50 protein-coding genes and 1 pseudogene (1 of these 51 running past the window's edge) are annotated in these 57671 nt (G+C 64.1%); 18 read left to right on the forward strand and 33 right to left on the reverse strand.

The features are described from left to right. Positions 1-71: 71 nt before the first annotated feature. From XI08_RS38125 to XI08_RS38135, 3 genes and pseudogenes are all read right to left on the reverse strand, one after another. Positions 72-1474: pseudogene (locus XI08_RS38125) on the reverse strand (carbohydrate porin). A 10-nt stretch (positions 1475-1484) separates the two neighbouring features. Then, positions 1485-2501: a transporter gene (locus tag XI08_RS38130; RefSeq protein ID WP_271578611.1), complete on the reverse strand. Its 1017-nt coding sequence runs from the start codon at positions 2499-2501 to the stop codon at positions 1485-1487. Positions 2502-2614: 113 nt separating this feature from the next. After that, entirely contained in the window at positions 2615-3397 is a 783-nt protein-coding gene (locus tag XI08_RS38135; RefSeq protein ID WP_271578366.1) for an acetoacetate decarboxylase, read from the reverse strand. 226 nt (positions 3398-3623) lie between these two features. Between XI08_RS38135 and XI08_RS38140 the strand changes: the two genes are divergently transcribed. Both XI08_RS38140 and XI08_RS38145 read left to right on the forward strand, forming a co-directional pair. Beyond that, positions 3624-4799, forward strand: a complete 1176-nt coding sequence (locus tag XI08_RS38140; RefSeq protein WP_271578367.1) for a patatin-like phospholipase family protein — start codon at positions 3624-3626, stop codon at positions 4797-4799. 500 nt (positions 4800-5299) lie between these two features. Next, complete coding sequence (locus XI08_RS38145) at positions 5300-6376, forward strand: hypothetical protein (RefSeq protein WP_271578368.1); 1077 nt, start codon at positions 5300-5302, stop codon at positions 6374-6376. Positions 6377-6493: 117 nt separating this feature from the next. On the opposite strand, the gene XI08_RS38150 is transcribed toward XI08_RS38145, so the two are convergent. Beyond that, entirely contained in the window at positions 6494-7039 is a 546-nt protein-coding gene (locus tag XI08_RS38150) for a hypothetical protein (protein WP_271578369.1), read from the reverse strand. A gap of 363 nt (positions 7040-7402) precedes the next feature. Between XI08_RS38150 and XI08_RS38155 the strand changes: the two genes are divergently transcribed. After that, the gene (locus tag XI08_RS38155; RefSeq protein WP_271578370.1) at positions 7403-8044 is read left to right on the forward strand and encodes a glutathione S-transferase family protein; all 642 of its coding nucleotides are present in this window, start codon (positions 7403-7405) and stop codon (positions 8042-8044) included. Between the two features lie 99 nt (positions 8045-8143). Here the strand turns inward: XI08_RS38155 and XI08_RS38160 are convergent, their stop codons facing one another. From XI08_RS38160 to XI08_RS38180, 5 genes are all read right to left on the reverse strand, one after another. Next, a complete protein-coding gene (locus tag XI08_RS38160; protein ID WP_271578371.1) occupies positions 8144-8809 on the reverse strand; it encodes a TadE/TadG family type IV pilus assembly protein in 666 nt (221 codons plus the stop codon). Continuing rightward, a complete protein-coding gene (locus tag XI08_RS38165; RefSeq protein ID WP_271578372.1) occupies positions 8809-9369 on the reverse strand; it encodes a TadE/TadG family type IV pilus assembly protein in 561 nt (186 codons plus the stop codon). Before XI08_RS38165 ends, XI08_RS38160 begins: the two co-directional genes overlap by 1 nt. Before the next feature lie 10 nt (positions 9370-9379). Further along, complete coding sequence (locus tag XI08_RS38170; protein WP_027543127.1) at positions 9380-10804, reverse strand: TadE/TadG family type IV pilus assembly protein; 1425 nt, start codon at positions 10802-10804, stop codon at positions 9380-9382. 425 nt (positions 10805-11229) lie between these two features. Then, a complete protein-coding gene (locus XI08_RS38175) occupies positions 11230-12789 on the reverse strand; it encodes an acyl-CoA carboxylase subunit beta (RefSeq protein ID WP_271578373.1) in 1560 nt (519 codons plus the stop codon). After that, complete coding sequence (locus XI08_RS38180) at positions 12719-13693, reverse strand: IclR family transcriptional regulator (RefSeq protein ID WP_271578374.1); 975 nt, start codon at positions 13691-13693, stop codon at positions 12719-12721. The genes XI08_RS38175 and XI08_RS38180 overlap by 71 nt, the downstream gene beginning before the upstream one ends. 94 nt (positions 13694-13787) lie before the next feature. Here XI08_RS38180 and XI08_RS38185 point away from each other — a divergent pair, with 94 nt between their 5' ends. The 4 genes from XI08_RS38185 (at position 13788) to glsA (ending at position 19502) form a co-directional block, all read left to right on the forward strand. Further along, positions 13788-14009: an acetyl-CoA carboxylase biotin carboxyl carrier protein subunit gene (locus XI08_RS38185; RefSeq protein ID WP_027543130.1), complete on the forward strand. Its 222-nt coding sequence runs from the start codon at positions 13788-13790 to the stop codon at positions 14007-14009. A 225-nt stretch (positions 14010-14234) separates the two neighbouring features. Further along, complete coding sequence (locus XI08_RS38190) at positions 14235-15398, forward strand: TAXI family TRAP transporter solute-binding subunit (protein WP_271578375.1); 1164 nt, start codon at positions 14235-14237, stop codon at positions 15396-15398. A 43-nt stretch (positions 15399-15441) separates the two neighbouring features. After that, positions 15442-17640: a TRAP transporter permease gene (locus XI08_RS38195; RefSeq protein WP_271578376.1), complete on the forward strand. Its 2199-nt coding sequence runs from the start codon at positions 15442-15444 to the stop codon at positions 17638-17640. A gap of 20 nt (positions 17641-17660) precedes the next feature. Next, positions 17661-19502: a glutaminase A gene (glsA, locus tag XI08_RS38200; protein ID WP_271578377.1), complete on the forward strand. Its 1842-nt coding sequence runs from the start codon at positions 17661-17663 to the stop codon at positions 19500-19502. Between the two features lie 16 nt (positions 19503-19518). Here glsA and XI08_RS38205 read toward each other — a convergent pair whose 3' ends face one another. The 5 genes from XI08_RS38205 to XI08_RS38225 form a co-directional block, all read right to left on the reverse strand. Next, positions 19519-19821, reverse strand: a complete 303-nt coding sequence (locus XI08_RS38205) for a nucleoside triphosphate pyrophosphohydrolase family protein (RefSeq protein ID WP_027543134.1) — start codon at positions 19819-19821, stop codon at positions 19519-19521. Between the two features lie 25 nt (positions 19822-19846). After that, a complete protein-coding gene (locus XI08_RS38210; protein ID WP_271578378.1) occupies positions 19847-20374 on the reverse strand; it encodes a carboxymuconolactone decarboxylase family protein in 528 nt (175 codons plus the stop codon). Positions 20375-20472: 98 nt separating this feature from the next. Next, positions 20473-22704 (reverse strand): N,N-dimethylformamidase beta subunit family domain-containing protein, encoded by a 2232-nt coding sequence (locus XI08_RS38215; protein WP_271578379.1) that lies wholly within the window; start codon positions 22702-22704, stop codon positions 20473-20475. A 13-nt stretch (positions 22705-22717) separates the two neighbouring features. Beyond that, positions 22718-24322, reverse strand: a complete 1605-nt coding sequence (locus XI08_RS38220) for an ABC transporter substrate-binding protein (RefSeq protein ID WP_271578380.1) — start codon at positions 24320-24322, stop codon at positions 22718-22720. A 20-nt stretch (positions 24323-24342) separates the two neighbouring features. Beyond that, a complete protein-coding gene (locus tag XI08_RS38225) occupies positions 24343-25749 on the reverse strand; it encodes an aspartate aminotransferase family protein (RefSeq protein ID WP_271578381.1) in 1407 nt (468 codons plus the stop codon). Positions 25750-25861: 112 nt separating this feature from the next. Between XI08_RS38225 and XI08_RS38230 the strand changes: the two genes are divergently transcribed. Beyond that, on the forward strand, positions 25862-26620 hold the full coding sequence (locus tag XI08_RS38230; protein ID WP_271578382.1) for a FadR/GntR family transcriptional regulator: 759 nt from the start codon (positions 25862-25864) through the stop codon (positions 26618-26620). A gap of 459 nt (positions 26621-27079) precedes the next feature. Here XI08_RS38230 and XI08_RS38235 read toward each other — a convergent pair whose 3' ends face one another. The 12 genes from XI08_RS38235 to XI08_RS38290 form a co-directional block, all read right to left on the reverse strand. Beyond that, positions 27080-27439 (reverse strand): Zn-ribbon domain-containing OB-fold protein, encoded by a 360-nt coding sequence (locus tag XI08_RS38235; protein WP_271578383.1) that lies wholly within the window; start codon positions 27437-27439, stop codon positions 27080-27082. Beyond that, positions 27436-28572, reverse strand: a complete 1137-nt coding sequence (locus XI08_RS38240) for a thiolase family protein (protein ID WP_271578384.1) — start codon at positions 28570-28572, stop codon at positions 27436-27438. Before XI08_RS38240 ends, XI08_RS38235 begins: the two co-directional genes overlap by 4 nt. Before the next feature lie 120 nt (positions 28573-28692). Further along, complete coding sequence (locus XI08_RS38245) at positions 28693-29892, reverse strand: CaiB/BaiF CoA transferase family protein (RefSeq protein WP_271578385.1); 1200 nt, start codon at positions 29890-29892, stop codon at positions 28693-28695. Positions 29893-30018: 126 nt separating this feature from the next. Then, positions 30019-30225, reverse strand: a complete 207-nt coding sequence (locus XI08_RS38250) for a hypothetical protein (protein WP_027543142.1) — start codon at positions 30223-30225, stop codon at positions 30019-30021. 115 nt (positions 30226-30340) lie between these two features. Beyond that, complete coding sequence (locus tag XI08_RS38255; RefSeq protein ID WP_135173833.1) at positions 30341-31510, reverse strand: acetyl-CoA acetyltransferase; 1170 nt, start codon at positions 31508-31510, stop codon at positions 30341-30343. 59 nt (positions 31511-31569) lie between these two features. Beyond that, a complete protein-coding gene (gene eda, locus XI08_RS38260; protein ID WP_271578386.1) occupies positions 31570-32220 on the reverse strand; it encodes a bifunctional 4-hydroxy-2-oxoglutarate aldolase/2-dehydro-3-deoxy-phosphogluconate aldolase in 651 nt (216 codons plus the stop codon). A 13-nt stretch (positions 32221-32233) separates the two neighbouring features. Continuing rightward, positions 32234-33226 carry a sugar kinase gene (locus XI08_RS38265; protein WP_271578612.1) on the reverse strand — a complete coding sequence of 331 codons (993 nt, stop codon included), beginning with the start codon at positions 33224-33226 and terminating at the stop codon, positions 32234-32236. Positions 33227-33255: 29 nt separating this feature from the next. Beyond that, positions 33256-34242, reverse strand: a complete 987-nt coding sequence (gene denD, locus XI08_RS38270; protein WP_271578387.1) for a D-erythronate dehydrogenase — start codon at positions 34240-34242, stop codon at positions 33256-33258. A 65-nt stretch (positions 34243-34307) separates the two neighbouring features. Then, on the reverse strand, positions 34308-35231 hold the full coding sequence (locus tag XI08_RS38275) for a carbohydrate ABC transporter permease (protein ID WP_027543147.1): 924 nt from the start codon (positions 35229-35231) through the stop codon (positions 34308-34310). Beyond that, positions 35224-36174 carry a carbohydrate ABC transporter permease gene (locus XI08_RS38280; protein ID WP_027543148.1) on the reverse strand — a complete coding sequence of 317 codons (951 nt, stop codon included), beginning with the start codon at positions 36172-36174 and terminating at the stop codon, positions 35224-35226. The genes XI08_RS38275 and XI08_RS38280 overlap by 8 nt, the downstream gene beginning before the upstream one ends. A 64-nt stretch (positions 36175-36238) precedes the next feature. Continuing rightward, positions 36239-37558, reverse strand: coding sequence for an ABC transporter substrate-binding protein (locus XI08_RS38285; RefSeq protein WP_271578388.1), 1320 nt, complete (start codon positions 37556-37558; stop codon positions 36239-36241). 42 nt (positions 37559-37600) lie between these two features. After that, positions 37601-38668, reverse strand: coding sequence for an ABC transporter ATP-binding protein (locus tag XI08_RS38290; protein ID WP_271578389.1), 1068 nt, complete (start codon positions 38666-38668; stop codon positions 37601-37603). Positions 38669-38868: 200 nt separating this feature from the next. On the opposite strand from XI08_RS38290, the gene XI08_RS38295 reads away from it, so the two are divergent. The 7 genes from XI08_RS38295 (at position 38869) to XI08_RS38325 (ending at position 45365) form a co-directional block, all read left to right on the forward strand. Next, a complete protein-coding gene (locus XI08_RS38295) occupies positions 38869-39969 on the forward strand; it encodes a LacI family DNA-binding transcriptional regulator (RefSeq protein WP_271578390.1) in 1101 nt (366 codons plus the stop codon). 132 nt (positions 39970-40101) lie between these two features. Next, on the forward strand, positions 40102-41931 hold the full coding sequence (locus tag XI08_RS38300; protein WP_271578391.1) for an IlvD/Edd family dehydratase: 1830 nt from the start codon (positions 40102-40104) through the stop codon (positions 41929-41931). A gap of 115 nt (positions 41932-42046) precedes the next feature. Then, positions 42047-42778: an SDR family oxidoreductase gene (locus tag XI08_RS38305; protein ID WP_271578613.1), complete on the forward strand. Its 732-nt coding sequence runs from the start codon at positions 42047-42049 to the stop codon at positions 42776-42778. Between the two features lie 123 nt (positions 42779-42901). Further along, complete coding sequence (locus tag XI08_RS38310; protein WP_271578392.1) at positions 42902-43648, forward strand: SDR family NAD(P)-dependent oxidoreductase; 747 nt, start codon at positions 42902-42904, stop codon at positions 43646-43648. Positions 43649-43655: 7 nt separating this feature from the next. Further along, positions 43656-44048, forward strand: a complete 393-nt coding sequence (locus XI08_RS38315; protein ID WP_271578393.1) for a GFA family protein — start codon at positions 43656-43658, stop codon at positions 44046-44048. Positions 44049-44198: 150 nt separating this feature from the next. Continuing rightward, a complete protein-coding gene (locus tag XI08_RS38320) occupies positions 44199-44879 on the forward strand; it encodes a site-2 protease family protein (RefSeq protein WP_271578394.1) in 681 nt (226 codons plus the stop codon). Positions 44880-44942: 63 nt separating this feature from the next. Further along, complete coding sequence (locus XI08_RS38325; protein WP_271578614.1) at positions 44943-45365, forward strand: hypothetical protein; 423 nt, start codon at positions 44943-44945, stop codon at positions 45363-45365. On the opposite strand, the gene XI08_RS38330 is transcribed toward XI08_RS38325, so the two are convergent. The 6 genes from XI08_RS38330 to XI08_RS38355 all read right to left on the reverse strand — a co-directional run bounded on the left by XI08_RS38330 (position 45353) and on the right by XI08_RS38355 (position 51207). Then, positions 45353-46180, reverse strand: coding sequence for a TonB family protein (locus XI08_RS38330; RefSeq protein WP_271578395.1), 828 nt, complete (start codon positions 46178-46180; stop codon positions 45353-45355). The two genes, XI08_RS38325 and XI08_RS38330, sit on opposite strands and share 13 nt — an antisense overlap. 20 nt (positions 46181-46200) lie before the next feature. Next, a complete protein-coding gene (gene exbD, locus XI08_RS38335) occupies positions 46201-46665 on the reverse strand; it encodes a TonB system transport protein ExbD (protein ID WP_027543160.1) in 465 nt (154 codons plus the stop codon). A 3-nt stretch (positions 46666-46668) separates the two neighbouring features. Further along, positions 46669-47649: a tonB-system energizer ExbB gene (gene exbB, locus XI08_RS38340; protein WP_271578396.1), complete on the reverse strand. Its 981-nt coding sequence runs from the start codon at positions 47647-47649 to the stop codon at positions 46669-46671. Further along, on the reverse strand, positions 47646-48335 hold the full coding sequence (locus tag XI08_RS38345) for a Fe2+-dependent dioxygenase (RefSeq protein ID WP_271578397.1): 690 nt from the start codon (positions 48333-48335) through the stop codon (positions 47646-47648). The genes exbB and XI08_RS38345 overlap by 4 nt, the downstream gene beginning before the upstream one ends. 2 nt (positions 48336-48337) lie before the next feature. Then, positions 48338-50740 (reverse strand): TonB-dependent receptor, encoded by a 2403-nt coding sequence (locus XI08_RS38350; protein ID WP_271578615.1) that lies wholly within the window; start codon positions 50738-50740, stop codon positions 48338-48340. Positions 50741-50967: 227 nt separating this feature from the next. Next, positions 50968-51207 carry a hypothetical protein gene (locus XI08_RS38355; RefSeq protein ID WP_271578398.1) on the reverse strand — a complete coding sequence of 80 codons (240 nt, stop codon included), beginning with the start codon at positions 51205-51207 and terminating at the stop codon, positions 50968-50970. Between the two features lie 399 nt (positions 51208-51606). On the opposite strand from XI08_RS38355, the gene XI08_RS38360 reads away from it, so the two are divergent. From XI08_RS38360 to XI08_RS38370, 3 genes are all read left to right on the forward strand, one after another. Continuing rightward, positions 51607-52779: an efflux RND transporter periplasmic adaptor subunit gene (locus XI08_RS38360; RefSeq protein WP_271578399.1), complete on the forward strand. Its 1173-nt coding sequence runs from the start codon at positions 51607-51609 to the stop codon at positions 52777-52779. Beyond that, on the forward strand, positions 52776-55922 hold the full coding sequence (locus tag XI08_RS38365; RefSeq protein ID WP_027543166.1) for a multidrug efflux RND transporter permease subunit: 3147 nt from the start codon (positions 52776-52778) through the stop codon (positions 55920-55922). The genes XI08_RS38360 and XI08_RS38365 overlap by 4 nt, the downstream gene beginning before the upstream one ends. A 64-nt stretch (positions 55923-55986) precedes the next feature. Further along, positions 55987-56559: an invasion associated locus B family protein gene (locus XI08_RS38370; protein WP_271578400.1), complete on the forward strand. Its 573-nt coding sequence runs from the start codon at positions 55987-55989 to the stop codon at positions 56557-56559. A gap of 13 nt (positions 56560-56572) precedes the next feature. Here the strand turns inward: XI08_RS38370 and XI08_RS38375 are convergent, their stop codons facing one another. Next, a protein-coding gene (locus XI08_RS38375; RefSeq protein WP_271578401.1) for an arylsulfatase crosses the window boundary here: on the reverse strand, positions 56573-57671 show its final stretch. 1190 nt of this gene lie beyond the right edge of the window; 1099 of the gene's 2289 nt are visible here — the last part of the coding sequence; its start codon lies off the right edge, out of view; it ends in the stop codon at positions 56573-56575.

Here is a 57671-nt window from a genome sequence, read left to right on the forward strand (position 1 = left end):
TTCGCCACGAGCTCTCTCCTGTGTAGAGATTCGAGCTATCAACTAATGTGACGAACTTGCGTTCCAGATGACTAGTACCGGATCGTGGTGGTGACGCCGAAGACTGCGGCGTCACCGATCCGCGAAACGCCGCTCGGATCGTTCGGGTTCGGGATGCCGCCCGAGGGGCGGAACACATACTGGAAATACGGCGCCACCAGCCAGCCCGGCTTGACATGCGCCTCGTAGATCATCTCGATCAGGGTCTCGTTGCTGCGTACCGGGCCCTGCACGCCGGTGAAGGCCTGCGTGTCGAGATCGAGATTGCGGGCGGTGTTCGAGATCCGCATATAGGCCATCGCCACGCCGAAGCGGTCGAGCGGACGGCCTGGGGCAAACCCGACGAAGCCGATGCCGCCGTCCAGATAAAGATCGATCAGATTGCGGTCCGGCGGGCTGTAGGCGATGCGGCCGAAGGCGGTGACGCCCGGGATCGAAGCGGAGGTGGTGTTGTCCTTCACCTCCGGCGGGCGGTAGAGCACCTGCTCGATCACGGCGAAGATGCCGTAATTGCCGCGAAGCTTGGCCGGAACGCCGCTTCCAGAGGGATCGGCGATCGAGAGCCCCCCGCGGTAAAGCGCTGGCTTTCGAACGAGCCATAATGCTTCCAGGCGCCCGGCGTGAAGTTGCCGGCGAGCGGACGGCCGCCAATATCGATGTCGTAGCTGAAGCGGACCTGCCCGATCACCCAGAGCGGATCGTTGACGCGGAATGCGAGGCCGTGATGGTCGCGAATCTGCGGATCGGCCTCGCCCGGCCCGGACGGATCGCCGTTGAACACCGCGCCATAGGCGGTGATCTGGTCCGTCAGCGCGGCCTTGACGCGAATGCCGGGCACCGCGATCGGCGGTGCCGGGCCGCCGGCCGGAAGGTTGCTCGCCTTGATCGCCGGCCAGCCGAAGGTGCCGTTGATGAAGAGGTCGTCGGTCTGGCTGTCGAAGAACTCGACATCTGCGGCCTGCTGGCCGGCCCTGATGTTCAGCCTGTCGCCAAAGAAGCTCTGCTCGAAATAGGCGTTGTAGAGCCGCCGGTCCGGCAGCGCCTCGATCTCGCTGATGGTTGCGAGGTTCTGCAGGTAGTTGCGCGAGAGCCCGCGGCCGTAGATCACGAAGGCGTTGGCGTAGAAGCGTCCCCCCGTCCAGCCGACCAGCTTGTCCAGATCGGCATCGACCGAGAGATCGAGGCGACCGAAATGGATGGCGCCGCGCGCAACGCCGCCCGAGACGTTGCCGATGTTGTCGGCGATATAGGTGGCGCCGAAATTCAGGCCCTTGTTGGCGAGCCCGTCATGCCATTCGTTGAACCATTTTGGCGCCAGCCATTCGGCCGCGCTTTCGTCCTTGGCGCCGGCGAACGCGCTCGTGCTGGCCAAGGCGCACACCAGCGCAATTGCAGCCACGCTTCGCAGCGGAGATCTGTCGGCAGTGCCGTTCACGGCTGGTGCGCTACTTGAAAATGCCCGTGCGCCGCATGAACAAATAGGCGGCACCGACCGACGAGGCCATCAGCACCGCCGCCCAGAGAAATCCGCTTTCGACGTCGGTGAGCGGCAGGCCCTTGGTGTTCATGCCGAAGATGCCGGTGATCAGCGTCGGCGGCAGCAGCAGCGAGGTCACGATGGAGAGCGTGTGGAGGTGGCGGTTGCTCTCCTCCTCGTTCTTGAAGCGCAGCTCCTCCTCGAGCAGGCGGCTGCGCTCGCGCAGCTCGACGATGTCGTGATCGAGGCCATCGAGCCGCTGCGCCAGCTTGCCAGCGTGGATCCGCAAGCCCGGCGACAGGTGATCGGTGTTCTTCTGGTCGAGCCGGTGAAACAGCACGCGCAGGCCGGTGAGCTGACGATGCAGCCTGACGCAGGTGCGGCGCAACCGGCCGAGGGTGCGGCGCATCTCCGGCCTCGCCTCGTCGGCGAGGATGCGCTCCTCGATGCCGTCGATCTCCTGCCCGAGCTTGTCGGCCATCCTGTCGAGCGTGTCGGCAACCTCGTCGACGATCTTTTCCAGGAGGTGGGCGACGTTGTCGACGCGGTAGCCGCCTTCGAGCACCCGGCGCGTCGCATCCGCCGAGCACAGCGCCTGATGGCGGCCGCTGACCAGCAGGTGCTCGGTCATGGCGAAGCGCAGGAACGCGGTCTCTTCCGTCGGACTGTCGATGTCGCGCACGAGGTCGGAGAACACGCCGTAGACGCAGTGGTCGATGACATGGAGCTGCTGGAACGTGTCGTTCGACAGCAGCAGTTCGCGCGCAAGCGGCGGCAGCGTTGATGCCGCAATCCACGGCCGCGCCCGCGCGTCGGTCAGATTGAAATGCAGCCAGAGCCGGCCGTCATGGCTGAACTCGATCGGCCGGTCGATCGGCAGCGCCTCGGCGCTGCCGTCGCTGTGCAGGCGGAACGCCCAGACCAGGCCCGGAATGGCAGGCTCAGACCCCGATATCGCGCTGACAAGCTTTGCCGGCTCAGCCATGATCGCCCCAACCGTCAACACATGCCCCGTCTCCTGAAGATGGCTGACGGCATCTTCCGGACCCACGCGGGTACTCAATTACGCCTCTGTTACAGTTTGATGATGGCGCCGCCCTATTCCGCGGCCAGCCCCGTCGCGGCCGCCGCCTCGGCCTCCCTGATGTAGTCGTGCACGACGCGGCCGAACGGCAGCGTCAGATCGGCGATGTAGTGATGCGCGCCGACGACGCGGCGAACCGGGAAATCGGCAACCGGCGCATTGACGTGCGGCACAAGGTGAAGACGTCCGGGCCCCATCCAGGAGCCCTTCGGCACGATATCGGTGAGGTTGATCGCGACGAGCTGGCAGACTTCGAGACGGCCATCGACGCCCGGGATCATCTTCAGATTCACTTGCGTCTTCGACAGCGTGGCGCGGGTGAGATCGCCGTTGCCGGCCATGCTCTCGTGCTTGTAGCCCATCGTGCCCATGGCGACGAGCTGGCCGGCATATTCCAGCGTCCCCGTCAGCGTGTCCTTGACGATCTCGAGTTTGGGATGGGCGTATTTCTTGGGAAAGCCCCAGATCTCGCGGCCCGCGGCGATCGGCGGATCGTCGTCGAGATACATCTGCGAGACGAAGTTGACCTCCTCGCCATGCAGGCGCGCCGGGATGACGAGCCCGGACTCGGTGTAGCTGCCGAAGCCGGAGGAGTCCGGCATCCTGATCCATTCGTAATGCACGATCGGCTGGTCGATCGGCTCCAGCGGCTCGGGCAGGCCCGCACGGATCAGGTCCGGATCGGTCTCGTAGGTGATGACGAGGAATTCGCGGTCGACGAAGCGATAGGGACCGGCCGGGTAACTCGGTCCCGCGGCCGGCATGGACGGAAGTCTCAGCACATCTTCCCTGCGCATCGCTGGTCTCCTCATGTCTGTGATGCCTGCCCGGCAGCGTCGGGCGGCGACCCAGATTGCTAGCGGCCGTCATTGACCGCGATGTGAAGGATTTCCGTCAGGCGCGCGACCCGCGCGCCATTCTCGTTGCGATTGACCTGCATGCAGACGATGCATCGGGCGCCACTCTTGTCATCACGCCGTCACCGCAGGACGCAATCGTTCGGCGAAGGCAGGAGGCATCGCCATGGACGCCCGCACGTCGCAACCGACTTATCAGACCCATCAGCCTCCCGTGCGGGGCTGGCGTCCCGAGCGCTGCGATCGCGTCGCACTGGTGCTGCAAGGCGGCGGCGCGCTCGGCGCCTACCAGGCCGGCGTCTATCAGGCGCTGCACGAGGCCGGCATCGAGCCGGACTGGGTCTGCGGCGTATCGATCGGCGCGATCAACTCCGCCATCATCGCCGGCAACCGGCCGGAGAAGCGGCTCGATGCGCTGCGCGTCTTCTGGGAGCGCATCACCAACCGCAAGGTCTGGCACTATACCCCGGATGGCGACGTCTTCCGCCAGTGGCGCAACCTCACCAGCGCGTGGATGACGTCAGCCATGGGCCAGCCCGGCTTCTTCACCCCGCACCAGGTCAATCCCTGGTTCAGCCCGATCGGCGCCAGGACGGCGACGAGCTATTACGACACGACGCCGCTGCGCGAGAGCCTGCGCGAGCTCGTCGACTTCGATCTCATCAACGAGAAGAAGGTCCGCTTCGCCGTCGGCGCGGTGAATGTGCTCTCCGGCAACTTCATCTATTTCGACAACGCCCATGACGAGATCGGGCCGGAGCACATCATGGCCTCCGGCGCCCTGCCCCCGGCGCTGCCGATGGTGCGGATCGGCACCGATCATTTCTGGGACGGCGGCATCGTCTCCAACACCCCGCTCCAGCATCTGCTCGACCAGGAGGACGCGCTCAATTCGCTGGTGTTCCAGGTCGACCTGTTCAGCGCCCGCGGCGTGCTGCCGCGCTCGATCCAGGACGTGATGGCCCGCCACAAGGACATCATGTATTCCTCGCGCACGCGCCACAACACCGACGTCTATCGCCGCACGCACAATCTCAAGGTCGTGCTCTACAAGGCCCTGGCGAAGCTGCCGGAAGAGCAACTCTCCGACGAGGAGCGCAATCTCAAGGCCAGCCTCTGCCATATGCCCGAGATCGCGATCCTGCACTTGATCTACCAGCAGAAGGCTTATGAGGGCGACGCCAAGGACCACGAATTCTCGGGCACCTCGATGCGCGAGCACTGGGCAAGCGGCTTCGAGGACACCAAGCGCACGCTGAAGCGGCGCGACTGGATCAAGATGCCCGAGCAAGGCATGGGGCTGGTGGTGCACGACGTGCACCGGGAGACGGAGAGCGCGTAGCGCGGCGACGCTCGCGGCAAGCCTTCCGCAAAAACACTCGAAAACAACCCCACGCAATGTAGCCGATGGCCGGCGGCAGATGCCTCCTGCATCTGCAAAACCATTTGGCACGTTGGGCAAAACAGCGGCATCACGCCATCCTGCCGCAACCGTACGATGCTCAATGAAGGATGCTTCGCAGGGTATCGGCTGACCACGCAATCCCCTGCACGAGAGTCAACTCGGCTGCACCACATTGCGACGCGAACGGACGCGTCGCGGCTTGCCTTCGTAGCTGACACGAACTCTTCTGCCGAGGTCGGCGTCTCTCCCTCCTCGACCGCCCGACGTGCATGAAGATGTCAGCGCCGATATCCTTCAATCGGATGACGGCGTCGGATCGTGACTTTGATAATGAGTCACCACTGAGCGGCCATGAATTTAGCAGCGACAGGTTCCGCCTCACCAACAGCGAGTGACGAGACGATTTCGCCTGGTCTCGATTGCGAGGAGAGATAGAGATGGCGGTTAGAGCTAGTGTCGAAGATGAACGCTTCTATAAAAAGATAGAGAAATCCCTCGATACCACCGCTAGCTTCTGGACCTTCGCGTCCGAGGGACTGAAGACTTACGACAAATATCGGCGAAGCCCGGCCTCTGGGCCGCTCGCCAGGGCGCAAGCGCTCTTGCACGAGTATAACGAGAGCCCGGTGAAACCCGGCACTCTGTCGAAAGTTCTCGCCAAGGCGGACAAAGCCAAGAAGTACTACGAATACGTCCGCAGAGTAGAGGATGCAGTTGACGAGACGAAGCGAGACGGCGCGCTTCTTAAGCTCGGCATCAAGATCTCCATGGACCTCGCCAAGAAATGGCTCGGCGCATCGCTGACGACGCATCCCTACTATGCCTACCACAAGGTCATGCTCGACGCTCTGGCTGACGCACTCAACGCAGCCCACAACAGCAGATCCACCGTCGACGCCTATCGGCGCGCGGTATCCGCCGCAACCTCGACGGCCGTTGCGAAAGAGTTCAAGCGGCTGGAAGGCAGAAAGGTCGAGATCGTCGCGGCACATGTGGAGTTCACGGACAGGATAGGCGTGGCCGCCGACATCGCGCGCGGCTTGATAGACCAGAAGCTAGCTGAAAGAAAAATCCAACAATATGGCGGAACGGCTCGTATTGCCGCAGCCGTCGCCGATCTCCAGGCGTGGCGCGCGATGTGGGCCGGTCTCGCTTGCGAGTCGATGAAGCTCGTTATCATGGCAGGCACCGAGCTCAACGTTGCCGCCGCAGCGACGCACGAGATGCGACAAACGATGGCCAAGCTCATGGGCGGTGGCACCACGAGTGTGCTAGCCGGTCGTGGCGCCATCAACGCCATCGAATGGGAAAAGTACGATCAGATAGTCAACAGACGGACGCCAGATCGGGCGGCGATGGACCCGGTCGCATTTGCACAGTCCAATCATGGCCGGGCCCTTGCCTGGACCACGGCCCTTGCAGAAATGTGCGATTTCGTCACAAGCGACGAGGTCTACTTCCCTAGCAAATTCAATACTCAGCTCGAGCGACTGAACAAAGTTCTGTACGTCTGATAAGCCTGTCTTTGTCAACGGTTGGGGTGGGCGAAGGCGAGCCGCCAATGGTCTGGCGGCCCGCCGAGGTCTCGTTCCTGCTTCCGTCACATATCGAGATTGATGTCGGCGTTTCCCTCAACTCGTCGTGCCGCGCGGGTTGACGACCGTATACCCCCGCAAGGAACGCGCGTGCATTCTTGTTGCGTGTCCGCCCGAGTTGGCGTCATACGCCATCCAGATGTCTCCCCCGAGGTGCTGCTCCAGGACGAACACGTGGCCGCGTCGTGCCGCCACCATTCCCGGCGCTGGCGATGTACGCGGAAAACGCAGCCAGTTGGCCGCGAGATTCAATTCCGGCACCATACGACCGAACACGCGCAGGGCCGCGCCGCAACCGCAGAAGGACGAAGGACAACCGGCCGGTCGACCGCCGACGATCCGATCGCCGGGGGCATTCATCGTCGCAACGGCGCTGCCAGCGGCGACCATTGTGAGTTGTCTTGAATTGGGCGCCTGTGATGAGTACCTGGAAACGCGCTCGCGCCGCGTTTGCGAATGCGAGAAGTCGCAGGGCATGATGACATTGCATTCCGGCGCGCGATCAATGCGGTAGGGTCGTGCTTCCGAAGCAATAGAGCTGACGGCAACTAAAAAACACGCAAAAAGAACTGGCTTGAACATTGCAGGACTCCGAGTTGAAGGGTCCTGCCCCGGAAGACGAGCAACTGATAACAGTTTGGCTGAAATGGGCCTAAAGAGCGGCCGAAAATGGCTGCATTTGCGGGCCGCTCTCCTCAATCCCCCATAAGCCACACGTTGCGACCGAAATGATTAACTCGCAGAGTACGAACGTCCGCCTTCGACCCTTCCAGCGCTCGCGACAAGCGACCAGCTTCGCGTTGCGCCGGAAGCGGGAGGTCGCGACCGCCTGCGACGCCGAAGGCGTTGCGCAGGAGTCTTCGACGAGCCTTGTACATATCGTGTCAGAGTGGAAATCTCGCTCCCGCGAATTTAGGCACTCAAGCCGGCGTAAGGACGCTCATTATGCTCACTGTCTATGGCGAAGGTCGTGGATTCCGTGTCGTTTGGCTGCTCGAGGAATTGGGAGTGGCTTATCGGCTGCGCCCGGTCGATCTGCGCGCTGTCGAGCATGATCCCGATTTTCTTGCGATCAACCCCGCCGGCTTTATCCCGGCGCTACAGGACGGCGAGATGATCATGGTCGAATCGATCGCGATCCTTGAGTACCTGCTTGCCCGCCACGGTCCGAGCCCGCTCGCCGTCGCCCCGGATGATCCCGCTTTCGGCGCCTATCTGCAATTCCTCCATTTGGGAGAGGCTGGGCTCGCTGTACCAATGAACGCCGTCTTCGTCGGTCGCGCACTCGCGCCCGAAGCAGAGCGAAACGCCCGGGTCACAAACTGGGCACTGGAGACCTTTCATAGCCGGCTGGGATTGGTCATCCAGCGTCTCACAGATCGTCCATTTCTCGCCGGAGACCAGTTCACTGCTGCTGACATTTCAGTGAGCTACGCTCTCCTGCTTGGTCTGCGAACCAGCAACTATACCCCGGGTTCAGTCGAGCGTGCCTATCTCGCCCGCACGACGACACGCCCCGCCTACGCCCGGGCGATGGAAATCTGCCAAGCCACCAAAGCTTGGGCGGAGCGATCACCGACGTTGTAGAGCCAAGTCGTGAATCCATAGAAGGGATTCCCACGAGCGTGGTTTTTCGATTCAGGATTGCCCGCCTGCATCCCGGTTGACCGCCGCCGCTTCGCTCAGCTAGCAGGTCTTCTGCTGCAGATGCTGGACGCATGTGCACGTCGTCGTCATCGTCGGGGAATACTTCACGTCGTAATATGGAAAGCTCGACGTGGCCGGGCTGTTCGTCGAGCAGCGCGGGAACAGGTAGTAGCTGTCGGTCAGCTTGACGGTGCCGGCGATCGTATAGCCGAGGTTGGGCGTGTAGTCATAGGACACCTCGCTCAGGACGAGCGAGATGTTGGCGTTGTTGGGATTGCTCGGATTGGTCGCGGTGAACTGGGACAAGGTCATCTGCTGACCCACGGTTCTCGCCCCCGACGAGCTCGTCGACGTGCTCCATTGCACCGTCGCATTGCCGTTGCTGTCGGTCGAGACTCCAGAGACCGTGATCGTCATCAGGGAAGTGCTGCCGTTCTTGACGGCGTAAGGCGCCATGATTGCCGTCGCGGCGCCAAGAATTGCTTGCATGCGGGTCGCGCTCACCTGCGTGTTCTGCGAAACCATGTCGGCGACACTGTGCGCGGTCGCGCTGACCTTGATGTTCATGGCGAGCCCGTTTCCCAGCTCGACGCCGCCGATGTAGAGCAGAAGCATGAACGGGGCGACGATGGCGAACTCCGTCGCTGCAACGCCGCGAACGTCGGTTCGCAGGCGCCGTGCGCGAGACGACAGGACGGCGATCATCAGGTAGCTCCTGGCTCGTTCTGGAACGCGGCGGACGACATGATCAGCCGGTTGCCGTTGGAAAGATTCGAGAGATTGAAACCGAGCGGCCCGAGGAACACCGGCCATTGGTACATCACCCGGAGAACGACGATGTCGCCGGAATTGCCGGGATCGTACTGCCAGGTGTTCTGGACCGTTCCCGTGCCGTCGAAGGTCAAGGCCGGAATGCCCGTATCGGCGGCGGACCACGACGTCGCCACCTGCATGTCGACCATCAGGCCGCTGCAGTTGAACAGGATCACGACCTGGTCGCAGACCTTCTGCTTGAATACGTCCTTCGTCATCTGCGCGGACTGAACCTGTCCCGTCATGACGAGGCGCGCCGATTGGCGCACGACGGATTCGAGCAGTTGCTGGGCAAAGAAGACGAGGAACGTCTGAATAAGCGCGACGACGAGGGCGAGGAACGGCGCGGCAACGAGCGCGAATTCGACGGCCGTGGCTCCTGATTTATCTCGAGCGAAGGCGCCGCAGCGATTGCGGCGTCTCGTTGTGGTTGCGACGTCCGGTCCGGTCATGGCGCGCTCTCTACTGCACGAGGCTGGCTGTGCTGGACGCAACCTTGATGAAGAGGTTGGTCAGAGCCGCGGAAATGTCGCCACCATTCTGAACGCTCGCGTACAGACCCGGCGATGCGCAGGATTGCAGCCGCTGCGCGATCGTGCCCGTAGACGAGGTCGGATTGTTGAACTGTGCGATACGGTTCTTGTACCAACTGTCGTTCAATTGCAGATACTCGGTGTAGAGGATCGCGATGCGAATGTTCCGCTTCTTGATGGTATCGCATACCGTCGTGTTGAGCGGTTGCTGGCATCGCACGGTCGTCGAGTTGGCTGTCGGAAGTGGATAGGTGGCATTGCTGTCGCAGCTGCCCCCCGTTTTGGCGATCAGCTTATCTTCGACGCCGTCGGTGACGAGGAAGACCACTTCCTGCGGCGTATCACCCGATTGATTGGTGCCGGTGCCGGGATCGGGCATCGCGGTGTTGAGGTCCGTCAGCCCCTTCGAGATATCCGTACCGTAGTCTGTGGTGTAGACGCAGTTGTTCTTGCTGTCGACAATGACGCAGTTCTGGTGGTCGCTCGTCATAATCTGAATATTGGCGATCTTCGTGCCGGCGGTGGTCGGGGTGGTCAGCGTCTGGATCGTGTTCAGGGCGTAGTCGAAGGTGTAGATTGCGGCCTTGTAGGTCGTGTTGTTGAGCGCCGACATGCACTGCATGACGCCGCCCGATACACCCGACTGCGGGCACGTCCAGGGTCCGACCATCAGTTGCGTAACGGCATTGGTCACGAGATCGATGCGAAGCGTGATGTTGTTCGCACGGGCGATGGTGAGATTATCCTTGTTCGTAGAGCTTGGAGCCGCGTTGTTGGGATGCGCCTCGTGACAAGCGAACGCGCAATTCGCCGCGTATGACGGCTGACTCTTCGTCGCGGCGATCATGTTGTCGATGTCTGTCTGGGTCGCCGCGAGCGCCATCGACGGCGAGTCGTCCAGCAGCAGATAGAAGTTCATGTTAGGTGCGCTCGACGCCTTCGCCGTCGCGGAGCCCGCGACCTGCCAGGTCTGCTTGCCGAGGACACCGGGGAAATTGTTGATGGACTCCGCGGTGTACGAGACGGTGATGGTCCGCGCGAGACCGGAATCGGTGACAGTGACCGTCGGTGTCGGCGTCGCGGACAGCCCGGGAAGATTCGCCTTCGCGGCAAAGACGGCTTGCGCGGTCGCCTTGACGACGGTGGTGTCGGTCTGCGTCAGCATCGCGGGCCTCACGGCCGCGACCGCGGCCGCGTCGGCAGCCGCGTTCAATTGCTCCCGCTTGCGCAGGGCCAGCGTGTAGTCGAGCGCCATGCCCAGCAGAAAGATGATGGGAATCATCGTGAGCGCGAAGATGATGGCGACGTTGGCCTTCCGGTCTCTCGCGAAACGAAGCACTACGCGGCCGAGCATGCCTTCACCCTGGTTGCCGTCGTTGCGGCGAAGAAATTTTCCAAAACACCGGTGACGGGAGGAGATGGGCAGGGCCTTGCCGCCGGCCACCCGATCGTCACGGGCGAAATATGGCGACAGCCATCTTAATCAACGCTTACGGGAACCCTATAAACAGGGACCGTACCAATGAGATGTCTCATATTGAGAAAGCATCATTAACACCGCTTAAACGAGATCATCGAGGATGAGCCCGGTCGGGTCACGAATTCGGGGCGAACCGGTAGCCCCGAACCCTCGTGGAGCCCGTCCCGGACGGGCGTGGAACGCAAACGCTCGCGACGGGGGGCCCGGATCTCGTCCGGACCGTCCGCGGATTTTGGGCTGCCTCGCGGAGCCGAGCCGCGCCCCGCGCGGACACCGTCGGCTCGCAATGACGGTTGCCGTTACGGCCTGATCGTCATGTTTCCGGGAGGTCCGGCCTTGCGGAGCCGCTCGGCCAGCCTTGCGAACTCGCAGAGCAACGATCTCGTCTTCCGGGGATCGATGATCTCCTCGACCCAGAACTTCTCGGCCGAGCGGAACGGCGAGCGCAGCTTGTTCAGCCGCTCCTCGATCTCCCTCAGCTTCGCCGCCTTGTCCTCGGCCGCATCGATGTCGGCGCGGTAGGCCGCTTCGATGCCGCCTTCGAGCGGGAGCGAGCCCCAATAGGCCGACGGCCAGGCATAGCGGATCGAGAAGCGGTCGGCCGGCTGATGCACCACGCCGGCGACGCCGAACGCGTTGCGCAGGATCACCGTGCACCAGGGCACGGTGGTCTGGTTGACCGCGGCCATGGCGCGGACGCCGTGGCGGATGGTCGCCGCCTTCTCGGCATCGAGGCCGATCATGAAGCCGGGGCAGTCCATGAGATAGACGACGGGCAGATGGAAGGTTTCCGCGAAATCGACCCAGCGCACCACCTTCTGGCAGGCATCCGCCGTCCATGAGCCGCCATAGTGAAAACTGTCGCTGGCAAGCAGCATCACTGCCCTGCCCTCGAGCCGGGCGAGGCCAACGATGATCGGCTTGCCGAAATTGGCGGCGACCTCGAAGAACGAGCCCTTGTCGACGACGGACTCGATGATCGGCCGCATCTTGTAGACCTGCTTGCGGTTGCGCGGCACCGCGTTCATCAGCGCTTCTTCGGTGCGCTCCGGATTGTCGGTGCAGGCCAAGGTCGGCGGCAGCTCGTAGACCGACGACGGCAGATAGGACAGGAAGCGCCGCGCGCAGGCGAACGCCTCTTCCTCCGTGTCGACGGCATGATCGACCGCACCGGCGCGGGTCTGGATGTCGGCGCCGCCGAGCTCCTCCTTCGAGAGGTCCTGCCCCAGCGCCTTCACCACCGGCGGCCCCGCGACGAACATCGCCGACTTCCGGGTCATGATGGAATAGTGGCTGGCGGCGAGGCGCGCGGCACCGAGCCCTGCGACCGAGCCGAGGCCGAGCGCGACCACCGGTACGCGCGACAGGTTTTCGGTCGTGAAGCGATACCAGCGCGTGCCGCCGATGCCGCCCGGCAGGTTCGCCGCGCCCTTGGTCTCGATGGTCTTGACCGAGCCGCCGCCGCCGGAGCCTTCGATGATGCGGACGATGGGCAGACGGAAGTCGTGCGCCATCTCCTCCGCCATCAAGGGCTTGGCCGAGATCGAGGCATCCGCCGAGCCGCCGCGCACGGTGAAATCGTCGCCGACGACGACCACGGTGCGGCCGTCGACGCGCGCGCGGCCGAACACGCAGTTCGCCGGCGTCAATTTCTGCAACTCGCCGCCGGAATCGTACTCACCGATGCCGGAGACGGCACCGATCTCGTGAAAGCTGCCTTTGTCGATCAGCTTGTCGATGCGCTCCCGAACAGTCAGCCGGCCCTGGTCATGCTGTCGCTTGACCTTGTCAACGCCGCCCATCTCCCGCGCGAAGGCTTCGCGCCGGGCGAGCTCGTCGAGTTCCGGCTTCCAGTTCATTCACTCCCTCCGAATTGATCGGCTTGTTATTGTTGTGCACGGCCATTGCGACCGGTTTACGCGGGATACGGTTGTTGAAGACATCGCCTTCCGCGCCCTCCAGCAAGCTGCCGAGCGAACGGCCGAGCACGAGCATCAGCGGCGCGACTTCGGCATGCAGCCGTTGCTCGTCATACATCGCGGACAGAAGGCCGATCGTGATGACGACGAAGGTCTGGTACTGCGGCGACCAGATCGGCACCGCGAGACCATTGATGTGCGGGCTCCACAGACCGCAGGCCACGACATAGCCGCGCTCGCGCAGCGATTGCCGGTTGGCTTCGATGCGGGGCTTCAGGATCTTGGCCGCCTCGGGCGCTTCGCGCTCCATGTCCGCAATGAAGGCATCGCCGACCTCGGGCGCCAGCGCCGCGGTGTAGGCCGCGCCTGCCGCGGTCGAGGCCATCGAGATGCGGCTGCCGGTGCCTTCATGCAGGCCAAGCGCTGTCGCCGAGCGCGCGAACTGGAGATAGACGAGATGGAAGCGATCGGGGACGACGAAGCCGACCGTACCAGGCAATTGCTCGGCAACTTCCTGGAGCCGCTGGCGGATCATGCTGCGCAGCTGCGCGCCCTTCATCATCGAGGCGCTCATCGCCACCGCGCTCGGACCGATGCGATATTTCTGATCGCGCGGCAGATAGACGAGCTGGCCCATGCGCGTCAGCGTGTGCGTGAGCCGCGACACGGTCGAGCGCGGCAGGCCGCAGCGATTTGAAATCTCGAGATTACCGAGCCTGCTATCGTGGCCCTCGAAGCATCGCAACACGTCGAACGCGCGCGACACCACCTGGATGACATCACCCTCACCGGCTTCGCCAGCGAGCGCACCTTGTCTACTCAACCGCTCCGAACGTCGTCCCATGATCCCTACCAGTTGTTCCGCTCTGCGGAATTAAATTCCGCTTGCAGAACAAGCTACCTCAGGCATTTTGCGACCACAACAAAAAGGCGATGGCATGCCAGAAATTAAGATCGTCACTGAAGTCGCGGGACGCGTCTGCGCAACTCCCGTGCAAGTTGGAGGAACCGTCGCGGATGGCGACGACGTTGTGGTGGTCGAGGCGATGAAGATGGAGATACCTGTGCCTTCGCCCGCGAGCGGCACGATCACATCGCTTCTGGTGAAGCTCGACGACATCGTCGCCGAGGGACAGGCGATCGCGATCGTCGCGAGTTGAGCGCGGATGCGGTGCGCTCGCAGCCGCGACAATGTGTCAGAGGGCGCCCCGCAACGCGGATCAAGTGCTCTTGATGCGATCAGTCGCACCACAACCGAGATCGCGCATTCACGGGACGGCGTTGCCATCGCTTGATCGCGGTGACATGATCTGTTTCAAACAAAATCTGTTTCAAACAAAGTAAGAAAATCTTCGCGGCAAACGCGATGATCATTGGAGAGAAACATGCTTCGTGGGCTGCTCGTGCTCGCGCCTGCCTTGGTTGCGGGCATTTCTTTTGCGTCTACACGCTATTCGTTCGCCGAAGACGTCAAGCTGCCGGCGACCTTGACGTTTACCGCCTATGACACCGGCACCGCCGGCTTCAACATCGCCGTCGGCGTCGGCAAGATGATGAAGGACAAATACGGCACCGACGTGCGCGTGCTGCCCGCAGGCAACGACGTCGCACGGCTTGCGCCATTGCGCGCCAAGCGTGCCGTGTCGGCGGCGATGGGATCGGGGACCTATTTCGCGCAGGAAGGCGTGTTCGAGTTCGGCTCGAAAGAATGGGGCCCGCAGCCGCTCCAGATCCTGCTCTCGAGCGTCGATTGCAATTGCGGTTCGCTTGGCGTCGCCGCCGATACCGGTGTGAAAGATCTGAAAGACCTGAAAGGCAAGCGCGTCGGTTTCGTCGTGGGCTCGCCGGCGCTCAACCAGAACTCGCTCGCGGTGCTTGCCTTCGCCGGGCTGACGCAGAAGGACGTCAAGGTGGTCGAGTTCGCCAGCTACGGCGCGATGTGGAAGGGCCTGATCAACAACGACACCGACGCCGCCTTCGGCACCACCATCACCGGCCCCGCCAAGGAGGCCGAGACGTCGCCGCGCGGCCTGATCTGGCCGCCGCTGCCGGCCAAGGACAAGGAGGGCTGGGCGCGGATGCAGAAGGTCGGCTCGTTCTTCTTCCCGCAACTTGCGACCTGCGGCGCCGGCATCTCGCCGGACAAGCCGATCGAGCTCGGCAATTACCCCTACCCGATCTTCGTGACCTACGCCGCGCAACCGGCCGACCAGGTCTACGCCATCACCAAGGCGATGGTCGGGAATTACGACGCCTACAAGGACTCCGCGCCCGGCGCGGGCGGTCTTGCCGCCGACCGGCAGACCAAGAACTGGGTGGTGCCGGTGCATCCCGGCGCGGTCAAGGCGCTGAAGGAAGCCGGGCAATGGAGCGACGCGCAGGACGCGCACAACAACAAGCTGATCAAGCGGCAGGAGGTGCTCGCGACCGCCTGGACGGATTACGGCAAATCCAATCCACCGTCGGACGAAAAAGCTTTCCTCGACGGCTGGATGAAGGCCCGCGCCACGGCGCTGGCCAAAGCCGACATGCCGAACGGGTTTGACTGATCGCCAAACCAGCCTGCCGCAGATACGTTGAGGGAGAGCGCCGATGTCAGAGACTGCGGCAGCGCCGGCGAAGAAGGTTGAATTCGAGGATCCGCATCTTGGCGCCGCCGCTGATCTGCAGGAAGCCGAGGTCACGCGCGTCCGCACCTTGAAGGGCACGTGGCGCTGGGTGCTGATGGCAGCCACGGCGGCCACCATTCTTCTCTGCGTCAACCAGCAATTCTCGCTGCGCTTCTTTGTCGACTACACACAGCTCAACACCGAATATTTTTATCTGCTGATCGCCCTGATGCTGCCGTTCACCTTCCTGATCTTTCCGGGATCGGAGAAGGCACCGCTCGACCGCATCCCCTGGTACGACCTCCTGCTGTTCGCGGCGACCTTCGGCTCGGCGATCTGGCTGATGCTCAACATCCGCAAAGCCGCGCAATTCGGCTGGGAGTTTGACGGCGCGCCGAGCAACGTCATCGCCGCCGGGCTCGTGATGTGGTTCGTGCTGATGGAGGCGCTGCGCCGCACCGGCGGCTGGAGCCTGCTGCTCAGCGTGCTGCCCTTCACCCTCTATCCGCTGTTTGCGGACTCCTCCTGGCTCGGGCCGTTCCGCGGCACGCAATCGACGCTGCAACAGACCACGTCCTATCACATGCTCTCCGGCGAGAGCCTGCTCGGCATTCCCATCCAGGCGTTTGCCGACACCGTGATCGGCTTCCTCGTGTTCGGCACCGCGCTGATGATGACGGGCGCGGGCAAATTCTTCATCAACATCGCGTTTGCGATGTGCGGAACGTTCCGCGGCGGCGCGGCAAAGGTCTGCGTGTTCGCCTCCGGCCTGCTCGGCACCGTCGGCGGCAGCATCGTCTCCAACGTGCTGACCGCCGGCACTATGACGATCCCCGCGATGAAGAAGACCGGCTTCACGCCGTCCTATTCCGGTGCGATCGAGGCCTGCGCCTCGACCGGCGCGGTGCTGGCGCCACCGGTGCTGGGCGCCACCGCCTTCGTCATGGCGCAGTTCATGAACACCGGCTATGCCGACGTCGCGCTCGCCGCGACCATCCCCTCGATCCTCTATTATGTCGGCCTGTTCGCCCAGGTCGACGCCTATGCCGCCCGCCACAAGCTGAAAGGCCTGCCGCGAGCCGAGCTGCCGCGGTTCTGGAATGCCTTCAAGGACGGCTGGTACTATCTGTTCGTGATCGTCGTGCTCGTGGTGATGCTGCTCTACTTCAAGCGCGAGAGCCACGCGCCGTTCTATGCCTCCGTGCTGCTGGTGATCCTGCATCAATGGTCGGGGCCGGCGCGCTGGAAGCTCGGCAACACGCTGGTGCTCGCCGGTTCGATCGCGGCAACGGCCGCCATGTTCTGGTTTGGCGTGCTCAACGCCGCGCTGTGGGGCATGTGCCTCCTGGCCGCGCTGAATGAATTCTTTCCCGGCAAGAACTGGGGCGGCGCGCGCTGGCTGCATTTCCTAGAACTCAACGGCAAGACGTTCGTCGAGCTGATCGCCATCATCGCCGGCTGCGGCCTGCTGATCGGCGCCTTCTCGCTCACCGGCGTGATCTCGAGCCTCGCCAACGACCTCCTCAGCATCGCCGGGGGCGATGCGTTCTTGCTGCTGATCATGTGCGCGATCACCAGCCTGATCCTCGGGCTGGGGCTGACCACGACCTCCTGCTACATCTTCCTGGCCATTCTGGTGGCACCGGCGCTGGAGAAGCTCGGACTGAACAAGATGGCCGTGCACATGTTCATCTTCTACTGGGGCATGCTGTCTTCGATCACGCCGCCGGTGGCGATCGCCTCCTTCGCGGCGGCCGGCATTGCAGGCGCGCCCGCGATGAAGACGGGCTGGGAGAGCATGTGGGTCGGCAGCATCATCTATTTCATCCCGTTCTTCTTCGTGCTCAATCCGGCGCTGCTGCTTCAGGGCAGCAACCCCTATCTGGAGGCATTCGGGCTGACCGGACTTGCCTGCTTCGGCATCATCTTCATCTGCGGCGGCATCCAGGGCTACCAGGCCTTCGTCGGGGACCTCCGCGGCGCCGGCGCGCTGGAATGGCCGATCCGCGTGCTGCTGGTGATCGGCGGCTTCGTGGTGGCGACCCCCGGCGGCGGGATCATGCCGCTGTCGCAGATGCAGGTCACCATGCTGGGCCTTGCGATCCTCGCGCCAACGACCTTGATCGCGCTTCTGTTGATCCGACGGCAGGGGCCGATACCGGACGGGTTGCGCGTGCCCTGATTGCGTTGCACAAGGGGGCGATGACACCGCCGCCCGCCTCCGCCTGGACTCGCTCGAAGCCGCCCTTACTGCGGTTTCTCGACACATGCCTCAACGAATTCTCCGCCGAAACGTCCGGCGCCGTTGCCGACTACATTCCCGAGCTGAGCAAGGCCGACCCTGCCTATTTTGGCATCAGCCTCGCCACGCTCGATGGCCATGTCTATGAGGTTGGCGACAGCCGGGTGCCCTTCACCATCCAGTCGATGTCGAAGCCGTTCGTGTTCGCGCTGGCGCTGGATCTTCTGGGCGCCGGCCGTGTCGAGAGCGCGATCGGCGTCGAGCCGTCGGGCGATCCCTTCAACTCGATCCGGCTCAATTCCGACAATCACCCGTTCAACCCGATGGTCAATGCCGGCGCGATCGCCTGCACCGGACTGATCTACGACAGCAAGGGCACGGAGGCTTTCGAGCAGATCCGCCTTGCGCTCAGCAGTTTTGCGGGACGTGATCTCGCCGTGGACGAGGCCGTCTACACCTCCGAAAGCCAGACCGGCGACCGCAACCGCGCCATCGGCTATCTCCTGAAGACCAATGCGGTGATCTCGGACAATGTCGCCGCCGTGCTGGACGTCTATTTCCGACAATGCGCGGTGCTGGTCACGGCGCGCGACATCGCGGTGATGGCGGCAACGCTCGCCAATCGCGGCATCAATCCGGTGACCGGCGAGCAGGTGATGAGCGCTTACGCGATCTCGCGCACGCTGTCGGTGATGACGTCCTCGGGCATGTACGACTATGCCGGCGAATGGATCTACCGCATCGGCATCCCCGCCAAGAGCGGCGTCGGCGGCGGCATTCTGGCGGCCCTGCCCGCCCGTCTCGGGCTCGGCAGCTATTCGCCGAAGCTCGACAAGCACGGCAACAGCGTGCGCGGCATCAAGGTCTGCGAGGCGCTGTCCTCGCATTACGACCTGCACATGCTCAACCGCAGCGACGACGCGCGCAACGCCGTCATCGCCGACTACGACATCGGCAAGAGCCCATCCCGCCGCGTCCGGCGTCTGCAGGAGCGCGAGATTCTGGCGGCGCATGAGCAGGAGGTGCGGATCATCGAGCTGGTCGGCACGCTGTCGCTGTCAGCGGTCGACTACGTGTCGCGGCGGCTCGCGGGGCGGCCACGGCCGCAATTCGTGATCTTCGACCTCCACCGCGTCACCTCCACCACGCGCGCCGGCGCGCGGCTCGTGGCCGAGGCTTTCGAGGAGCTGGCCGCGCTGAACGTCACGGTGGTGCTATCAGGCGTCAGGCGTGCCTCCAAGGAGTGGAACAGCTTGCGGGAGTGGACCGCGGAGCTGAAGAACGTCCGCGACTTCTACCTGCTCGACACCGCGATCGAATGGGCGGAGGACCAGATCGTCTACCGCCATGGCGGCTCGATCGATTTCCACGAGACCACCGAGCTTGCCGAGCAGCCGCTGCTCGACGGACTGAGCGCAGACGAGCTAAAGGAGCTTGGCGCGATCTGCACGATCAGGACCTATCAGTCCGGCGCAAAGATCCTCACGACAGGCGATCCTGCCGACGCCCTGTTCTTCCTGCGCAGCGGCGCGGTGCATGTCACGCTGCCCGACGGCGTGCGGCTGGCGACGCTGACCGCCGGCATGGCGTTCGGCGAGATGGCCCTGCTGGAGCAGACCCGTTCCGCCGACGTGTTCGCGGACATGGCGGCGACGGCCTTCGAAGCCCCGCTGAAGGATTTCGAGCGCTTCCGCGAACAGCATCCGCGGGCCTCCGAGCGCATCATGCGCAACCTCGCGCAGCTGCTCGCCGACCGCCTGATCGTCGCCAATGCCAAGGTGGACATCCTGACGTCGACTTGAGCGACGCCGGTATGGCTTATCGGCTTGCCGCCTCGCTGATCCGCCGCCTGATCTTGGCGGCGCTGGCCTTGAGCAATTCGGATGGCTGCTGGCCGGTCGCGGCGCACAGGCAGGCCCAGTAGTAGATGACATCGCCGAGCTCTTCGACGAGACCCGCCTTGTCGAGCCAGTCATCGCGCAGCAGCTTCTTGATGTGATCGGCGACCTCGCCCGATTCACCGGCGAGGCCAAGCCCGAGATAGGACAGCCGCTCGTTCGACGGATGCTCGTCGACTTTCGCAACGCTTGCGGCCCAGGCCGCATATTCATCGATCGTCATCGGCATCCCTCGCCGCGGCTTTGGATCAGCCCACCACTTCCGTGACCGGCTGAAGATCGATCTCGAACGTCTCCAGGAATTTCGACGTCATGATGTAGAAGCCGACCGAGAGCTGGAGTTCGACCAGCGCGGCCGGCGTCAGCCTCGATGCGATCGCCTTGAAGGTCGCGTCCGTCGGCTTGTTCAATTTCACGATCTCGTCGGTGAAGGCGAGCGCGGCGCGTTGCACCTCATTGAAGCAGCTCGCGCCTTGCCAGTTCTCCAGCGCCTCGTTCTGCTCGTCGGTGACGCCGACATTCTTGCCGATGCGCTTGTGGGCAACGATCTCGTAGGGCGCCTCGCACAAGATGCCGGTGCGGGTGATCGCGAGCTCGCGCACGACCGGATCGAGCTCGCCCTTGTGGCGGATGGCCCCGCCGAGCCGGCAGTACTGCTCAAAATAGCTCGGCGAATGCGACATCATCCGGAAGATGTTGGCGTGGCGGTTCTTGTCGAGGATTTCGCGGGTGCGGTCGGACGCCTTGGACGGGTCGCTGTAGTTGATACGGGCCATCAGTCACCTTGGGTCTTGGTCTTGTTGTCGTTTTTAGGAATTCCCAAGACTAATCTTGCGCTGACGCAAGCGCAACATCATCGCGCATCGCGTCATCGCTACGCAGTCGACGCTTTCGGCGCCTGAAACGGCGTGGAATCAGCGAAGCGGCGGACGATATTGGTCACCAACAAGGCCGCCACGTTGTTGTAGCCGTCAACCGGCAACGCACCGATGAAATTCATCGAGCCGACGGAAAAGACCGCGCCGCCATTCGGCGTCTCGAAAAAGGTCAGGTCGGAACGGATGATCTCCTCGCGCGACGCCGGCCAGGTGTGGTCGTAGCGCTCCTCGTTGACCGGCTGATAGGTCGGATCGGTAAGCACGGCCCGGCCGATGATGAGCGCATGATGCGGCGTACCGAGGCGCGTGTCGGCGCGGTCGAGCTCGTGGCCTGCGGCGCCACCGCCCATGAAGCCGCGCTCGCCCAGCTTGGCGCCCGGCCTTGCCAGATCCTCGATACCCTCGCGCATGAATGCGACGCGGGGATCGAGAATGCCGTCGAGGAAGGTGTAGGGGAAACCCATGTACTCCCCTTGCGTACTGAAGCCGACGCCGACCAGCGCCTGCGGCGGGCGACCGAGCCGTCGCCAGAGGCCGCCATAGGAGCCGTCGAAAGCATGATAGCTCTCGCCGGGCAGCGTTTCCCAGAGACGGATGCCGCCCTCGGCGCGTCGCAATTCGAAAGCCCAGGGGCCCGTCGCGTGCGGCACGACTTTCCAGTAGAAGCCGTTGCCGCCGAGATACATGAAGCGGCCGCCATTGCCGAGATAGGCACTGAGCGCGTCGAGCGTCTCGTGCGTGTGGTATTCCGGATGCTGGCCGGTGAGAACGACGCTGTATTGCGACAGCAGCCCGACGCCTTCGGCATGAACGTCGTGATCGGTGATGACTTCGAAGTCGATGCCCTTGCGGGTCAGAAGGTCGGTGATGGCGCTGTCGGCGGAGATCCAGTACAGGCCGGACCCGTCATCGCTGGGATCGACCAGATGGATCTGGTTCACGCGCTTGTCGATCAGCGGCCGGCGCATGGTCGACATCACCACGCCGCTGCCGTCCGAATGGAAATTGTAGGGCGAGACGCCGTATTCGGGATGGCCGTCCGGCGCCTGCGCCAGCGCGCCCCAGGCCAGCGACCGTTCCGTGATCAGGGCCTGCCTGCCCTTCTTCCGAAACTGGCTATAGACCGTGTAACTGAAGGTCGGGGCGAGGAACGCCACCTTGGCCTGCGATCCCGGTATCCTGGCGCGGACATAGAAGACGATGTTGTCGCGTGCTCCGTCCTTTTCCAGGTGCAGCGCATAGACGCCGCTCTTCCAGTCTTCCGGCACGGTGAAGCTCAGCGACGGCTGCCAGCCGGAATCACCGATATCGTCGTCGTGGAAATGGATCGCGCCCCAGAGCTTCGGCTCCTCCGTCCAGCGATGCGTCACGCCGCCTGTCCAGCGCGATCCCGTCATCGCGCGCGTCGGCAGGTTGATGCAAACGCCGTGCGCGTTGGAAGGACCGATATCGGTCGCAATGTCGGTCGGAATGCCGATGGAAAAATTCCATTCGGCGATCGCCGGGGCCGCAGCTCCGGAGCCTTGCGCGGCGATGACGCCGTCAAGGCCCGCACCGCCATCGGTGATGCGCGGCCGTTCGATCTTGCCGTTGAAATGGTGGACTGCGCCCCGGCTTCCGCGCTCCGCCGCGATCGCCGCCGCCCCCATGCCGGCCAACGCAGCCTTTGGCGCGCTCAGCATTTTCGTCGCGCGCTCGTCGCGGTCGAGCCTGATCTTGCGGGGGGCCTGTGCGATCGCCAGCGATCCGGTCACCGGGTCGAACAGACACGCGATATCGTGCCACGCCCGCTCGGTGAGCGCGACGCCGGTCTCGACCTCGACGGTGTCCTGCCCGGTGACAAGCCGGGCGAAAGCGCCGCTTTCGCCGACGCCGAGCGTCAGCGAGCCGCCGGCGCCTGCCCAGTTCAGCACGGCCCGCTTGCCCGCGGCGAGCAGGGTCGGCCAGACGGTCGCGGCAAAGGCGATCGGACCTGCCGGCAGCGCCAGTGCCGATACATCGACCCATGAGCCCTTTGCGATGGTCTGCTCGATCCCATCGTGCTGGCCTTCGAGGTCCCACTTGACCGCAATCTCGCGATAACCGGGTCCCTTCGGGTTCGGGTCACCACAGATGACGCGGGCGATCCGCGCCGAATAGCGGCCGCCGCCCTTGACCGCGATCATGAAGTTGATGTCGTCGCCGGAGCGCACGCTCCAGCGGTCCGCATAGCCGGTGATCGGAAGCATCGAAAATCCTTCTTCAGGCGCCGCGCACGTTCCAGAACAACGGCAGGCCCTTGAGCATGCCCGTCAGGCTCTTCTTGTAGGCGGTCGGCTGATAGAAGACACCAAGCGGAACGTAGGGAACATCGATAAAGCACTGCTTCTGCATTTCGACGCCAATCCTGGCCTGCGCGGCGGCATCAGGAGCGGCGAACCAGGCATCCCGCAGCTGTTCCAGCTTCTCGCTCTTCGCCCAGCCGAACGTCGCCTTGTCACCACTGCCGCGGATGAAGTTATGCGCCGAAGGATTCAGCTGCGTGACACCCGCGGAATAGGTGCAGAAGGCGCTGTATCCGCCCTTGTCCGGCGTCTCGCGGTTGCCCATGCGCCGCAGCATCGAGCCCCAGTCCATCGCCGCGTAGTCGAGATTAAAACCGAGCTTGCGGAACAGATCGGCCGCGACTTCGCTCATCTGCCCGATGACAGGGAAATCGCCCGGCGCCATCAGCAGCACTTTCTCACCCTTGTAGCCGGCGTCCTTGATCGCCTTGGCCGCGGCTGCGATATCCCGGGGGCCGGTCAGCGCTTCCATGCCGGCATCGTTCGCCATGTTGCCGCCGGGCGCGAAGAAGCCGATTTTGTCCCGCCAGAGACTGCTGTCCTCTCCCGCGACCGCGGACATGAATTCCTTCTGGCTGATGGCGGAGAGCACCGCGCGGCGGATGGCCGGGTTGTCGAAGGGCGGCTGCGTGTGGTTGAAGCGCAGCACGCCGACATTGCCGATCGGGTCGAGCAGCTCGACATTCAGCGCCTTGTTGCCCTTCAGCTTCGGCAACAAGTCGACGATGGGCTGATCCCACCAATCGATCTCGCCCTGCTGAAGCGCGGCCGCCGCCGTCGCGGGGTCCGGGATGACCTGCCACTCGACCCGGTCGAAATGCGCGATCTTCGGACCGGCGAGCAGGCTCGGCGTCCCCTCGGGGCGCGGCACGTAGCCGTCGAAACGCGTGTAGACCAGACGCGCGCCGGGCACGTGCTGATCGGCCTGGAACTTGAACGGACCCGAGCCGATCAGCTCCTTGACCGGCGTGACGCTGTCCGTCTGTGCAAGACGTTCCGGCATAATGAAGGCGACGATGGCGCCCACTTTGCCGAGCGCTAACGGCAGCAGCGGAAACGGCGACTTGAGACGCCATCGCACGGTCTTGTCATCAGGTGCCGAGACTTCGTCGACCAGGTTGAAGAGTGAATTGCCGAAAGCATCGCGCGAGGCCCAGCGTTTCAGGCTCGCCACCACGTCGCGTCCGCGCACGGGCTCACCGTCATGGAATTTCAAGCCGTCCCGCAACGTCATCGTCCAGAGCTTGCCGTCGTTCTCGACGGTATGGCCGGCGACCATCTGCGGCTGAACCTCGAATTTTTCATCGACGCCGTAGAGGGTGTCCCAGATCAGGAAGCCGTGGTTCCGGTTGACCAGTCCGGTGGTGATCATCGGATCGAGAATTGCGGCATCGGCCTGCGGCACGAAGCGCAGCACGCGCGAGGCTTGCGCGCGGGCCAGCCGCGGCATCGGCAAAGTCGAGCCCAAGGCGACGCCGAGACCGGCGCCCAGTGTGGATCGGAGCAGGTCTCGACGGCGCATGCTATGGTCTCCTCAACGGGTTACGCAGATGGACGTTTCTCGGCAAGCTTCGCTTCGGCGCTGAACAAGGTCCGCCCGAAAAGGTCGAGCGCCTCGTCAACCCCGGCTTCGTCGATGATCAGCGGCGGACAGAACCCGATCGTGTCGCCCATCGCGCGGATGATCAGGCCATTCTCGATCGCGAGGGCGTCGAACATCGCGCCGACCTTCAGCGCGGGATCGAAGGCCTGCCGTGTCGCGGGGTCGGCGACCAGTTCGACCCCGATCATCAAACCCTCGCCCCGCACCTGGCCGACGATGCGCGAATCCCGCGCGATCTGCTCCAGCCCGGCGCGGAGCCGGCCGCCCATGCGGCGGACATGCGGAACCACATCCATCTCGTGATAGATCTTCAATGTCTCGAGCGCGATGGCCGCGCCGACCGGGTGCCCGGAATTGGTGAAACCGTGGCCGAACAGCTCGCCGCCCTTGTTCATCTCGCTAAGTGCATCCCGGATCGGACGTCCCAGCAACACGGCGGACATCGGGAAGTAGGACGAGGTGATGCCCTTGGCCAGCGCCACCATGTCCGGCTTCATGCCGACCGTCTCGCAGCCGAACCAGTTGCCGGTGCGACCGAAGCCGCAGACCACCTCGTCGCCAAGCACCAGGATGTCGTGACGGCGCAGCACCGTCTCGATCGCAGCGAAGTATCCCTTCGGCGGCACGACGATGCCTCCGCCGGCGTTGATCGGCTCGGCGATGAAGGCGGCGATCGTATCAGGCCCCTCGGCCATGATCAGCGCTTCGAGATCGGCGGCGAGGCGATCGACGAATGCCGCCTCGCTCTCGCCCGGCCTGGTGCCGCGATAAGCATCCGGGCAATGCGTGTGCAGGAAACCGTCGAGCGGGAGGCCGAATTCACGGTGCATCCGCGGCAGGCCGCACATCGAAGCCGCAACGATCGTCGAGCCGTGAAAACCGCGGTCGCGGGCGATGATCTTCCGCTTCCCGGGCTTGCCATGAACCGCGTGATACACCCAGGCAAGCTTCACCATCGTCTCGGTGGCTTCCGAGCCTGAGGTGGCGAAATAAGCCTGCGCATCCGGGATCGGCGAGATTTCGACCAGCTTCTCGGCGAGCTCGATCGTGTTGTCAGGCGTCTTGTGATTGAAACTGTGATAGAAACCAAACTTGTCGTAGGCCGCCGCTGCTGCCGATTTGAGCCGCGTCTCGGAAAAGCCGAGCGAGGTGCACCAGAGCCCGGCCATCGCTTCCAGATAACGCTTGCCGCTCGCGTCATAGACATGGACGCCCTCGCCGCGCGTCATGATCAGCGGTCCGATTTCTGCGTGGCGCTGTGGGTTGGTCTGCGAGTGCAGATGGAACGCGATGTCGCGCGCCTCGGCTGAATTGGGCTTGCTGTCGAACACGCGCGCAGCCTCCATCGTCCCACCGACGGAGCATTCCCAACCCCGGTCGCGCGAAACTGGTCAGTCCAAATTGGTCTGACCAGCTTGGCTTTCGTGCGGCAGCTTGTCAAACTCAAAGAAAGAGCTGATGAGCACGAAGATGTTGCACGATCCCCCGTCCAAGCCTGAACGCAGCTTCGAGATCGTCGCCCGGCGCATTGCTGCGATGATCCAGGCGAATTACCGGATCGGCCAGCGCCTGCCGGCAGAGCGCGATCTCGCGAAGACCTTTGACGTGTCGCGGCCGACGGTGCGCGAGGCCATCCTGTCGCTGGCGATGGCCGGCATGCTGAAGGTGCGCAGCAACAGCGGCGTCTATGTGATCAGTCGTCAGGAAGCGCCTGACGTGCATGCGCTCGAAGGTTTCGGGCCGTTCGAGAATCTGGAAGCGCGCCAGCTCATCGAGCCGCAGATCGCGGCGATCGCGGCGCAGCGCGGCACCGAAGCCACCTTCGCGCAGCTCGCCGAAGCTCTCGCCATGATGCGCTGGGAACATGCGCAGGAACGCGAGGCCGACACGTCGGACCACCGCTTCCACATGGTGCTGGCCGAAGCGACGGGGAACGGTGCGCTGGTGTCGATCAGCGACTCCTTGTGGCGCGCGCAAACCGAGTCCGGCATCTGGCAGGAGATTCACAACCATATGCGCATGGAGGATTACCGCCCGATGTGGCGCAGGGATCACGAGGCCATCTTCGAAGCCGTTCAAGCGAGGAACCCGCGTAAGGCGAGCCTCGCCATGACGCGTCACCTCAACAACATCAGGGATGCGCTGATGGAGTCTTCGAACGCCAGATCGATGGCCACGACCAAATCTCCCGCGAATGCTCCCAAGAAGGTCCGGTGAAACTTTTCGCGGTTGAATAAAGTTTCCGCAAACCCTGTGCTGCGCGACCGCAAGAGCAACATTATCGAGTCAAAATCCCGCCGCATTGCTGATCGACCTTGGCACAGTCGATATTCGCCGCGTGGGGACAAATCGCGGTGGATACTCGCAAGGGGTGTTCCGAGTAAAAAACGATTGGCCGTCGGGTGCGCTAGCCGCGCAACGATGAGTCACGCCCAAGTCTAGGGAGAAAAGGCATGAAGGAAGCCACCAAGGGGGCGGCCTCGGGAGCGCTCGCGCATATGCTGGCGGTGACGGCGATGCTCGTCATCGCCAGCATCTTGTTCTACGGGCGCTAGTAAGAGTTGTAAGCGTTGTAAGAGTTTTCGTCGTTCCGGGGTGGCCCTCGCACAGGCCAGGCTCAGAATACCCGTTCCAGGCTCGGTCTTTCGGACCGCCCCCGAATGACGAAATCCCGCGCTACTTGCTCCTGGTGAAGAACGGCACGAGCTTTCCGGCGAACGGCTTGAAGCCCGCATCGACCTCGTCGCCGATGGCGAGGTCGTTCTCGCCATGGGCCATCATGCGAAAACCCTCGGCGCAATCGACCAGCAGGATGTTGTAGGGCACGTGCGCGCGCGTCTCGGGCGTCGCGGCGCGGCAGACCAGCGAGGTCGCATAGACCCGGCCCTTGCCGCTGGCGCGCTGCTCGCGCGGGTCGGATGCTCCGCAGGCCGCGCAGAAGGCGCGGTGGAAATATTGCGCATGACCGCATGATCTGCAGGTCTGGTAGGTGATGGCCTCTTCGCCCTTGGTCCAGTCGGCTAGACGCTCACTCATCGCACCCGCTCCAGGAACATGCTGACATGGGACGACAGCACGCCGCCGTCGCCGTGCAAGAGTGCGATCGAGGCATCGCGCACCTGGCGGTTCGCCGCCCGCCCCGTCATCTGCAAATGCGCCTCGACCAGATGCGCCATCGCGCCGCCGACGCCGCAATGGCCGTAGCTGAGCAGACCGCCATGGGTGTTGAGCGGCATCGCGCCGTCGCGGCCGAAATGGCCTGATCGCACGCGGGCAGCCGCCTCACCGCGGCCGGCGAGGCCGAGGTCTTCCAGCAGCATCGCGAGGGTAATGGTAAAACTGTCGTAGATCGCCGCGTAGCGCACGTCGGAGATCGCAAGGCCGGTGGCCTCCCTGGCGCGCGCGATCGAGATCTCGGCGCCGAGCTCGCTTAAGCCGGGCGCGGCCGTGACATGCTGATGGGTATGGGCCTGGGCGCAGCCGCGGATGCGCACACCGGCCTCGCCCGTCCGCTCGCGGCTGATGACGAAGGCCGCGCCGCCGTCCGACACCGGGCAGCAATCGAGCAGCTTCAACGGCATCGCGACCGGCTTCGAGGCCATGACGTCGGCAACCGTGATGGGATCGCGGAATTGCGCGCCGGGATGGGTGCAGGCGCGGGCGCGCATCAGCACCGCGAATTCGGCAAGGTCCTCTTCGGTCACGCCATAGTCGTGCATGTACCTGTTGGCAACGAGGCCGTAATAGGCGGGAATGGTCGGGCCCAGCGGCACCTCGTAGTCGGGATGGCCGACCTGCGCCAGCGCCTGGATCGAGGCATCGCGGCTCTGTCCGGTGAGGCGGTTCTCGCCGGCGACGACGAGCACGTTGCACGCGACGCCTGCTTCGACGAGATGATGGGCGAGCATCGTCATCGCCAGCCCGGTTGCGCCGCCGACCTGCACGGCATGGGCGTAGCTCGGGCGGATGCCGAAATGCTCGGCGAAGACGGTCGCCAGCATGATGTGCGGCGACACGGTGGAGTAGCCGCAGAGGACGCCGTCGATGTCCGAGCGCTCGAGCCCGGCATCGTCCAGCGCGGCTTGCGCGGCCCTGCTCATCAGGTCGAGCGAAGATGAGCCCTCGTGCTTGCCGAACGGCGTGAGGCCGACGCCGGTGATGAAGCTCATGCTGTCACGCCTCCACTGTCATTCCGGGGCGATGCGAAGCATCGAACCCGGAATCTCGAGATTCCGGGTTCGGTCCTGCGGACCGCCCCGGAATGACGGATGAGAGAGTCATCGCTACCCCTATTCCGGCGCGGATTGCGTCACGCCATCGCGCACCAAGGCGGCGATCTCGTCCGCGGAATAGCCGATCTCCTTCAATATCTCCGCGCCGTGCTCGTTGAGACGCGGCGCGAGCCTGTTAGGCTCGGCCTCGGTCTCCGACCAGTTCGCCGTCACCTTCATGCTGCGGATCGGCCCTTCGGTCGGATGGTTCACGACCGGGAAGAAATTGGTCGCCTCCAGATGCTCGTCGTGCAGCATCGACGCGAGGTCGTGCATCGGCATGACCGGCACGTCGGCCTTGGTCAGCAGGTCGATCCATTCGGCTGTCGTGCGCGTCTCGAAGATGCGGGCGAGCTCGGCATAAACGACGTCGATATTGCCGGCGCGGCCGGCGAAGGTCGCGAATTTGGGGTCGGCGCGCAGATCGTCGCGGCCCGTGGCCTTGAAGAAGTTTTCCCACTGCTTGTCGTTGTAGACGATGACGCTGAGATAGCCGTCCGAGGTCTTGTAGGGCCTGCGGTCGCGCGAGAGGTGGCGGGCATAGCCGCCCTTGTCGAGCGGCGGCTCAAAGGTGAGCCCGCCCATGTGGTCGCCCATGACGAAACCGGCCATGGTCTCGAACATCGGAATGTCGACGCGCTGGCCGCGTCCGGTGCGGTCGCGATGCACGAGGCTGGCGCAGATCGCGCCGACGGCGGTGAGGCCGACGATGCGGTCGACAAGCGCGTTCGGTACATAGCGCGGGGTGCCGTCACCGGCCTGCGCCATCAAGGCGGGGAGCGCGGTGGCGCCCTGGATCAGATCGTCATAAGCGGGCTTGGTGGCATAGGGCCCGTCCTGGCCGAAGCCGAACACACCGGCATAGACGAGGCGCGGGTTGATCGCGGAGACGACGTCATAGCCGAGCTGAAGCCGCGCCATCGCCTGCGGGCGAACGTTGTAGACGAGAACGTCGGCATCCCTCAGCAGCCGCAGCACGGCATCGCGCCCCGAAGGCTTCTTCAGATCGAGGCAGATCGAACGCTTGCTGCGGTTGGTGTTGAGAAACACCGGGCCCATGCCGGCGTGGCGCATCGGGCCGATCAGGCGGGTGACGTCGCCGTCCAGCGACTCCACCTTGATCACGTCGGCACCGTAGTCGCCGAGCATCTGGGTCGCGTAGGGCCCCATCAGCACGGTGGTCATGTCGACGACCTTGATGCCCTTCAGTGGCCCCATTGGTTCGCTCCCGATTGCGCGGGCGCAAAGCGCGGCCCGCGATTTCGGTCCAGCTAACGGCAGCGCTGTCGCGCGCGCAAGGGCGGCCGGCGTATGGCCGCATGCTCCGCACGGCAATATCGGCCGCTATTTCTTCTCGCGGGATTCCCGGATCTTCAGGAGCCGGTCGAGTTCTTCGTTCTGCTGGCTGATCCGGTCGGCGATGCGCGACTCGTTCTGCTCGCCGGATGCGGCCGCGGCCTGCTCGATGAGCTGCCGGATATTGTCCTCGAGGATCGCGATGCGATCGTTGAGTGCGTCCATCGACAGCGAGTCTTCGTAACCATTGCTCATGATATATTCCCTGCAAATCAATCAAGAGCTTTAAGGAGACCAGATCAGCCCACCATGATCTAGCGCAACAACGAAGGTGGGCACGGCGCGTCGCGCCTTTGCCCACCCTACAGCCTTACTTCAGTGGCTCCAGCACGGAGACGTAGTTGGCGACCGCGGCGCCGCCCATGTTGAAGATGCCGCCGAGTTTTGCATTTTTGAGCTGCATGCCCTCGGGCGCTTGCCCTGCGAGCTGCATCGCGGTCATCACGTGCATGGAGACGCCGGTGGCGCCGATCGGATGGCCCTTGGCCTTCAACCCGCCGGACGGATTGACCGGCAGCTTGCCGTCCTTGAGGGTCCAGCCTTCCTTGATGGCGCGGGCGCCCTGCCCCTTCGGCGTCAGGCCCATCGCTTCGTATTCGATCAGCTCGGCGACGGTGAAGCAGTCATGGGTCTCGACGAAGGAGAGATCGGTGAGCGCAACGCCCGCCTGCTCCAGCGCCCGCTGCCAAGCGACCGTGCAGCCTTCGAACTGGAGGATGTCGCGCTTGGACATCGGCAGGAAGTCCTGGGCATGCGCGGTGGCGCGGAAGCCGATCGACTTGCTCATGGTCTTGGCGGTCTCGGCGTCGGCCAGCACCAGCGCCGCGGCACCGTCGGAGACCAGCGAGCAGTCGGTGCGCTTCAGGGGGCCGGCGACGTAAGGGTTCTTCTCGCTCTCGGCGCGGCAGAACTCGAAGCCAAAATCCTTGCGCATCTGGGCGAAGGGATTGGCGACGCCGTTCTTGTGGTTCTTGGCCGCGATCAGCGCCAGCGCATCGGACTGGTCGCCGTATTTCTGGAAATAGGAGCTGGCGATCTTGCCGAACACGCCGGCAAAGCCGCCGACGGTGTCGCCGTCCTCGGGCAGATAGGAGGCCTTGAGCAGGTTCTTGCCGATCTCCGGCCCCGGCGTGCGCGTCATCTGCTCGACGCCGACGACCAGCACGATCTTGGCGGCGCCTGCGGCAATCGCGCGCAGGCCCTGGTGCACGGCGGCAGAGCCCGTGGCGCAGGCGTTCTCGACGCGGGTGGCCGGCTTGAACCGCAGCTTCGGGTCGGCCTGGAGCACCAGCGAGGCGGTGAAATCCTGGGGCGAGAAGCCGGCGTTGAAATGGCCGAGCACGATCTCGTCGACGTCGGAGGCCGAAATGCCGGCATCCGCCAGAGCCTCATTGGCCACGCGGGTGACGAGGCTTTCGACGGTTTCGGTGTCGAACTTGCCGAACGGCGTGTGCGCCCATCCGACGATGCTGGCGGTCATGGTCTTTTCTCCCTAGCGTCTCTTCCTGAGCTAAGTCTTAGCGCAGGGATGGCAAGACTTCACGCGCCTTTCAGGGCCTTGAGGGTGCGCTGGCAGATGGCAGTTATGCCGGCCCAGTTCCCCGCCCTGATCTCCGCCGTCGGGCACAGCCAGGAGCCGCCGACCGCGACCACATTGGGCTCGGCCAGCCAGGTCGCCGCATTGGCCTCGCCGACCCCGCCGGTCGGGCAGAACCGCACGTTCGGGAACGGGCCGCCGAGCGCGCGCAGGCCCTTGATGCCGCCGGCCTGCTCGGCCGGGAAGAATTTTGCGACGTCGAAGCCGTAGGACAGCGCCAGCATCAGCTCGGACGCCGTGGCAATGCCCGGCGCGAACGGCAACGAGCTGTCGGTGGCGGCCTTCAACAGGTCCGGGGTCAGGCCCGGGCTGATCCCGAACGCGACGCCGAGCTTCTCGACACGGGTGAAGTCCGCCGGATTGAGAATCGTGCCGATGGCGACGACCGCCTCGGGCACCTCGGCCATGATCGCCCTCGCTGCTTCGATCGCAACGGAGGTGCGCAGGGTCACCTCCAAAGTGCGGATGCCGCCGGCGACCAGCGCTTGCGCCAGCGGCACAGCATCCTGGATCCGCTCGATGGTGAGGACGGGAATAACGGTCGCGGCCTTGAACAGCGCGACGAGGTGGTTCTGTTGGGCAGTCGTGGTCATCTCTTGGATCTTTTCACTTGGTCGCTTGACGCGTGGTCGCCGGCCGGTGCCGCTTCTTCGGCGGCATGGCATAGCCCGGAATGATGGCGCCAGGATAGCAGATCACGAGGCTGGCGAGGCGATGGCCGGCCTGGGCCGCCTCGACCGGCTCGGAACCGGCGAGCCGGGCCGCGATATAGGCCGCGGCAAAACTGTCGCCGGCCGCCGTGGTGTCAACGACGGGCTTGGTCATTGGTTCGGCACGGACCTCGCGCGTCCCGCCGGGGAAACGCAGCAGGCTGACGGGCTCGGCGAGCCGGAACACCAGCTCGGGGGAAGGAATGCGCGCCATCAGCTGGTCGTGGCTCTCGCCGGGATAGAGCGCGAGCAGATCCTCGGTCGAGGTCAGCACGATGTCGGCGGTCGCGAACGCCGTGGCAAAGGCCTCGCGGGCGACATCGCGATCAGGCCATCCCCGCGCGCGAAAATTGGTGTCGAACACGAAGCGGGTGCCGAGCAGGCGGGCGCGCTTGATCGCCGCGAACAGGCGCTCGCGGCCGGGAGCGTCGTAGATCGAGAGCGTGATCGCGGAGAGATAGACGATGTCGTAGCTCATCAGCGAGTTGAGCAGCTCGTCCGTCTCCGGCAGCCTCATCAGCTGGCGCGCGGCCGCACTGTCGCGCCAGTGGAAGAACTGGCGCTCGCCCTTCGCGTCCGTCTGGATCATGTAGAGGCCGGGCAGCTTGCCCGGCAACCGCACGACGCGCCTCGTGCCGACGCCCTCCGCGGTCCAGGCCGCGATCATCTCGTCGCTCAAGGCATCGTCGCCGAGCGCGGTGAGATAGTCGACCTTGACCTCGAGCCGCGCCAGATAGACCGCGGTGTTGAGGGTGTCACCGCCGAAGCCGCGCGAATAGAGACCGCCGCCCTGCCCGGCGGACTGTCCGGCAGATGGTCCCGCGGAATGTCCTCCTTGGGCCTGCCGGAGCTCGACCATGCATTCGCCGATGCAAGCAACGCTCGCCATCACCAGATCCACGCTGTTCATCGATTGCGTCAGGCGACGAAATTGCCGCCGAGCTCGTCTTCGATGTGAATGCGGATGATATCGTCGAAATTCTTCTCGGCGGTGGTGAAGCCGAGCTCGAGCGACCGCTTTGCGTTGAAGTTGCGCGGCCAGCCGCCGACGATGCCGACGATGAAGGGATCGGGCTCCCGCTTGATGCGGGCGGCGACCTTTTCGCCGGCAACGCGCTTCAAGGCGGCAATCTGCTCGCCGACGGTTGCCGACAGGCCCGGCATGGTCAGGTTACGGCGCGGGCCGACGGCGGCGAGGTCCATGGTGCCGGCATGCAGCAGGAAGCCGACGGCCGAACGCGGCGTGGCGTGCCAGTGGCGGACGTCCTCGGACACCGGAAGGATCGCTTCCTTGCCGGCCAGCGGCTCACGCAGGATGTTGGAGAAGAAGCCCGATGCCGCCTTGTTGGGCAGGCCGGGCCGGATGCAGATGGTCGGCAGGCGGATGCCGATGCCGTCAAGGAAGCCGCGGCGGGAATAGTCGGCCAGCAGCAATTCGCCGATCGCCTTCTGGGTGCCGTAGCTGAGCAGCGGGGTGTGGAAGAACTCGTCGCCGATGGCGTCCGGGAACGGCGCGCCGAACACCGCGATCGAGGAGGTGAACACCACGCGCGGCTTGTAGCCGCCGCCGACGAGGCGAATCGCGTCGAGCAGCATTCGCGTGCCGTCGAGATTGATGCGGTAGCCCTTGTCGAAATCGAGTTCGGCCTCGCCCGAGACGATCGCGGCGAGATGGAAGATCGCGTCCGGGCGTCCGGCGATCAGCTTTTCGGCCGCGCCCGGCACGGCGAAATCGCCCGACACCGTCTCGACCGGAAAACCGGCCTTCTCCGGCTTCTTGGGCTCGACCACGTCGTGCATGGTCAGCTTCGTGATCTCGCTCTTGCCGAGCCGGCCGTCGCGCAACAGCCGTTCACAGAATTTGCGGCCGACCATGCCGGCGGCGCCCAGAACCAGAATGTGCAAGAGCTTAACTCCTTCTTATTGGCCGGAACGCGCCGCTCCTGACGCGCCCTCGGCAAGCCCCGCGATCATTCCTTCACGGCGCCGGTCATCGCCGACACATAATGCTCCACGAAGAAGGCGTAAAGGATGACGAGCGGCAGCGAGCCGGCCAGGGCCCCCGCCATCAGCGAACCCCAGCGGTAGATGTCACCGTCCACGAACTCGTTGACGATCGCGACCGGCACGGTCTTGTTGCTGGTCGACTGCAGGAAGGTCAGCGCGTAGATGAACTCGTTCCAGCACAGCGTGAAGCAGAAGATGAAGGCCGAGATCAGGCCCGGGATTGCGAGCGGCACGACGATCTTGATCAGGATCTGCCAGCGGCTCGCTCCGTCGATCAGCGCGCATTCCTCTAGCTCGAACGGGATGGTCTTGAAATAGCCCATCAGCAGCCAGGTCGAGAACGGGATCAGGATCGTCGGATAGGTCAAGATCAGCGCCAGCGGCGAGTCGAAAAGGCCGTACTGATACACGACGGTGGCGAGCGGAATGAACAGGATCGAAGGCGGCACGAGATAGGCAAGGAAGATCAGCCCCCCGACGAGATTGGCGCCCTTGTAACGCAACCGCACGATGGCGTAGGCCGCAAACACCGATGCGATGATCGAGAGCACCGTGGCGCAGATCGCCACGTACATCGTGTTCCAGAGCCAATGCGGATAGTAGCTCTCGAACAGCAGCTTGTAGAAGTGCTTGAAGGTCGGATTCCAGGTCCAGAACGGATTGAACCTGTCGAGATCGAGCAGCTGCTCGTCCGGCTTCACCGAGGTCAGCGCCATCCAGTAGAACGGGAACAGCAGGACCACGACGATGATCGTGAGCGGCAGATAGAGCGTCACCATGCGTCGCGGCACGGACTGGAGATAGCTCATGCCCTCGCTGTGATCGGCGCGCGTCGGCGCCGATAGCACGGACTTGAGATCGACTTTCGAGGCAGGAAGATCAGTCATTGCTTTCTCCCTGTTGCCACTTGCGACGCTGCAGTCCGAACCAGGAGACCATGATCGCGGCGAGCAGGAACGGAATCATGGCGCTCGAGATCGCGGCGCCCTCGCCGAGCTGTCCCGCGATGATCGCACGCTGATAGGACAGCGTCGCCATCAGGTGGGTCGCATTGACCGGGCCGCCGCGCGTCATCGCCCAGATCAGCTGGAAGTCGGTGAAGGTGAACAGCACCGAGAACGTCATCACCACTGCAATGATCGGCGTCAGCAGCGGATAGGTAATGAAGCGGAAATTCTGCCAGCGCGTGGCGCCGTCCAGAGTCGCGGCTTCATAGAGCGAGGGCGATACCGTCTGCAGGCCGGCGAGCAGCGTGATCGCCACGAACGGCACTCCGCGCCAGATATTGGCGAAGATAACGCAGATCCTTGCCCAGGTGGTATCCCCGAGGAAATTGATGTTCTGGCTGATCAACCCGAGATGCCGCAACGACCATGAGATGATGGAAAACTGAGAGTCGAATATCCACCAGAACGCCAGTGCGGAGAGCACCGTGGGCACGATGAAGGGGATCAGTACGGCTGCGCGCAGCAGCGCCTTGAACGGCATGTGCTCGTTCAGCAGCAGCGCGAGATAGAGCCCGACCGCGAATTTAACGGCGCTGGCGACGAAGGTGTAGAGCAGCGTGTTGAACACCGACAGCCAGAAGATGGAATCGTCCCAGAGCCATTCGTAGTTCTCGGTGCCGATGAAGTGCCCGACGCGGCCGATGCGGGTATCGGTGAAGGACAGCCAGATACCGAGCCCGAGCGGATAGGCCAGGAAGAAGATCAGGAATGCCATGGCCGGCACCATGAACCAGAAGCCGAGCCAGTTGCGGTTGTGTTTGAGCTGGTCCCAGGCGCCTTGAATCTGCGGCTTGGCGCGGGGAGCAACTGCGATATCGGCCATGCTCGGATCCCTGATCGGAGTGTTGATGAGTGGGTGGCCGGCGAGACCACCCACTCCGCGACGGCTAACGATAGATGCGCTTCAACTGGCGCTCGGCTTCCGCCATTGAGCCCTTCACATCCTTGGTGCCGGTGCAATAGTTGGCGAACATGTCGACGACGATGAAGTCGGCGATTGCGGTTGCCGCCTTCTCGCCCACGGTGCCGATGCCCGAGGCCGGCAACGTACGCTTGGACGCCTGCGCGAACACGGCGTTCTTGGGATCCGCAGTCCAGACCGGCGCCGTCTCATAGGCGTTCAAGGTCTGCGTCAGATAGCCCTGCGCACCGCTCAACCACTTCTCGTAGTTCTCCTTTTCCAGCATGAAGGCGATGAAGGCCTTCGCTGCGTTCGGATATTTGGTGAAGTTGAATGCGAGGATGGGCAGCGCAAGCTGCAATTCGGTCGGCTTGCCGATCGGACCCACCGGCCACAGGGCGTGATAGGTGTCCTCGGTCAGCTCCTTCTTGCTCGGATCGGTCTTGGCCCCCACGTAGATCGAGATGCCGTTGGCCGTACAATAGAGTTCGCCAGCCAGGTACGCCTTGTTGTTGGAGGAATCGTTCCATGACGGCGTGCCCGGGATGAAGGTCTCGTAAAGCGCCTTGCAATATTCCAGCGCCTTCGCCGTCTCCGGCGAATTGATGATGACCTTGTCGTTCTGGTCGACCGTGTAGGCGCCGTGCCCCCACAGCACCCAGTGCAGCCACGAATTGCCGTCGCCCGACGCGTGACCGAGAGCGAAGCCGGCCGGGGTGTTGTTTGCCTTGAGGGCCTTGCACATCTCGAGGAAGCCGGGGAAATCCTTCGGGAATTCCTTGAAGCCCGCCTTGTCGAGTGCCGACTTGCGGTAGGTCATGTAACCGCCGTTGGTCGCCACGGGGATGCCGAGCCAGTCGTCGCCGAGCTTGCAGGTCTTGGCGGCCGCATCAGTCCAGCCGCCATACTTCTTGCCGAGATAGTCGGCGACGTCGTTCATCTTGAGCACTTTGGTGGGGAAGAGCTGCGGCAGCGTGTGCAAGCCCCAGGCGAGATCGAGCCCGGAGCCGGTATTGGCCGCAACGGAGGCCTTCGGCTGCACGTCCTCGAAAGACTCGCTGAACACGTTCATCTCGGTGCCGGTCGCGGTCTTGAACGCCGCGACCATGGCGTTGAATGCTTCGTCTTCCTGCGGCACGAAGCGCTTCCAGCGCATCACCGTCAGCTTGGCGCCGGACTCCGCCTTCCACGGCGCGTCCGCCGCCCAAGCCCTTGCGAAGTCGAACAGTGCCGGCCCGGTCAGTGCGCCGGTGGCAGCCAGAGCCGTTCCGCCTTGAAGCAGAGCCCGGCGGGTAAAGTCTTGCATGTCGTCCTCCCTGTGATGCTTTTTCTTGTCTTACGTCTTGGGCTACGCGTTGAGGCGCTTGCCGGTCGCCTCGTCGAACAAGTGAACCACCGACGGATCGGGCCTCAGCCGGACCTTGTCGCCCGGGTTGAATTGGTGACGCTCGCGGAAGACGGCGACGACCTGCTCGCCGCCGAGCTTTGCGAACACCTGGGTTTCCGAGCCGGTCGGCTCGACCACGACGATCTCGGCCTCCGCGCCGTCGTCGGCGATGGTGAAATGCTCGGGCCGGACGCCAAAGACCACGGGACGGCCGTCGGACGCCGCCGGCGCGCTCCTGAGCGGCAGCTTGACGCCGTTCGGCCCTTCGAAGATCGCAGCGCCGTTGACGCGCACATGCCCCTTGAGGAAGTTCATGGCCGGCGAGCCGATGAAGCCGGCGACGAACTGGTTTTCGGGCTTGTCGTAGAGCTCGAGCGGCGTGCCCATCTGCTCGACGATGCCGTCATGCATGACGACGATCTTGTCGGCCATGGTCATGGCCTCGATCTGGTCGTGGGTGACGTAGACGGTCGTGGTCTTGAGCCGCTGGTGCAGCTCCTTGATCTCGGTGCGCATGGCGACGCGCAGCTTGGCGTCGAGATTCGACAAGGGCTCGTCGAACAGGAAGACCTGCGGATCGCGCACGATGGCGCGGCCCATGGCGACGCGCTGGCGCTGACCGCCGGAGAGCTGGCGCGGATAGCGCTCGAGCAGCGGCGACAGCGCGAGGATCTCTGCGGCGCGCTTGACGCGCTTGTTGATCTCGTCGGAGCTCGCGTTCCGCAGCTTCAGCGAGAAGCCCATGTTCTCGCCGACGGTCATATGCGGATAGAGCGCGTAGTTCTGGAACACCATCGCAATGTCCCGCTCCTTGGGCTGGACATTGTTGACGACGCGGTCGCCGATCGAGATCGTGCCGGAGGTGATGTTCTCGAGGCCTGCGAGCATGCGCAGGAGCGTCGACTTGCCGCAGCCGGAGGGACCAACCAGGACCACGAACTGGCCGTCCTCGATCGGGATCGAGACGCCGTGCAGGACTTCAAAGTTGCCGAACGATTTCCGCACGTCGCGGATTTGCACAGACGACATCTAGCTCCCTCCTCGAAAGTCCACGGCGCCTCGCGCCGCGACCGTCTTGTTTTTTCTGAACTTCGCCGAACGAAGCCCGGTCTTAACAGGCGACATTGTCGGCAGTTTGTGCGGTTTTGGCAATTTGTCTTTGGTTAGTCGTTGCTGGTAGCGCTGTCAACGTTCCTTTGTTTGCGACAATGACTGTGTTAAGAGCAGCAATGGGTCGAAAACGCACCAAGTCAGGCAAAATCCGGCTGGCGGAAGTCGCCGAGCTTGCCGGCGTCAGCCCGATCACGGCGTCCCGCTTCTTCCGTAATCCCGAGGCGCTCTCGGTCGCCAAGCGGACGCGGGTCGAGAGCGCGGCCAAGGAGCTCGGCTATGTGCCGAACCTGGCGGCACGCGCGCTCGCCTCGCAACGCACCGAGGTGATCGGTGTCTTGATTCCGTCACTGACCAACAACGTGTTTTCCGACGTGCTGCGCGGCATCTATGACGCCTCCGAAGGCAGCCGTTACTCGATCCAGCTGTCCAACACCCGCTACAGCATCCTCCAGGAGGAGAAGCTGCTGCGCCTGTTTCTTGCGCAGAAGCCGGCCGGGCTGATCGTCACCGGCATCGACCAGACCGAGGAATCGCGCGCGATGCTGGAGGCGGCCGACTGCCCGATCGTGCAGATCATGGAGATCGGGCCCAATCCGGTCGACATGATGATCGGCTTTTCCCACTATGAGGCAGCGCGCGCGGCGATTGCCCACCTGTTCGGGCAAGGTCACCGCAAGGTCGGATTCGTCGGCGCGCGCATGGACCCGCGGGTGCAGCGGCGGCTGGACGGCTATGTCTCGGCCATGAAGGACGCCTCCCTGTTCGAGCAACGCCTCGTCGTCACGACCGCCACACCGACGTCCGTGACGCTCGGCGGCGCCCTCTTCACCGACCTCCTGGCACGCGAACCCGACCTCGATGCGGTGTTCTGCGCCAACGACGACCTCGCGCTCGGCGTGCTGTTCGAATGCCGGCGCCGGGAGATCGCAGTCCCCGAGCAGATCGCCATCGTCGGCTTCAACGACCTCGAATTCATGGCCTCCGCCGTCCCCACCCTCACCAGCGTGCGCACCAACCGCTACGAGATGGGCAGGACGGCCGCCACCATGCTGATCGAGGCGATCGACGGACGGCGCCCGGAGCATCCGGTGCTCGATCTCGGCTTCAAGGTGATCGAGCGGCAAAGCTCTTCGGCGCGGCGTTCGGACAGCAGGCCGGCCGCGTCAGGTGCGGGCACGGCGAACAAAATGGTAGCGTTACCAAGCAGCCATGACTAATATCGGAATTGTGAGGAAACGCCCCGCCAGCGGGAAGGCAGATCATCGCTCGCGCCGCTGGGCATCGCACAAGCCGACACCCCAAGACCGACGAAGACCGACGCCAGTGCGTTTGCATTGCAGGAGAACCCAATGACAAAAAAGCCAACCAATGGGCAGGCGCCGGCCGGTAACGGCGCCCGCCGCCACCTTCGCTCGCAGGAATGGTTCAACAACCCGCATAATCCGGGCATGACGGCGCTCTATATGGAGCGCTATTTGAACTACGGCCTCACCCGCGCCGAGCTGCAGTCCGGCAAGCCGATCATCGGCATCGCCCAGACCGGGAACGACCTCTCCCCTTGCAACCGCCACCATATCGAGCTCGCCCACCGCGTCCGCGAAGGCATCCGCGAGGCCGGCGGCATTGCGATGGAATTCCCGACCCATCCGATCCAGGAGACCGGCAAGCGCCCGACCGCGGCGCTGGACCGTAACCTTGCCTATCTCGGCCTCGTCGAAATCCTCTACGGCTATCCGCTCGACGGCGTGGTGCTGACCACCGGCTGCGACAAGACCACGCCGGCCTGCATGATGGCGGCGGCGACCGTGAACCTGCCCGCGATCGTGCTGTCGGGCGGCCCGATGCTGAACGGCTGGCATGCCGGCGAGCGCACCGGCTCCGGCACCATCGTCTGGAAGTCGCGCGAGCGGCTCGCCGCCGGCGAGATCGACTATGAAGAGTTCATGGAGATCGTGGCGTCCTCGGCGCCCTCGGTCGGCCATTGCAACACCATGGGCACCGCCTCGACCATGAACGGCCTTGCCGAAGCGCTCGGCTTCTCGCTGCCGGGCTGTGCGGCGATCCCCGCCCCCTATCGCGAGCGCGGCCAGATCGCCTACGAGACCGGAAAACGCATCGTCGAGATGGTCTGGGAGGACCTCAAGCCCTCGGACATCCTGACCCGCAAGGCGTTCGAGAACTGCATCGTGATCAATTCGGCGATCGGCGGCTCGACCAACGCGCCGATCCACATCAACGCGCTGGCGCGCCACATCGGCGTCGAGCTCTCGATCGACGACTGGCAGAAGGTCGGCCACGACGTGCCGCTGCTGGTCAACATGCAGCCGGCCGGCTTCTATCTCGGCGAGGAATTCCACCGTGCCGGCGGCGTGCCGGCCGTGGTGCGCGAATTGATGAAGCACAAGCGCATCCATGAGGACGCCCTCACCGTCAACGGCCGCGGCATCGGCGAGAACTGCAAGGACGCGCCGGTCCCCGACAACGACGTGATCTGGGCCTACGACAAGCCGCTGGTGAAGGACGCCGGCTTCTTGGTACTGAAGGGCAATCTGTTCGATTCCGCGATCATGAAGACCAGCGTGATCTCCAAGGAATTCCGCGACCGCTATCTCAGCAACCCGAAGGACCTCAACGCCTTCGAGGGCCGCGCCATCGTGTTCGAGGGTCCGGAGGATTATCACGCGCGGATCGACGATGCCTCGCTCGACATCGACGAGCGCTGCGTGCTGTTCATCCGCGGCACCGGGCCGATCGGCTATCCCGGCGGCGCCGAGGTCGTGAACATGCAGCCGCCGGCGGCGCTGATCAAACGCGGCATCCACTCCCTGCCCTGCATCGGCGACGGCCGGCAGTCCGGCACGTCGGGTTCGCCCTCGATCCTCAACGCCTCGCCCGAAGCCGCGGCCAATGGCGGCCTCGCGATCCTCAAGACCGGCGACAAGGTCCGCATCGACCTCAACAAGGGCAGCGCCAACATCCTGATCTCGGACGAGGAACTGAAGCAGCGCCACGCCGAGCTCAAGGCCAATGGCGGCTTCAAGCATCCGCCGAACCAGACGCCGTGGCAGGAGATCTACCGCAACACCGTCGGCCAGCAATCGACCGGCGCCTGCATGGAGCTCGCCACCCGCTACCAGAACGTCGCCGGCGCGTTTGGCGTGGCGCGGGATAATCACTGAGTTAGGCACACGTAGCCCCGGGTGAGCGAAGCGACACCCGGGACGCCGCTCCCGGATATCGCGCTTGCGCGCTGATCCGGGCTACGGCACCGAGCAAATCGAGGAGAACAAGAAAATGGCAGACCGCCTCAAGGGAAAGCGCGCCGTCATCACGGCTGCGGCAGCAGGCATCGGGCGCGCATGCGCCATCGCATACGCGCGTGAAGGCGCAACCGTCATCGCCACCGACATCAACGAGGCCGGCATCGCGGGCCTGACGAAGGAAGGCATCGCCGAGGTCGCCAAGCTCGACGTCCGCAGCACCGCCGACGTCAATGCCTTCGCCAAGCGAGTCGGCAAGATCGACATTCTGCTCAACGCGGCGGGCTTCGTGCACCACGGCACCATCCTGGAGTGTTCGGAAGAGGATTTTGATTTCTCGTTCGACCTCAACGTTAAGTCGATGCACCGGACCATCAAGGCGTTCCTGCCCGAGATGCTGGCGGGCGGCGGTGGCAGCATCGTCAACATCTCGTCCTGCGCCGCGCTGCGGCCGCCGGCCAACCGCTACGTCTACAGCTCATCGAAGGCGGCGGTGTCGCTGCTGACGCGCGCGGTGGCGCTCGACTTCATCACCAAGGGCATCCGCTGCAACTCGATCTGCCCCGGCACCGTCGAGACGCCCTCGATGCTCGACCGCGCCGCCGCGCAAGGGCCGCAGGGCAAGGAGATGTTCGTCTCGCGCCAGAAGATGGGCCGGCTCGGCACCGCCGACGAAATCGCGTCCATGGCGGTCTATCTCGGCAGTGACGAGAGCGCATTCACCACCGGCGTCGACCTCGTCGTCGACGGCGGCTACATGCTCTGATCACTCCTCATCCCGAGGAGGCGCGACAGCGCCGTCTCGAGGGATGGGCCACGGGCTTCATGGTTCGAGACGCGCGCCAAGTGCGCGCTCCTCGCCATGAGGGATAGATAGAGGGATTTGTCGATGAACAAGATCGATCTCAACGGCCGCATCGCCGTCGTCACCGGCGGCGCGCAGGGCTTTGGCCGCGCCATCGTTCAGCGCTTCGCCGCCTCCGGCGCCAAGGTCGCGATCTGGGATTTCGACGCCGCACTGGCCGAGAAGACGGCCAAGGAGATCGGCGGCGAGACCAAGGTCTTCAAGGTCGACGTCACCGACACCGCGGCCGTCGAGCAGGCGCGCGATGCGACGCTGGCCGCCTTCGGCAAGATCGACATCCTGGTCAACAATGCCGGCATCGCCGGCGTCAACAAGCCGGTCTGGGAGACCGACCTCGAGGAATGGCGCAAGGTGCTGCGCATCAACCTCGACGGCCCTTTCATCGTCTGCAAGGCGATCGTGCCGGTGATGCTCAAGCAGAAATACGGGCGGATCGTGAACATCGCCTCGATCGCCGGCAAGGAAGGCAATCCCAACGCCTCGCACTATTCGGCGTCCAAGGCCGGCTTGATCGCGCTGACGAAATCGCTCGGCAAGGAGCTCGCCGCGCATGACATCCTCGTCAATGCGGTGACGCCGGCGGCCGCGAAGACCGCGATCTTCGACCAGATGACGCAGCAGCATATCGACTTCATGCTGTCGAAAATCCCGAAGGGGCGCTTCGTGCTGGTGGAAGAGCTCGCCGCGATGGTGAGCTGGCTCGCATCCGAAGATTGCGCCTTCTCCACCGGCGCGGTGTTTGATATTTCCGGCGGACGGGCGACCTATTGAGGCACTCATGATCCGGGAAGGTGGATGTCTGTGCGGTGCGGTGCGGTTCAAGGCGGAGGGCGAGCCGCTCAATGTCCGCATCTGCCATTGCCGCTTGTGCCAGAAGGCGATGGGCTCGCCCTATTTCGCCCGCGCGCAGTTCGACCAGCGCGCGCTGACCGTCGAGGGCGAAACCGAGCGCTATGCGTCGTCCGAGAACATCGACCGCGTATTCTGCAAGCGCTGCGGCACGCGACTGTTCGCCTGGCGGCGCAACGGCACGCTGGCGGGCGTTTCGCTCGCGACCTTCGACGATCGCAACGCCTTTGCGCCGACCGAGCACATCTGGGTCTCGGAAAAGCTCGCCTGGCTGAAGCTCGACGATGGTCTGACGCAATATCAGACGACGATCCCGGCGTGAATTTGTGCCGGCGCGGCGGCCGCGGGCCTCGCCGGTCATTTGCAGCGTGGCATTTCAGAATCGGCCACCCTATGTTCAGGGGAAGCGTCGCTGTACCGCCGGTTTGGCCGGACGGCTGCAAGGCCGCAGGGAAACCGGGACGGACGAGCCGTGAACATTTCTTTCTATGACCTGTCGGTGTGGGTGCTGCCGCTCGTGCTCGCCATCACCTTCCACGAGGCCGCGCACGCCTTCGTCGCGCATCGGCTTGGCGACAACACAGCCTGGCAGCTCGGCCGCGTCAGCTTCAACCCGATCCGCCACATCGACCCGTTCGGTACCCTGATCCTGCCGGCAATGCTGCTGTTTGCGCATTCGCCGTTCCTGTTCGGCTATGCCAAGCCGGTGCCGGTGAATTTTCGCAACCTCAACAACCCCAGGCTCGACATGGTCTGGGTGGCGCTGGCCGGGCCCGCCACCAACATCCTGCTGGCGCTCGCGGCGGCCCTTGCCGTCCACGCTCTGCCCTGGGTCCCCGCCAGTTCGGCGCATTGGTTCGTCGACAACCTCAAGAACGCGATCCTGATCAACGCGATCCTGGCCGTGTTCAACATGATGCCGATCCCGCCGCTCGACGGCGGGCGCGTCGCGGTCGGACTGCTGCCCCGCCCCCTCGCTTTGCCGCTGGCCCGGCTCGAGCCGTTCGGTATGCTGATCCTGATCGGCCTGTTGATCCTGCTGCCGCTTGCGGGCTCGCAGTTCGGTCTAAATCTTGATGTTATTTCAGCAATACTGCGAACGTTGACCGGTTATGTGATTCAGGCTGTTCTCTTCCTGACCGGCAACGCGTAGTTGAACAACGACACCCGAACACAAGCCGAAGGGCCAGAGGCCGACTTGGTCAAAGCTGCCGATATGCTGATCGCGCGACGCGCCGACACCCGAGCCCGTGCCGATTTTGCCACCTGGAAGATGATGGCCAAGCTCAACGGCTCGTCCGCGCTGCCACCGGAAGCCCAGGAGTTCCTCGCAAGCTACAAGAACCTGCTGGCGCAGATGAGCGAGGGCGAGGCTACCGAAGCCACCATCGGCGCGATCTACAGGGCCTACTATGCCGAGATGGGAGGCGCGGGAGCCCCGCCCGACGTCCGCCCCCGTCCGGCAGAGCCGGCGGCGGACAATGTTACCGCTTTCCGCCGCCCGGCCCCGAAGCCGAAAAAGGCTGCCTCCTTCGAGGCGGCGACATTCGGTGGAACCCAGAAACGGCCCCTTCCCGTGGCGCTGATCTTCGCCTGCCTGGTCGTGGTCTATGTCGGCATCCGGCTCTACTGGCGCTGAGCCGTCTTCTTCTTTTTCTTCTCGTCCGGCGGCTTGAACTTGATCTCGACGGTGCGTTCGAAGCGATCATCGATCAGCTCGGTAGGCGGCACCGGGAATGGATCTGACTTGTGGACCATGGAGATCGCAGCGGCATCGTAAGCCGCATCTCCGGACGACTCCACGACGTCGACCGAAATCACGTTTCCTCGCCGATTGAGCGCGAAGCTCACCTTTGCAACCTGGTTCCTGGGCTCCTTGCCCTCCGGATTGACCTTGTGCGCCGCAAGGTGCGCGCTGATCTTGCGGTTCCAATCGGCCGTCAGCCTCAGGAGGTCCTTGCCGATGCCGAGAACCGGCGCCATGGCCTTCTCGGCCTCGCGCGTGGCGTCTTCAAAGGTTTGCCGGTCCATCGCAATCGACTTCTGCGATGCCTCCATGGCCGGCGTTTCGACGGCGGCCACCTTCGGATCGTCGTCCTGCTCCTTCTTCGCCTTGTTTTCGCTGACGAGGCGATCCGGATCCTCGGCCTGTTGCGGCCGATCCTGGGGAAGCTCCGTCTCCTTCAGCTCGGCCTTTTGCTCGGGCAGCGCCGGGCGCTCTTCCTGCTCCTCAGAGTCCGTAGGCCCGGGTGCCCTGTCGGACTCCTGAACCGGCGGCGAAGTCATCTCGACCGCGAACTCGGCCCCGGCGGCGCCCAACCCCTCGTCGCCATCGTCGGCCCGCAAGTTCGCGAGCGCGAGCGCGGCTCCGCCCAAATGGAGCGCGAGCGCCGCGACCGCCGCCAAAATCCAAAGCCTCCTGGCCGGTCTGGGTTCGAGTTCGACGTCAGGCATAGCAGTTCCTTGGCGCACCTCTAAGGCTGTGCAGCGCCCGCAGCAGGTGCTCCCGCTGCCGCGGGAGGCCCCTCGAGCGTAACCAGTTTCACCCGCGTGTAACCGCCGGAGCGCAACAGCTCCATGACGCCCATCAACTCGCCATAGGGCACGGAGCGATCGGCACGCAGGAAGACGTACTTGTCCTTGCTCATGTCGGACATGCCGTCGAGGGTCGCAATCAAATCGGCCCGGTGGACGGAATCCTCTCCGATGGCAAGCCCCAGGTCGCGCTTGATGCTGAGATAGGTCGGCTTGTCCGGCTTCTTCTGCGGCGTCGAGCTCGACGTCGGCAAATCGATCGGCAGATCGACGGTCGAGAGCGGAGCTGCGACCATGAAGATGATCAGCAGCACCAGGATGACGTCGATGAACGGCGTGACGTTGATGTCATGCGTTTCCGAGAAGTCGTCGTCGTCATCGTTGTCTGCGAGCGAAACGGCCATGGTTCACTCTGCCGCGCGTGAATGCAGGCTGCCGTGGCTGCGGTCGAGGTCGCGCGAGAGCAGCCGCGCCGCCGCGCCCGAGGCACGGCTGACGAGCTCGAGATAGCCCTTCGTCATGCGCGAGAAGTGATTGTAGATGATGACCGCGGGAATGGCGGCGACGAGACCGATGGCGGTGGCGAGCAGCGCCTCGGCGATGCCGGGCGCGACCACGGCGAGGTTCGTGGTCTGCGACTTCGAGATGCCGATGAAGCTGTTCATGATGCCCCAGACCGTGCCGAACAGGCCGACGAAGGGCGACGTGGAGCCGATGGTCGCGAGCACGCCCATGCCGATGCGGATGCGCCGCGCCTCCGCGCGCACGATCTCGGAAAAGCTCGAGGCTGCGCGCTCCTTGATGCCGGCATCGCTGGACAGGCCGGCCGACATCCGCGCCTCGCGCAGCGCTGCCGCCAGGAAGGACGGCAGGATGCCCTCCTTGGTGCCGAGCGCCATCTGCGCCTCGGCGAGCGAGCGTGCCTCCGAGATCTTCCTCAGTGCCGAACGAAGCCTGCCGGACGCGACCGACAGCTCGATCGACTTGGCGATGAGCACGGTCCAGGTCACGATCGAAGCGAAGGCGAGCCCGATCATCACCGCCTTCACGATGACGTCCGCCGACATGAACATCACCCAGGGCGACAATTCCTTCATGGCCGGCGCGGCAGCGGATGCCGTGTCGGGCTTCGCAGACGCCGGGGCGATGGCTGCGGCGGACGCCGTCGGTGCCGCGGGAGCGGTCGCCGTCGAGGCCGCAGGCGCCGGGGCGGCAGGCGCGGTCGTCGATGATGCCGCGGGGGCCGGGCTGGCCGGAGCCGGCCGGGCCATGGATGGTACCGGGGCCGCAGGCGGGGTCTGTGTCTGGGCAGAAACAGGCGATGCGAGCCAGGCGGCCGCCAGCATCAAGGCTGCGGCAACGCTTGCTTGGAAGGACATGATCTTCATACTTCGGCCCAGTAGCGAATGAGGTTGTGATAGATACCCGTCAATTTGACCGTTTCGGGATCGTCACGCCCGAGCCGTTCCACCAGCGCCTGTATCGCGATGTCGAGGTCAAAGATCATGCTCCGGGCTTGATCGTCCCGTATCATGCTCTGAAGCCAGAAGAAAGATGCAACCCGCGCTCCCCGGGTCACCGGCGTCACGAGATGCAGGCTGGTCGAGGGATAGAGCACGCAGTCGCCGGCTGGCAACTTGACTTCGTGCGAGCCGTAGGTGTCCTCGATCACAAGTTCGCCACCGTCGTACTCGTCCGGCTCGGCGAGGAACAGCGTGACCGACAGATCTGTGCGGATGCGAAGGCCGGTCAGGCGGTCGCCGCGGATCGCATTGTCGACATGCAGGCCGAAATGATGGCCGCTGGTCGCCGCATAGCGGTTGAACAGCGGCGGGAAGATCTGAAGCGGGATCGCCGCCGCGATGAAGCGCGGGTTCGACGTCAGCGCCGAGATGATACGGTTGCCGAGCTTGCGCGCGACCTCGCTGTCCGGCGGCAACTGCTCATTGCGCTTGACCATGGCCGACTGCGACCCTGCGGTGGAGCGGCCGTCCTCCCATTCGCTGGCGTCCATGATGCGGCGGAAATCCGCCACATCATCCTTGCTGAGAACGCCAGGCAGGCACGTCAACATGATCAGAACTTCGCCGTTGTCACGAGATAGAACGCCCTGCCCGGTGCGACCGCGACGAACGGCACGGCGCTACGATAGAGCGTGTCGTAGTAGAGCTTGTTGGTGAGGTTCTGGGCGTAGAACTTCATGGTCCAGTTCTGGTCGATCTTCTTCTCGACGAACGCGTCGAAGCGCCAGTAGCTCGGCAGTTCGTTGCCCGTGTTGGCCGCAAACGTGCCGCCGTAGACCTTGGAGCGGTACACCGCCTGGCCGCCAATCTCCCAACCGCCGTCGAACTTGTACTTGGTCAGCATGCTGAACGACTGGTGGGCAACGTTGGCAAGCTGCAGCCCCAGATTGGAGGCGATGCCGCTCTGCGTGACCTTGGATTGCATCAGCACCAGGCCGCCGAAGATGCTCCAGCGATCCGTGATCTTGCCCTCGGCCTCGATGTCGATGCCCTGGATTCTGTAGGCTGCGCCCGAAGTGAGCAGGCCGTTGACGGTCTCGCGCGCGTTGTCCTTCGTGGTCTGGAACAGCGCGCCGGTCACCAGGAGATGGCGATCCGCCAGTTCCCACTTGGTGCCGATTTCGGCCGCCTTATTGCGCTCGGGCCCAAGCAGAACAGTCGTGTTTGCCGGAATGCCACCGTAATCGGTGGCGGTGGCATCGAGCTCCGATCCGAACGGATTGGCCGAGGTCGCGTAGGCCGCATAGACGCTGCCGATCGACATCGGCTTGTAGACCAGGCCGACGTTGTAATTGACGAGATCGTTGTTCTGCTTGAGGTAGGCCGAGTTCGTGGACGAGCTCTGGCTGTAGCCGTCGTAGCGCACGCCGCCATTGACGATGATGGTGTCCTGCCAGTTCGCGGTGTCCATGACATAGACGCTGCTGGTGTTGACGCCATAGCGCGTCGGATTTCCGGCGAGCCCCGGAATGCCGAAGGGAATGTTGGTGTATTGCGGTGAGTAGAGATTGACCCCCGTCACGGCACCATTGCTGGTGAAGGGGCTCCCGGCCAGTTCCGACGCGAGGCCGGCGTAGCGGTCGATCGAGATGTTCTCGTTCGAATATTCGACGCCGAACACCGCGGTATGCTTGACCCCGCCGGTGTCGAGCTTGAACGTCGCCTCGTTCTGGTTGGCCCACACGTCCACGTTCTGATAGCGGCTCTGCGCGCTCGCCGTCGTGGTCCAGAGCAACGGATTGGGGCTGGTCGTGTTCGGGTTCTGCGGCAGCGTGCCGATATAGTTCAGCAGCGAGTGCTCGCCGCGCACCTTGCTGGTCAGCGTGATGGCCTCGTTGACCTTGTACTCGATCGTGCCGGTGCCGAAATCCTGCCGCGCGGTCTGGAAGTCACGGTTCAGGAAGCCGTACCAGTTTCCGCGCGGAATGCCGGCCGACGTCACCGGCACGTTGCCCTGCTTGTAATAAGGCACGCCGAAATCAGGATAGCCGCTGAGGTCGGTGTGGACGTAGTTCGTGGTGATCTTGATGTCGTTGGTCGGGGTGTACCTGGTCGAGATGAAGGTACCCCAGCGATTGTCGGTCACATAGTCGCGGCCCGCGACGTTGGCGTCCTGGAACAGGCCGCCCGTGCGCACCGAGAACGTGGGATCGACGACCTGGTTGACGTCGAGCGTGACGCGCTTGGTCCTGTCGGTGCCGAACTCGGTATCCATCCGCTTGAAGTTGACGTCGCCCGCCTGCTTGGTGACGATGTTGATGGCGCCGCCGGCGGTGCCGCGGCCGGCATAGGAGGACGCCGGACCGCGCAGGATCTCGATCTGCTCGGTGAAGAAGTTCTCGCGGATGGAGACCGCGGGATCGCGGATGCCGTCGATGAAGACGTCGTTGCGCGCGTCGAAGCCGCGGATGAAGAAGCGGTCGCCGAACGCATTGCCGCCCTCGCCCGATCCCAGCGTCACGCCGGCGGTCGAGCGCCCGATCTCCTTCAGCGTCGTGGCGTTCTTGTCCTCGAGCACTTCCTTGCTGAGCACCGTGATGGTCTTCGGCGTGTTCAACATCGGCTCGGGAAACTTGCCCGAGGCCTGGACGTGGTCGACCTTGTAGGGTGCGACCGGATCGGAATAGGGATTCCGGTCCGCTTCGCCGGCCGGTGCCGCGGGAGCGGCCTGCTGGGCAGCCTGCTGCCGCTGCGCGGCGCGACGAAGCGCGTTACGCGCGCGGACCTGATCCGGCGTGGGCTTCGAGGCCGCCGGGCGCGGACGCTGGACCGGAGCATCGACCGTCACCGGCGGCAGGTTCAACTGCTGCGCCTCGGCGCCGCTCGACACCGACGCCGCCGCGATCAGGCTCGCGACTGCCGAGACCTTCTTGCCGGAAATGCCCGCGGACTTCTCATCAACCGGATTGAACGCTGCCACCGAACGCAACGACTTCGGTGCGACCACCTGCCCCATTACAACACGCCCCATCTTCATGTTCGCTCATTCACTTCGATGAGCGATTGGGCTGTTGGTATCGACGGCAAAATAGTGGGTCAATGCGGGCAGGCCGCGAGAACGCTTGAATAAGTCCAGATCAAAACGATTCTAATCTACAGTTTCAAACGGTTCTAAACAGAGATTGGAGTCGTTCTAAAGCGCGCGCGAAAAAAGCCGCGAAATCGGCGATCGCGCTCGCAGCGTCAATCACTGCTCGGCGCCTTCATCAGCGAGAACAATTCGTCGACAGTCTTGTGCGCGACGGCACGCACGCGATCGGTGCTATCCATGCCGGCGATGTTGACGCCATTCACCACCGCCTTGATCTCGTCGCGGAAGTCGGTGAGGAAGCGCAAGGGATCGCGCTGCTCGTTGGCGACGCGGGCGATCAATCCTGTGATCAGAATCTGACACGCGATCAGCTTGCCGTTCAATTCGTCCATCCTGCGCTCCCGTTGTGGCGCGCCGATATGAACGATGCCGATTTTCCTGACAACCGAAACACCGCCCGTTCGATTTAGAACCGTTCTCGGAAAGCGCACGTCCCGCCGCTTTTGGCCGGCCGCTGTGCCGGCCTTGCACCCAACTCGCCGCGCCCGCCCACACCGGCTGCGAGCATTGCCTAATTTCTGCACGCTGATCGCTCGCGCAGGGAAAATGCAGCACTGCACACCGGCGCGGCAGAGGGTTGCCTAAGGGGTGCAAAGCTTTCCGATTGTTTAGGATTCTCAACCGATAGTGCTGTTTACACTGGAACTTGGCGTGTATTATACAAGCGCCCTGGAACCCTATGATTGCCCGGTAATTCGTAGCTGAGGGCACAAGAGCCGACACGAGCCGATATGAAAACAACACGGCCGATCCTCTGGATTCTGATCATCGCGGCCGTGGCCTCCGCGGGTTACTATGGTTGGCAGAAATTCGGCTCGCCAGACCCCGGAAAAACCCAGACGGCACAAAAGGGTCCGCCCCGCGCGCCGGCCGTTCCCGTGAGCGTTGCGCCGGTCCAGAAAGTCGACTTCCCGGTCTACCTGACCGGTCTAGGCACGGTTCAGGGTTTCAACACCGTCCAGGTCCGGCCCCGGGTTGATGGCCAGATCGACAAGATCGCCTTCGCCGAAGGCCAGATCGCCAAAGAGGGCGAGCTTCTGGTCTCGATCGATCCCCGCCCCTATCAAGCCGCGCTCGACCAGGCCAAAGCCAAGAAGGCGCAGGACGAGGCGAATCTGGCGAACGCCAATCTCGAGCTCCAGCGCGCCATGAAGCTCGGCGAATTCGCTACCGCTCAGCGGGTCGACACCCAGCGCTCCACCGTCGCCCAGCTCACCGCCCAGATCGCCGCCGACGACGCCGCGATCTCCAATGCCCAGACCCAGCTCGACTACACCCAGATCAAGGCGCCGATCACCGGCGTCGCCGGCCTGCGCCAGGTCGACGTCGGCAACATCGTCAATGCCTCGACGCAGACCGGCATCGTCACGATCTCGCAGGTCGAGCCGATCTCCGTGATCTTCACGGCGCCGGAAGATCAGCTCGCCTATATCAACGAGGGCCAGAAGGCCGGGGCACTCAAGGTGATCGCGTTCACCACCGACGGCAAGAAGACGCTGGCCGAGGGCAAGCTCGCCGTCATCAACAACCAGGTCGACACGACCAGCGGGACTATCCGGCTCAAGGCGGTGTTCGACAACAAGGACCACACTCTGTGGCCGGGACAGTCGGTCTCGACGCGGCTTCTGGTGCGGACGCTGAAGGATGCGACCGTGGTCCCGGATGACGCGGTTCAGCATTCGACCAATGGTCTCTACGCCTATACCGTCAACCGGGACAACAAGGCCGAAGTGCACAAGATCAAGGTCAGCTACGCGATCGACGGACGTTCGGTCGTCGACGAAGGCCTCACGCCCGGGCAGCAGGTGATCACGGGCGGTCAATTCAAGGTACAGCCCGGAAGCCTCGTCTCGACGGCGGTGGCGAGTTCGGACCCGGCCCAGAACAAGGTACGACAGGAATGACCGAGGGCGGGATTTCGGCACCTTTCATCCGTTATCCCATCGGCACCTCGCTGCTGATGGCCGGCATCCTCTTTGTCGGTCTCGTCGCCTACCCCCTGCTTCCGGTCGCGCCGCTGCCGCAGGTCGACTTCCCGACCATCCAGATCACCGCCAACCTGCCGGGCGGCAGCCCCGAGACCATGGCCTCGTCGGTGGCCCAGCCGCTGGAACGCCAATTCGCCCAGATCCCCGGCATCGCCCAGATGACCTCGACGAGCTATCTGGGCACCGCGTCGATCACCATCCAGTTCGACCTCAACCGCAATATCGACGGCGCTGCCAATGACGTGCAGGGCGCCATCAACGCCGCCAGTGGCCAACTGCCGAAAAATCTTCCCTCGCCGCCGACCTACCGCAAGGTCAACCCGGCCGATGCGCCGGTCCTGCTGCTGTCGGCGACCTCGGAGACGCTGCCCCTTACCACCGTCAGCGACGCCGTCGACGCCCAGCTCGCCCAGCAGATCAGCCAGCTCGCCGGCGTCGCGCAGGTGTTCATCGGCGGCCAGCAGAAGCCGTCCATCCGCATTCAGATCGACCCCGCGAAACTCGTCGCCAAGGGCCTGTCGATGGAGGACGTGCGCAGCCAGATCGCGATCACCACGGTCGACAGCCCGAAGGGCAATATCGACGGCGACAAGCGTGCCTACACGATCTACGCCAACGACCAGCTGACCCAATCCAAGGACTGGAACGACGTCATCATCGCCTATCGCAACGGCGGCCCGTTGCGGATCCGCGACATCGGACAGGCGGTCAGCGGCGCTGAAGATGCCAAGCAGGCGGCCTGGGCCAACGGCAAGCGCGGCGTGTTCCTGGTGATATTCAAGCAGCCAGGCGCTAACGTCATCGAGACCGTGGACCGGATCAAGGCGACCTTGCCTCGCCTCGTGGCAGCGATCCCGCCCGCGATCAAGATCGAGCTCATCAGCGACCGCACCACGACCATCCGCGCCGCAGTCGAGGACGTCCAGTTCACACTGCTGCTGACCATCGCCCTCGTGGTCATGGTCATCTTCATCTTCCTGCGCAGCTTCTGGGCGACCGTCATTCCCACCATCACGGTTCCGCTGGCGCTGCTGGGCGCGTGCGCCCTGATGTGGGTCGTCGGCTATTCACTCGACAATCTGTCGCTGATGGCACTCACGATCGCGGTCGGATTCGTCGTCGACGACGCCATCGTGATGCTGGAGAATATCACGCGCTACATCGAGGAAGGCGAATCGCCGATGGCGGCCGCCTTCAAGGGTTCCAAGGAAATCGGCTTCACCATCGTCTCGATCAGCATCTCGCTGGTCGCCGTGCTGATCCCGCTGCTGCTGATGGGCGGCATCATCGGGCGCCTGTTCCGCGAGTTCGCCGTCGTGCTGGCGATGACCATCTTCGTCTCGATGTTCGTGTCGCTGACGCTGACGCCGATGATGGCCTCGCGCTTCCTGCGCGCCCATGGCGAGGTGACCCACGGCAAGTTCTACCAATGGAGCGAGCGCGCCTTTGACGGGATGCTGCGGGGCTATGAATACATCCTCGACCATGCCCTGGCCTGGCGCCGCACCACGCTCACGATCTTCTTCGCCACGCTTGGCCTGTCGATCTACCTGTTCGTCCTGATCCCGAAGGGCTTCTTCCCGCAACAGGACGTCGGCCTGATCACGGCGACCTCCGAAGCCTCGCAGGACATCTCGTTCAAGGAGATGCAGCGTCGCCAGGTCGAGCTCGGCAAGATCGTGATGGAAGACCCCGACGTCGCCACGATCGCGATGAACATCGGCGGCAGCGGTCGCGCCGGCAACAACGGCAACATGTTCATCACGCTGAAACCTCGCGACCAGCGCGAGGCATCGGCCCAGCAGATCATCGCGCGGCTGCGTCCGAAATTCGACAAGGTCGAAGGCGCCCGCCTCTACATGCAGGCGGCCCAGGACGTCCGGCTCGGCGGCCGGCCGACCCGCACGCAGTTCGAGTTCACCCTGCAGGACGCCGATCTCGGCGAGCTCAACGACTGGGCGCCGAAGATCCTCGCCAAGATGGCGACGCTGCCCGAGCTGCGCGACGTCGCGACCGACCAGCAGACGCAGGGCACCACGGTTCAGCTCAAGATCAACCGCGATACCGCCTCGCGCTACGGCATCCAGCCGCAGCTGATCGACGACACGCTGTATGACGCCTTCGGACAGCGGCAGGTCACGCAGTATTTCACCCAGCTCAACACCTACAAGGTGATCCTCGAGATCCTGCCGGAGATGCAAGGCAATCTCGACAGCCTCAACAAGCTCTATCTGAAATCGCCGCTCACCGGCGACCAGGTGCCGCTGTCGACCTTCGCGACCTGGACCACCGATCCGGTCCGTCCGCTCTCGATCAGCCACCAGGGCCAGTTCCCGGCGATCACGATCAGCTTCAACCTCGCCCAGGGCGTCGCGCTCGGCCAGGCCACCGAGGCCGTGCAGAAGGCGATGGCCGATCTCGGCGCGCCGCCGACCCTGAATTCGAGCTTCCAGGGCACCGCGCAGGCGTTCCAGCAGTCGCTCGGCACCGTGCCGCTCCTGATCCTCGCCGCCCTCGTCGTGGTCTATCTGATCCTCGGCATCCTCTACGAGAGCTACATCCACCCGATCACGATCCTGTCCACCCTGCCCTCGGCCGGCGTCGGCGCGCTCCTGATCCTGATGGCGGCCGGCTTCGACTTCAGCCTCATTGCATTGATCGGAATCATTCTCCTGATCGGCATCGTGAAGAAGAACGGCATCATGATGGTCGACTTCGCCATCGCCGCCGAACGCGACGAGCACAAGACGCCGGCGGAATCGATCCGCCAGGCCGCATTGCTGCGCTTCCGCCCGATCATGATGACGACGATGGCGGCGCTGCTCGGCGGCGTGCCGCTGATGCTCGGCCACGGCACCGGCGCCGAAATCCGCCAGCCGCTCGGCTACGCCATGGTCGGCGGGCTGATCGTCAGCCAGGCGCTGACGCTGTTCACCACGCCGGTGGTCTATCTCTATCTCGACGAGCTCAACAACTGGTTCTCGGGCTGGGGCCGTTCGGATGACGGCGAAGGCCACGAGACGTCCGCGCACGGCACCGTCAAGCAGGCCGCCGAGTAAGCTTGCGCCGCGGCTCTCGCGACGCTACAGCGAGGCTTCCGGTTCACGCCAACGCAGTCTCGTCATGCCCATGCAATCCAGACTTGTCGCCCTCGCCGCCGCTCTCCTGTTGTCCACCGGTGCCGCGTATGCCCAGCAGGGCGCCAAGAAGAACGGTGCTCCCTCTACCCCGGCGGCACAGCCCTCGCCCGCGCCGACGCAGCCACAGGCTGACGGCGCTCCGGCGCAGCAAGCCGGCTGGGTCGTGCGCTGCACCAGCGTCAGCCGCGATGCGCCGCTCGAATGCGCGATGGAGCAGAACGCGGTGCTGACCAAGACCGGCCAGACCATCGTCCTGATCAACATCCGCATCGCGCCCGACACCCGCACGCCGGTGGCGCTGCTGCAATTGCCGCTTGGCCTCAACCTTCCGATCGGCGCCAAGCTCCAGGTCGATGAGGGCAAGACCGTCGACCTCCAGATCCAGACCTGCGAGAATCGCGGCTGCTACGCCTCGACGCCGATCGCGGCGGACCTGCTTGCGGCCTTGCGGTCGGGCAAGCAGCTGAAGGTCTCCTTCCAGAACATGGCCAAGGAGACGATCGCGATCCCGATGCCGCTGGGCGATTTCGCGGCGGCCTACGACAAGATCAAGTAACGGGCTTCTTCCGCTACTGCCGCGCCATCTGCGCGTTGCCGACGGCATTGCCGTCGAGCTTCTGGTCGTTGTGCATGGTGACGGTGACGCGCAGCAGCCGGCCCTCGAACTCGAACGGCGCCTCGTAATGCGACACCGGGCTGCCGCGGTCGCGGCCGATGTCGAGGCCGGACCACGAGATCAGCGTGTGGAAGCCGAGCTGGGTCTGGAGCGTGCCCGCCGGCTCGCCATCGATCAGCAGCGTGTATTCGGTGACGCCAGTTCGCGAGCCCTTGGCCGGCGGCTCCTTGCGCAGGAGGCGTTCGACGTGCACACCGAGCCGCCGCGCGCCTGACGGCACCTTGCGATCGGAGCGGACGACCTGGTGACTGCCGCCGATGTTGAGGTCGTGCACGAGATGGCCGTCCTTGACGTAGAGGCTGTAGCCCGAGGTCGCATCGCCGTGCGCGATCAGCACGCCGTTGGCACCCGCCTCATCGATCTCGACATGCGCCTCGATCGTGTAGCTGCGGCTGCGCACGTCGGGCGCGACGTCGGTCGGCACGTGACCCATTCCATGATGGAAGACGAAATGGTGACGCGCACCGTGGAAGCGCGCGGCGTTCTCCGCAAAGCGCGGCCCGAAACGGTCGTCGAGCGGCAGCACGTTGTGCTTCTCCGCCTCCTCCCACCAAGTCGCGATCATGCGGCCGAGACGCTCCGGCTCCTTGGTGGCGAGATCATGGGTCTCGGAGAAATCCTGGTCCAGATGAAACAGCTCCCATCTGTCATTCTCGAACGGCGTGCCGGGCGGATGGTAGGCGACCGCCTTCCACCCCGCCTGCCAGAGGCCGCGATGGCCGAACATCTCGAAATATTGCGGCGAGCTTTTTGAAGGCGCAGACGCGTCCGTGATCGAGCGCGCAAAGCTCTCGCCTTCGAGCGGCATCTGCCGGCAGCCCGCGATCGTGCCGGGCGACTCGATGCCGATCAATTCCAGCAGCGTCGGCGTGAGGTCGCAGGCGTGGACGAACTGGTGCCGCAGCTCGCCCTTGCTTGCGATCTTGTTTGGCCAGTTGATGACGAAGGGATCGCGGATGCCGCCGCCATGGGTGTTCTGCTTGTAGCGCCGC

It is taken from the genome of Bradyrhizobium sp. CCBAU 11361 (assembly GCF_028128935.1).
Classification (GTDB): Bacteria; Pseudomonadota; Alphaproteobacteria; order Rhizobiales; family Xanthobacteraceae; genus Bradyrhizobium; species Bradyrhizobium niftali.

Coding starts and splice junctions, on each gene's coding strand:
- XI08_RS38130 (WP_271578611.1), bottom strand. CDS start 2,501: ATGGCTGAGCCGGCAAAGCTTGTCAGCGCGATATCGGGGTCTGAGCCT.
- XI08_RS38135 (WP_271578366.1), bottom strand. CDS start 3,397: ATGCGCAGGGAAGATGTGCTGAGACTTCCGTCCATGCCGGCCGCGGGA.
- XI08_RS38140 (WP_271578367.1), top strand. CDS start 3,624: ATGGACGCCCGCACGTCGCAACCGACTTATCAGACCCATCAGCCTCCC.
- XI08_RS38145 (WP_271578368.1), top strand. CDS start 5,300: ATGGCGGTTAGAGCTAGTGTCGAAGATGAACGCTTCTATAAAAAGATA.
- XI08_RS38150 (WP_271578369.1), bottom strand. CDS start 7,039: ATGTTCAAGCCAGTTCTTTTTGCGTGTTTTTTAGTTGCCGTCAGCTCT.
- XI08_RS38155 (WP_271578370.1), top strand. CDS start 7,403: ATGCTCACTGTCTATGGCGAAGGTCGTGGATTCCGTGTCGTTTGGCTG.
- XI08_RS38160 (WP_271578371.1), bottom strand. CDS start 8,809: ATGATCGCCGTCCTGTCGTCTCGCGCACGGCGCCTGCGAACCGACGTT.
- XI08_RS38165 (WP_271578372.1), bottom strand. CDS start 9,369: ATGACCGGACCGGACGTCGCAACCACAACGAGACGCCGCAATCGCTGC.
- XI08_RS38170 (WP_027543127.1), bottom strand. CDS start 10,804: ATGCTCGGCCGCGTAGTGCTTCGTTTCGCGAGAGACCGGAAGGCCAAC.
- XI08_RS38175 (WP_271578373.1), bottom strand. CDS start 12,789: ATGAACTGGAAGCCGGAACTCGACGAGCTCGCCCGGCGCGAAGCCTTC.
- XI08_RS38180 (WP_271578374.1), bottom strand. CDS start 13,693: ATGGGACGACGTTCGGAGCGGTTGAGTAGACAAGGTGCGCTCGCTGGC.
- XI08_RS38185 (WP_027543130.1), top strand. CDS start 13,788: ATGCCAGAAATTAAGATCGTCACTGAAGTCGCGGGACGCGTCTGCGCA.
- XI08_RS38190 (WP_271578375.1), top strand. CDS start 14,235: ATGCTTCGTGGGCTGCTCGTGCTCGCGCCTGCCTTGGTTGCGGGCATT.
- XI08_RS38195 (WP_271578376.1), top strand. CDS start 15,442: ATGTCAGAGACTGCGGCAGCGCCGGCGAAGAAGGTTGAATTCGAGGAT.
- glsA (WP_271578377.1), top strand. CDS start 17,661: ATGACACCGCCGCCCGCCTCCGCCTGGACTCGCTCGAAGCCGCCCTTA.
- XI08_RS38205 (WP_027543134.1), bottom strand. CDS start 19,821: ATGACGATCGATGAATATGCGGCCTGGGCCGCAAGCGTTGCGAAAGTC.
- XI08_RS38210 (WP_271578378.1), bottom strand. CDS start 20,374: ATGGCCCGTATCAACTACAGCGACCCGTCCAAGGCGTCCGACCGCACC.
- XI08_RS38215 (WP_271578379.1), bottom strand. CDS start 22,704: ATGCTTCCGATCACCGGCTATGCGGACCGCTGGAGCGTGCGCTCCGGC.
- XI08_RS38220 (WP_271578380.1), bottom strand. CDS start 24,322: ATGCGCCGTCGAGACCTGCTCCGATCCACACTGGGCGCCGGTCTCGGC.
- XI08_RS38225 (WP_271578381.1), bottom strand. CDS start 25,749: ATGGAGGCTGCGCGCGTGTTCGACAGCAAGCCCAATTCAGCCGAGGCG.
- XI08_RS38230 (WP_271578382.1), top strand. CDS start 25,862: ATGAGCACGAAGATGTTGCACGATCCCCCGTCCAAGCCTGAACGCAGC.
- XI08_RS38235 (WP_271578383.1), bottom strand. CDS start 27,439: ATGAGTGAGCGTCTAGCCGACTGGACCAAGGGCGAAGAGGCCATCACC.
- XI08_RS38240 (WP_271578384.1), bottom strand. CDS start 28,572: ATGAGCTTCATCACCGGCGTCGGCCTCACGCCGTTCGGCAAGCACGAG.
- XI08_RS38245 (WP_271578385.1), bottom strand. CDS start 29,892: ATGGGGCCACTGAAGGGCATCAAGGTCGTCGACATGACCACCGTGCTG.
- XI08_RS38250 (WP_027543142.1), bottom strand. CDS start 30,225: ATGAGCAATGGTTACGAAGACTCGCTGTCGATGGACGCACTCAACGAT.
- XI08_RS38255 (WP_135173833.1), bottom strand. CDS start 31,510: ATGACCGCCAGCATCGTCGGATGGGCGCACACGCCGTTCGGCAAGTTC.
- eda (WP_271578386.1), bottom strand. CDS start 32,220: ATGACCACGACTGCCCAACAGAACCACCTCGTCGCGCTGTTCAAGGCC.
- XI08_RS38265 (WP_271578612.1), bottom strand. CDS start 33,226: ATGGCGAGCGTTGCTTGCATCGGCGAATGCATGGTCGAGCTCCGGCAG.
- XI08_RS38275 (WP_027543147.1), bottom strand. CDS start 35,231: ATGACTGATCTTCCTGCCTCGAAAGTCGATCTCAAGTCCGTGCTATCG.
- XI08_RS38280 (WP_027543148.1), bottom strand. CDS start 36,174: ATGGCCGATATCGCAGTTGCTCCCCGCGCCAAGCCGCAGATTCAAGGC.
- XI08_RS38285 (WP_271578388.1), bottom strand. CDS start 37,558: ATGCAAGACTTTACCCGCCGGGCTCTGCTTCAAGGCGGAACGGCTCTG.
- XI08_RS38290 (WP_271578389.1), bottom strand. CDS start 38,668: ATGTCGTCTGTGCAAATCCGCGACGTGCGGAAATCGTTCGGCAACTTT.
- XI08_RS38295 (WP_271578390.1), top strand. CDS start 38,869: ATGGGTCGAAAACGCACCAAGTCAGGCAAAATCCGGCTGGCGGAAGTC.
- XI08_RS38300 (WP_271578391.1), top strand. CDS start 40,102: ATGACAAAAAAGCCAACCAATGGGCAGGCGCCGGCCGGTAACGGCGCC.
- XI08_RS38305 (WP_271578613.1), top strand. CDS start 42,047: ATGGCAGACCGCCTCAAGGGAAAGCGCGCCGTCATCACGGCTGCGGCA.
- XI08_RS38310 (WP_271578392.1), top strand. CDS start 42,902: ATGAACAAGATCGATCTCAACGGCCGCATCGCCGTCGTCACCGGCGGC.
- XI08_RS38315 (WP_271578393.1), top strand. CDS start 43,656: ATGATCCGGGAAGGTGGATGTCTGTGCGGTGCGGTGCGGTTCAAGGCG.
- XI08_RS38325 (WP_271578614.1), top strand. CDS start 44,943: ATGCTGATCGCGCGACGCGCCGACACCCGAGCCCGTGCCGATTTTGCC.
- XI08_RS38330 (WP_271578395.1), bottom strand. CDS start 46,180: ATGCCTGACGTCGAACTCGAACCCAGACCGGCCAGGAGGCTTTGGATT.
- exbD (WP_027543160.1), bottom strand. CDS start 46,665: ATGGCCGTTTCGCTCGCAGACAACGATGACGACGACGACTTCTCGGAA.
- exbB (WP_271578396.1), bottom strand. CDS start 47,649: ATGAAGATCATGTCCTTCCAAGCAAGCGTTGCCGCAGCCTTGATGCTG.
- XI08_RS38345 (WP_271578397.1), bottom strand. CDS start 48,335: ATGTTGACGTGCCTGCCTGGCGTTCTCAGCAAGGATGATGTGGCGGAT.
- XI08_RS38350 (WP_271578615.1), bottom strand. CDS start 50,740: ATGGGGCAGGTGGTCGCACCGAAGTCGTTGCGTTCGGTGGCAGCGTTC.
- XI08_RS38355 (WP_271578398.1), bottom strand. CDS start 51,207: ATGGACGAATTGAACGGCAAGCTGATCGCGTGTCAGATTCTGATCACA.
- XI08_RS38360 (WP_271578399.1), top strand. CDS start 51,607: ATGAAAACAACACGGCCGATCCTCTGGATTCTGATCATCGCGGCCGTG.
- XI08_RS38365 (WP_027543166.1), top strand. CDS start 52,776: ATGACCGAGGGCGGGATTTCGGCACCTTTCATCCGTTATCCCATCGGC.
- XI08_RS38370 (WP_271578400.1), top strand. CDS start 55,987: ATGCCCATGCAATCCAGACTTGTCGCCCTCGCCGCCGCTCTCCTGTTG.